Origin of the sequence: Streptomyces sp. NPDC006326 (assembly GCF_040612915.1) — a bacterium.
In the GTDB taxonomy this organism is placed as follows: Bacteria; Actinomycetota; Actinomycetes; order Streptomycetales; family Streptomycetaceae; genus Streptomyces.
Genome location: NZ_JBEXRC010000015.1, coordinates 1 through 56,579 on the forward strand (window position 1 = coordinate 1; position 56,579 = coordinate 56,579).

General features: G+C 71.7%; 47 protein-coding genes, 4 pseudogenes and 1 riboswitch. Of the genes and pseudogenes, 35 read left to right on the plus strand and 16 right to left on the minus strand.

The window, feature by feature from the left end:
* Window positions 1–109 precede the first annotated feature (109 nt).
* Entirely contained in the window at window positions 110–1,369 is a 1,260-nt protein-coding gene (locus tag ABZ128_RS14450) for a citrate synthase (protein WP_356848443.1), read from the minus strand.
* Window positions 1,370–1,439: 70 nt separating this feature from the next.
* On the opposite strand from ABZ128_RS14450, the gene ABZ128_RS14455 reads away from it, so the two are divergent.
* Together ABZ128_RS14455 and ABZ128_RS14460 are read left to right on the plus strand one after the other, a co-directional pair.
* Window positions 1,440–2,591: a citrate synthase gene (locus ABZ128_RS14455; RefSeq protein WP_356848444.1), complete on the plus strand. Its 1,152-nt coding sequence runs from the start codon at window positions 1,440–1,442 to the stop codon at window positions 2,589–2,591.
* 14 nt (window positions 2,592–2,605) lie between these two features.
* Window positions 2,606–3,769, plus strand: a complete 1,164-nt coding sequence (locus ABZ128_RS14460; protein ID WP_356848446.1) for a GTP-binding protein — start codon at window positions 2,606–2,608, stop codon at window positions 3,767–3,769.
* Here ABZ128_RS14460 and ABZ128_RS14465 read toward each other — a convergent pair.
* Both ABZ128_RS14465 and ABZ128_RS14470 read right to left on the minus strand, forming a co-directional pair.
* A complete protein-coding gene (locus ABZ128_RS14465; RefSeq protein WP_356848447.1) occupies window positions 3,766–5,832 on the minus strand; it encodes a restriction endonuclease in 2,067 nt (688 codons plus the stop codon). The genes ABZ128_RS14460 and ABZ128_RS14465 overlap by 4 nt on opposite strands.
* A 100-nt stretch (window positions 5,833–5,932) precedes the next feature.
* Window positions 5,933–8,386, minus strand: coding sequence for a DNA topoisomerase IV subunit A (locus ABZ128_RS14470; RefSeq protein ID WP_356848449.1), 2,454 nt, complete (start codon window positions 8,384–8,386; stop codon window positions 5,933–5,935).
* 222 nt (window positions 8,387–8,608) lie between these two features.
* Between ABZ128_RS14470 and ABZ128_RS14475 the strand changes: the two genes are divergently transcribed.
* From ABZ128_RS14475 to ABZ128_RS14490, 4 genes are all read left to right on the plus strand, one after another.
* Complete coding sequence (locus ABZ128_RS14475; protein WP_356848450.1) at window positions 8,609–9,976, plus strand: pitrilysin family protein; 1,368 nt, start codon at window positions 8,609–8,611, stop codon at window positions 9,974–9,976.
* A gap of 20 nt (window positions 9,977–9,996) precedes the next feature.
* Window positions 9,997–11,364 carry a pitrilysin family protein gene (locus ABZ128_RS14480; protein WP_356848575.1) on the plus strand — a complete coding sequence of 456 codons (1,368 nt, stop codon included), beginning with the start codon at window positions 9,997–9,999 and terminating at the stop codon, window positions 11,362–11,364.
* A gap of 184 nt (window positions 11,365–11,548) precedes the next feature.
* Window positions 11,549–11,708, plus strand: a riboswitch (cyclic di-AMP (ydaO/yuaA leader).
* 12 nt (window positions 11,709–11,720) lie between these two features.
* Window positions 11,721–12,515 (plus strand): M23 family metallopeptidase, encoded by a 795-nt coding sequence (locus ABZ128_RS14485; RefSeq protein ID WP_356848452.1) that lies wholly within the window; start codon window positions 11,721–11,723, stop codon window positions 12,513–12,515.
* A 214-nt stretch (window positions 12,516–12,729) separates the two neighbouring features.
* Window positions 12,730–13,395, plus strand: a complete 666-nt coding sequence (locus ABZ128_RS14490; protein ID WP_356848454.1) for a GntR family transcriptional regulator — start codon at window positions 12,730–12,732, stop codon at window positions 13,393–13,395.
* Window positions 13,396–13,598: 203 nt separating this feature from the next.
* Here the strand turns inward: ABZ128_RS14490 and ABZ128_RS14495 are convergent, their stop codons facing one another.
* Window positions 13,599–13,880, minus strand: coding sequence for an HPr family phosphocarrier protein (locus ABZ128_RS14495; RefSeq protein WP_356848456.1), 282 nt, complete (start codon window positions 13,878–13,880; stop codon window positions 13,599–13,601).
* A 185-nt stretch (window positions 13,881–14,065) separates the two neighbouring features.
* Between ABZ128_RS14495 and ABZ128_RS14500 the strand changes: the two genes are divergently transcribed.
* The 5 genes from ABZ128_RS14500 to ABZ128_RS14520 all read left to right on the plus strand — a co-directional run bounded on the left by ABZ128_RS14500 (window position 14,066) and on the right by ABZ128_RS14520 (window position 20,835).
* Entirely contained in the window at window positions 14,066–16,933 is a 2,868-nt protein-coding gene (locus ABZ128_RS14500) for a GNAT family N-acetyltransferase (RefSeq protein ID WP_356848458.1), read from the plus strand.
* A gap of 41 nt (window positions 16,934–16,974) precedes the next feature.
* Window positions 16,975–17,571, plus strand: coding sequence for a DUF5998 family protein (locus tag ABZ128_RS14505; protein WP_356848460.1), 597 nt, complete (start codon window positions 16,975–16,977; stop codon window positions 17,569–17,571).
* Complete coding sequence (locus tag ABZ128_RS14510; protein ID WP_356848461.1) at window positions 17,571–18,773, plus strand: nucleotide pyrophosphatase/phosphodiesterase family protein; 1,203 nt, start codon at window positions 17,571–17,573, stop codon at window positions 18,771–18,773. Before ABZ128_RS14505 ends, ABZ128_RS14510 begins: the two co-directional genes overlap by 1 nt.
* A 63-nt stretch (window positions 18,774–18,836) precedes the next feature.
* A complete protein-coding gene (locus ABZ128_RS14515; RefSeq protein ID WP_356848462.1) occupies window positions 18,837–19,487 on the plus strand; it encodes a thymidine kinase in 651 nt (216 codons plus the stop codon).
* Between the two features lie 91 nt (window positions 19,488–19,578).
* On the plus strand, window positions 19,579–20,835 hold the full coding sequence (locus ABZ128_RS14520) for an MFS transporter (protein ID WP_356848464.1): 1,257 nt from the start codon (window positions 19,579–19,581) through the stop codon (window positions 20,833–20,835).
* A gap of 88 nt (window positions 20,836–20,923) precedes the next feature.
* Here ABZ128_RS14520 and ABZ128_RS14525 read toward each other — a convergent pair whose 3' ends face one another.
* Window positions 20,924–21,730: a VOC family protein gene (locus ABZ128_RS14525; RefSeq protein WP_356848466.1), complete on the minus strand. Its 807-nt coding sequence runs from the start codon at window positions 21,728–21,730 to the stop codon at window positions 20,924–20,926.
* Between the two features lie 182 nt (window positions 21,731–21,912).
* Between ABZ128_RS14525 and ABZ128_RS14530 the strand changes: the two genes are divergently transcribed.
* Window positions 21,913–22,776 carry a sulfurtransferase gene (locus ABZ128_RS14530; protein ID WP_356848468.1) on the plus strand — a complete coding sequence of 288 codons (864 nt, stop codon included), beginning with the start codon at window positions 21,913–21,915 and terminating at the stop codon, window positions 22,774–22,776.
* An 80-nt stretch (window positions 22,777–22,856) separates the two neighbouring features.
* Here ABZ128_RS14530 and sepH read toward each other — a convergent pair whose 3' ends face one another.
* The 3 genes from sepH to ABZ128_RS14545 all read right to left on the minus strand — a co-directional run bounded on the left by sepH (window position 22,857) and on the right by ABZ128_RS14545 (window position 26,974).
* Complete coding sequence (gene sepH, locus ABZ128_RS14535) at window positions 22,857–23,888, minus strand: septation protein SepH (protein ID WP_356848469.1); 1,032 nt, start codon at window positions 23,886–23,888, stop codon at window positions 22,857–22,859.
* Window positions 23,889–24,447: 559 nt separating this feature from the next.
* Window positions 24,448–25,770, minus strand: coding sequence for a D-arabinono-1,4-lactone oxidase (locus ABZ128_RS14540; protein ID WP_356848471.1), 1,323 nt, complete (start codon window positions 25,768–25,770; stop codon window positions 24,448–24,450).
* Window positions 25,727–26,974, minus strand: coding sequence for an MFS transporter (locus tag ABZ128_RS14545; protein ID WP_356848473.1), 1,248 nt, complete (start codon window positions 26,972–26,974; stop codon window positions 25,727–25,729). The genes ABZ128_RS14540 and ABZ128_RS14545 overlap by 44 nt, the downstream gene beginning before the upstream one ends.
* Before the next feature lie 178 nt (window positions 26,975–27,152).
* Here ABZ128_RS14545 and ABZ128_RS14550 point away from each other — a divergent pair, with 178 nt between their 5' ends.
* Together ABZ128_RS14550 and ABZ128_RS14555 are read left to right on the plus strand one after the other, a co-directional pair.
* Window positions 27,153–28,316 carry a ferrochelatase gene (locus ABZ128_RS14550; RefSeq protein ID WP_356848475.1) on the plus strand — a complete coding sequence of 388 codons (1,164 nt, stop codon included), beginning with the start codon at window positions 27,153–27,155 and terminating at the stop codon, window positions 28,314–28,316.
* 4 nt (window positions 28,317–28,320) lie between these two features.
* Complete coding sequence (locus ABZ128_RS14555) at window positions 28,321–29,136, plus strand: inositol monophosphatase family protein (RefSeq protein ID WP_356848477.1); 816 nt, start codon at window positions 28,321–28,323, stop codon at window positions 29,134–29,136.
* Between the two features lie 136 nt (window positions 29,137–29,272).
* On the opposite strand, the gene ABZ128_RS14560 is transcribed toward ABZ128_RS14555, so the two are convergent.
* The gene (locus ABZ128_RS14560) at window positions 29,273–29,440 is read right to left on the minus strand and encodes a hypothetical protein (RefSeq protein WP_356848478.1); all 168 of its coding nucleotides are present in this window, start codon (window positions 29,438–29,440) and stop codon (window positions 29,273–29,275) included.
* A gap of 248 nt (window positions 29,441–29,688) precedes the next feature.
* Here ABZ128_RS14560 and ABZ128_RS14565 point away from each other — a divergent pair, with 248 nt between their 5' ends.
* From ABZ128_RS14565 to ABZ128_RS14580, 4 genes are all read left to right on the plus strand, one after another.
* Window positions 29,689–30,342 (plus strand): response regulator transcription factor, encoded by a 654-nt coding sequence (locus ABZ128_RS14565; protein ID WP_030036265.1) that lies wholly within the window; start codon window positions 29,689–29,691, stop codon window positions 30,340–30,342.
* A gap of 5 nt (window positions 30,343–30,347) precedes the next feature.
* Window positions 30,348–31,595 (plus strand): HAMP domain-containing sensor histidine kinase, encoded by a 1,248-nt coding sequence (locus ABZ128_RS14570; protein ID WP_356848480.1) that lies wholly within the window; start codon window positions 30,348–30,350, stop codon window positions 31,593–31,595.
* 384 nt (window positions 31,596–31,979) lie between these two features.
* Complete coding sequence (locus ABZ128_RS14575; RefSeq protein WP_030154344.1) at window positions 31,980–32,276, plus strand: DUF4193 domain-containing protein; 297 nt, start codon at window positions 31,980–31,982, stop codon at window positions 32,274–32,276.
* Between the two features lie 12 nt (window positions 32,277–32,288).
* On the plus strand, window positions 32,289–33,206 hold the full coding sequence (locus ABZ128_RS14580) for a hypothetical protein (protein WP_356848482.1): 918 nt from the start codon (window positions 32,289–32,291) through the stop codon (window positions 33,204–33,206).
* 98 nt (window positions 33,207–33,304) lie between these two features.
* On the opposite strand, the gene ABZ128_RS14585 is transcribed toward ABZ128_RS14580, so the two are convergent.
* Window positions 33,305–33,775 (minus strand): DUF3093 domain-containing protein, encoded by a 471-nt coding sequence (locus tag ABZ128_RS14585; protein ID WP_356848484.1) that lies wholly within the window; start codon window positions 33,773–33,775, stop codon window positions 33,305–33,307.
* A 58-nt stretch (window positions 33,776–33,833) separates the two neighbouring features.
* On the opposite strand from ABZ128_RS14585, the gene ABZ128_RS14590 reads away from it, so the two are divergent.
* From ABZ128_RS14590 to ABZ128_RS14620, 7 genes are all read left to right on the plus strand, one after another.
* Window positions 33,834–34,418, plus strand: coding sequence for a PaaI family thioesterase (locus ABZ128_RS14590; protein ID WP_356848486.1), 585 nt, complete (start codon window positions 33,834–33,836; stop codon window positions 34,416–34,418).
* Window positions 34,418–34,963 (plus strand): dUTP diphosphatase, encoded by a 546-nt coding sequence (dut, locus tag ABZ128_RS14595; RefSeq protein WP_356848488.1) that lies wholly within the window; start codon window positions 34,418–34,420, stop codon window positions 34,961–34,963. Before ABZ128_RS14590 ends, dut begins: the two co-directional genes overlap by 1 nt.
* A 1-nt stretch (window position 34,964) precedes the next feature.
* Entirely contained in the window at window positions 34,965–35,744 is a 780-nt protein-coding gene (locus ABZ128_RS14600; RefSeq protein ID WP_356848490.1) for a DUF3710 domain-containing protein, read from the plus strand.
* A gap of 187 nt (window positions 35,745–35,931) precedes the next feature.
* Window positions 35,932–38,565: a sensor histidine kinase KdpD gene (locus tag ABZ128_RS14605; RefSeq protein ID WP_356848492.1), complete on the plus strand. Its 2,634-nt coding sequence runs from the start codon at window positions 35,932–35,934 to the stop codon at window positions 38,563–38,565.
* Window positions 38,562–39,239, plus strand: coding sequence for a response regulator (locus ABZ128_RS14610; protein WP_356848493.1), 678 nt, complete (start codon window positions 38,562–38,564; stop codon window positions 39,237–39,239). The genes ABZ128_RS14605 and ABZ128_RS14610 overlap by 4 nt, the downstream gene beginning before the upstream one ends.
* Before the next feature lie 24 nt (window positions 39,240–39,263).
* Window positions 39,264–39,683, plus strand: coding sequence for an OB-fold nucleic acid binding domain-containing protein (locus tag ABZ128_RS14615; protein ID WP_356848495.1), 420 nt, complete (start codon window positions 39,264–39,266; stop codon window positions 39,681–39,683).
* 3 nt (window positions 39,684–39,686) lie between these two features.
* Complete coding sequence (locus ABZ128_RS14620) at window positions 39,687–40,445, plus strand: DUF3159 domain-containing protein (protein ID WP_356848496.1); 759 nt, start codon at window positions 39,687–39,689, stop codon at window positions 40,443–40,445.
* Between the two features lie 135 nt (window positions 40,446–40,580).
* On the opposite strand, the gene ABZ128_RS14625 is transcribed toward ABZ128_RS14620, so the two are convergent.
* Window positions 40,581–41,243 carry a TrkA family potassium uptake protein gene (locus tag ABZ128_RS14625; RefSeq protein WP_328928088.1) on the minus strand — a complete coding sequence of 221 codons (663 nt, stop codon included), beginning with the start codon at window positions 41,241–41,243 and terminating at the stop codon, window positions 40,581–40,583.
* Complete coding sequence (locus ABZ128_RS14630) at window positions 41,240–41,908, minus strand: TrkA family potassium uptake protein (RefSeq protein WP_356848498.1); 669 nt, start codon at window positions 41,906–41,908, stop codon at window positions 41,240–41,242. Before ABZ128_RS14630 ends, ABZ128_RS14625 begins: the two co-directional genes overlap by 4 nt.
* Window positions 41,909–42,046: 138 nt before the next feature.
* On the opposite strand from ABZ128_RS14630, the gene ABZ128_RS14635 reads away from it, so the two are divergent.
* Window positions 42,047–44,095, plus strand: coding sequence for an APC family permease (locus tag ABZ128_RS14635; protein ID WP_356848500.1), 2,049 nt, complete (start codon window positions 42,047–42,049; stop codon window positions 44,093–44,095).
* 102 nt (window positions 44,096–44,197) lie between these two features.
* On the plus strand, window positions 44,198–45,529 hold the full coding sequence (locus tag ABZ128_RS14640; RefSeq protein WP_356848502.1) for a TRAM domain-containing protein: 1,332 nt from the start codon (window positions 44,198–44,200) through the stop codon (window positions 45,527–45,529).
* A 135-nt stretch (window positions 45,530–45,664) separates the two neighbouring features.
* On the opposite strand, the pseudogene ABZ128_RS14645 reads toward ABZ128_RS14640, so the two are convergent.
* The 3 genes and pseudogenes from ABZ128_RS14645 to ABZ128_RS14655 all read right to left on the minus strand — a co-directional run.
* Window positions 45,665–45,898 (minus strand): annotated as a pseudogene (locus tag ABZ128_RS14645) (DUF6207 family protein); the annotation flags it as partial.
* Window positions 45,811–46,929: an acyl-CoA desaturase gene (locus ABZ128_RS14650; RefSeq protein WP_356848504.1), complete on the minus strand. Its 1,119-nt coding sequence runs from the start codon at window positions 46,927–46,929 to the stop codon at window positions 45,811–45,813. The gene ABZ128_RS14650 and the pseudogene ABZ128_RS14645, both read right to left, overlap by 88 nt.
* A 7-nt stretch (window positions 46,930–46,936) precedes the next feature.
* On the minus strand, window positions 46,937–47,998 hold the full coding sequence (locus ABZ128_RS14655; RefSeq protein ID WP_356848505.1) for a ferredoxin reductase: 1,062 nt from the start codon (window positions 47,996–47,998) through the stop codon (window positions 46,937–46,939).
* 86 nt (window positions 47,999–48,084) lie between these two features.
* On the opposite strand from ABZ128_RS14655, the pseudogene ABZ128_RS14660 reads away from it, so the two are divergent.
* The 7 genes and pseudogenes from ABZ128_RS14660 to ABZ128_RS14690 form a co-directional block, all read left to right on the plus strand.
* A pseudogene (locus tag ABZ128_RS14660) lies at window positions 48,085–49,223 on the plus strand (helix-turn-helix domain-containing protein).
* Window positions 49,224–50,741: 1,518 nt separating this feature from the next.
* Window positions 50,742–51,309: pseudogene (locus ABZ128_RS14665) on the plus strand (PP2C family protein-serine/threonine phosphatase); the annotation flags it as partial.
* Between the two features lie 347 nt (window positions 51,310–51,656).
* Window positions 51,657–51,860 carry a cold-shock protein gene (locus ABZ128_RS14670; protein ID WP_134068503.1) on the plus strand — a complete coding sequence of 68 codons (204 nt, stop codon included), beginning with the start codon at window positions 51,657–51,659 and terminating at the stop codon, window positions 51,858–51,860.
* Window positions 51,861–52,226: 366 nt separating this feature from the next.
* Window positions 52,227–53,717 (plus strand): DEAD/DEAH box helicase, encoded by a 1,491-nt coding sequence (locus ABZ128_RS14675; protein WP_356848507.1) that lies wholly within the window; start codon window positions 52,227–52,229, stop codon window positions 53,715–53,717.
* Window positions 53,718–53,763: 46 nt separating this feature from the next.
* Window positions 53,764–54,168 (plus strand): CBS domain-containing protein, encoded by a 405-nt coding sequence (locus ABZ128_RS14680; protein WP_356848508.1) that lies wholly within the window; start codon window positions 53,764–53,766, stop codon window positions 54,166–54,168.
* A 61-nt stretch (window positions 54,169–54,229) separates the two neighbouring features.
* Entirely contained in the window at window positions 54,230–54,574 is a 345-nt protein-coding gene (locus ABZ128_RS14685) for an SCO5918 family protein (protein ID WP_356848509.1), read from the plus strand.
* Window positions 54,575–54,657: 83 nt separating this feature from the next.
* Window positions 54,658–54,924: pseudogene (locus ABZ128_RS14690) on the plus strand (PRC-barrel domain containing protein); the annotation flags it as partial.
* Window positions 54,925–54,991: 67 nt separating this feature from the next.
* Here ABZ128_RS14690 and ABZ128_RS14695 read toward each other — a convergent pair.
* Window positions 54,992–55,648, minus strand: a complete 657-nt coding sequence (locus tag ABZ128_RS14695; RefSeq protein ID WP_356848577.1) for a hemolysin III family protein — start codon at window positions 55,646–55,648, stop codon at window positions 54,992–54,994.
* Window positions 55,649–55,993: 345 nt separating this feature from the next.
* Here ABZ128_RS14695 and ABZ128_RS14700 point away from each other — a divergent pair, with 345 nt between their 5' ends.
* Window positions 55,994–56,554, plus strand: coding sequence for a hypothetical protein (locus tag ABZ128_RS14700; RefSeq protein ID WP_356848511.1), 561 nt, complete (start codon window positions 55,994–55,996; stop codon window positions 56,552–56,554).
* Window positions 56,555–56,579: the final 25 nt, after the last annotated feature.

A 56,579-nucleotide genomic window follows, 5' to 3' on the forward strand; every position in this document is an offset into this window, starting at 1 on the left:
ACCTGACGCCACGCCCGAAGGCTCCCTCGCCCACACCGGCGCCGACAGCACCAACGGATGGCTCCTGGCGATCGGCGGGCTTCTCCTAGCGGCCGGCCGGGCGGGCGGGTCAGGGGAGGGGCCGAGGGGGGCGGGGGCCCGTGTAGTGGCCGGTGGGGCGCATGCGGAGGGGGCGCTCCTGGTACTCCTCCAGGGCGTGTGCGATCCAGCCTGCCGTGCGGGCCACCGCGAACACCGTCTCGCCCGCCTCGGCCCGCATGCCGCAGGCCGTGGTGAGCACCGCCAGCGCCAGGTCCACATTGGCGTGCAGCCCGCGCCCGTCCCGGGCCGCCACCGCGGCCACCTCCCGGGCCGCTGCCAGCGCCGGCGCGGCCTGGGGGAGCCCTTCGAGCCGGGCGAAGAGGGCAGTGGCCCGCGGGTCCTCCCGCTTGTACAGCCGGTGGCCGAAGCCGGGCAGCCGTCGGCCCGCCCGCAGGTACTCCGCCACGACCGGAGCGGCCCCGCCGCGTTCGAGGACCTCCGCCAGCATCCGGTGGGCGAGCCGGCCCGCCGCTCCATGCAGGGGCCCTTCGAGCGCGCCGAGGCCCGCCGACACCGCGGCGTACGGGTGGGCCCGCGCCGAGGCGGCCACCCGTACGGCCAGGGTGGAAGCCGCCAGGTCGTGGTCGACGAGCAGCGCCAGTGCCAGGTCCAGGACGGCCAGGGCGTCCGGGTCCGGTTCCTGCGCCGTCAGCCGGGACCACAGCTGTCGGGCCAGCCTGCCGTCACCGCGCCACTGCGCCGGGGCGGCCTCGGGCAGGGCGCCGACCAGCGTGGGGATCAGGCAGCGCGCGGAAGCCAGTACGGCCTGCTCCGACAGGTCGAAACGCAGCGGATCGACGACCGCCGCCGCGGCCACCGCCACCCGGAGCCGGTCGATCGGACCGCTGTGGTCCGCAAGCGCGGCCACCGCGCGCCGGGCCGCGGCCAGCAGCTCCGGCGGAGCGGTGAAGCGGGCTCCCCGCTGCACGGTCCCGGTCCAGAGCCACTCGGCGACCTCCTCGTAGCGGAAGGCGGTGGCCAGCTCCACCGCATCCACTCCGCGGAAGTAGTACCGGTCGGACTCGATGGCGGTGAGCGCGGTGCGTACGGAGAGCTCCCCGGCGGGGACGGCCGCCTCACGCCGGCTGCGCCGGGCCAGTGCCTCCACCTCGTGTGCGTCGAAGGTGCTGCCCCTGCCGACCGCGTCACGGCGGCTCGTCAGCTGACCGCGGCTGACGTACGCGTAGACGGTGGCCGGTTTCACCCCGAGCAGCTCCGCCGCTTCCTGGGTGGTGAGCCGCCGCCCGCCCGCTGCCTGATCGTCCGCCCGGGCCGAGTGCTCGTTCATGACCACCACCCTATACATATTGATTCAATCAATATTGACAAGTATCGAGTCAAGCATGGATGGTCAATCCATGAACACCACCGTCGATGTACCCCGCGGCCTCGCCGGAGTCGTGGTCACCGAGACCGAGCTCGGAGACGTCCGCGGCCGCGAAGGCTTCTACCACTACCGTCAGTACTCGGCCGTCGAGCTCGCCGCGGGTCGCAGCTTCGAGGACGTGTGGCACCTGATGTTCCGGGGCGCCCTGCCCGCCGACGCAGCCGAGCAGGCGGCCTTCGCCGCGGAGATCGCCCCGCTGCGCCGGCTGCCCGCCGAGGTCCGTGACGCCCTGCCCGCGCTCGCCCGGGCCACCGCGCTCTCGGGTCCCCTCGCCGGGCTGCGCACCGCGCTCTCGCTGCTCGGCGCCTCCGCCGGCTTCCGGCCCGTGTACGACATCGATCCCGCGCGCCGCGCCGCGGACGCGCTGGCCGCCTGTGCCGCCGTACCGACCCTGCTCACCGCGCTCCACCGCCTGGGGCAGGGCCTGGAACCGGTCGAGCCGCGCGCGGACCTCCCCTACGCCGCCAACTACCTCTACATGTTGACCGGGCAGGAGCCCGACCCGGTCAGGGCGCGGGCCGTCGAGCAGTACCTGATCTCCACCGTCGACCACGGCTTCAACGCCTCCACCTTCACCGCCCGCGTGATCGCCTCCACCGGAGCCGACGTGGCGGCCTGTCTGACCGGGGCGATCGGGGCGCTGTCCGGGCCCCTGCACGGAGGCGCCCCCAGCCGGGCCCTGGACACGCTGGATGCGATCGGCACGGCCGACCGCATCGCGCCGTGGATCCGCGAGCGCGTGCTGGCCGGCGACCGGATCATGGGCTTCGGACACCCCGTGTACCGCACCGAGGACCCGCGCTCCCGGATGCTGCGCGAGATCGCCCTCGGCTTCGGCGGCCCGCTCGTGGACTTCGCCGTCGAGGTGGAGCGGCAGGTCGAGGAGATCCTCGCCGAGCTCAAGCCGGGCCGTGAGCTCCACACGAACGTGGAGTTCTACGCGGGGGTGGTCATGGAGCTGTGCGGGCTGCCGCGCGAGATGTTCACCCCGACCTTCTGCGCGGCCCGCGTGGTGGGCTGGAGCGCGAACGTCCTCGAACAGGCCGCCGATTCGAAAATCATCCGTCCGGCCGCCCGTTACACCGGCCCGACCCCGCCGCAGCCCGTCCCGCCGCTCGGCTGACTACGATCGGCGGGGTGAACAGCAGGCAGCCCGTCCCGAGCGTCCCGTCCGTCCAGCCCATTCCCGTCGTCGTCCTTGCCGGATTCCTGGGATCCGGCAAGACGACCCTGCTCAACCACCTCCTCGGCAACCGCGGAGGCACCCGGATCGGTGTCGTCGTCAACGACTTCGGATCGATCGAGGTCGACGCGATGTCGGTGGCCGGACAGGTCGGCGACTCGATGGTCTCGCTGGGCGGCGGCTGCCTGTGCTGTGCGGTCGACGGCAGCGAGCTCGACGCCTACCTGGAGAAGCTCTCCGCGCCCGCACACCGGATCGATGTGATCATCATCGAGGCCAGCGGCCTGGCCGAACCCCAGGAACTGATCCGGATGCTGGTCGCCAGCGAGAACCCCGCGATCCGGTACGGCGGGCTGGTGGAGGTCGTGGACGCGGCGGAGTTCGACGCCACGCGGGCGAAACACCCCGAGACCGACCGCCACCTCGCCGTGGCCGACCTGGTGGTCCTGAACAAGACCGACCGGGTGGACGCGGCCGAGCGGGCCCGCATCGAGGCCGAGCTGGCCGCACTGTCCCCCGGCACGCCCCTGGTCACCGCCGATCACGGCAGGATCGACCCGGAACTGCTCTTCGACCGGCGCCCGTGGACCGAGACCCGGGGCCAGCTGTCCTTCGAGGACCTGCTGTCGCAGGCCGCGGACGAGGAGGACCACACCGGGCACGCCCACACCGAGTACGAGAGCACGGAGTTCCACTCGGAGCAGGCCCTGAGCCCCCGCCGGTTCATCGACTTCCTGGACAGCCGCCCGGCCGGGCTGTACCGGGTCAAGGGCTTCGTCTACTTCGGCGTACCCGGCCACGAGGAGCGCTACGAGGTCCACGCGGTCGGCCGCTTCCTCCGCTTCGCTCCGGGCCCCTGGGCCGGAAACGAGTCCCGCCGGAGCCGGCTGGTCCTGATCGGCTCCGGCACCGACGGCCCCGCGCTCCTGCGCGAGCTGGAGGCCTGCCGCGAACCGGCGCCGCAGCACGCTCCGCCGGAGAGCATGTGGGGCATCCTGCGCTACGTCGCCCGGCCGCCGGAGCCGGAGGACGGCGCCGAGGACCGGGCCGAGGACCGGTCCGACGTGGTCGCCGACCCCGAGGACCTCTTGGGCGCGGGAGATCCCGCGGAGTTCTAGGCGACCTCGACGCCGTACTCGCGCAGGAGGTCCTCCAGGCCGCCGCGGTAGCCCTTGCCGCCGATCACGAAGTCCCAGTCGCCGTTGGCGCGGCGCCGGAAGGAGCCGAGGACCAGGGCGGTTTCGCCCGGGCGGCCGTCGGAGACGTCCAGGCGGCCGAGTTCCTCGCCTGAGGCCGACAGGAGGCGGATGCCGGCGTCGGTGAAGCCCGCCAGGTCGGCGTGCGGATCGGCCTCCGGGTCGATCGCGGCGACGAGGACGAGCCGGTCGGCGGGCTGCGGCAGGGCGTCGAAGGCGACCTCCAGGGCCGCCTTGTCGGGTGCGGTGTGCGGACGGGTGCGGACCGAACCGTCCGGTGTCCGCGGGTTGTTGAAGAAGACGAAGTGGTCCTCGCTCAGCACCCGGCCGCCCTCGCAGACGAGCGCGCACACGTCCAGCGCGACGGAGCCCGACCATGACATCCCCAGCACGTTGTGCTCGGCTGCAGCCGGGGCCGGGGCCGGCGCGGGAGTGCTGCGTGCCGCGGCGCCACCGCCCAGCCGGCCGCGCAGTCCGTACCGGTGGAGCAGATCCACGAGTTCGGTCCCGGGAACTAACTCCAGCGGCTTGCCGTTGGCAAAGGTGTACGACCCCGGTCCGAAGGACGCCGTGGTGACCAGCACGCCCTTGTTGGCCCCCTTGTCCTGGACCGTGCCGTACAGATCGCGCACGGCCGTCGGTGGCACCGTGTTCCGGTAGCGCTTGACCTGCACCACGATCCGCCCGCCCCGGATCGGGGCCGGGTCCAGCGCCTCCACGTCCACCCCGCCGTCACCGGACCGCTGCGTGGTCACCGCCTCCATGCCCATGGCCCGGAAGAGCTCGGCGACCAGGTTCTCGAAGGCGATCGGATCCATGGCGAAGAGGTCCGGCTCCTCCTCCCCGCCGCTCGCCTGCCCGCCGTGGCTGACGACCTCTCCGCCGACCTCGTCGGGCCTGCGCCCGGGGCGTACCGCGGTCAGCTGGTCGGGGCGCGCGGACAGCTGCCCGCCGAGCCCCTCGACCAGACAGTCGACCGCGCTGACCTGCTCCAGCCGCAGCCCCGCGAAGGCCGTGCGCGCCGCCGGGACGGTGGCGAGCACGAACTGCGCCTCCTGTCCCGTCACCGGATCGGGGCAGTCCACGAAGCCGTTGACCACGACCGAGTCCAGCATGGCGAACTCGTCCGCCGCGTACAGCTCGCGCACCACGAGCAGCATGCACTGCGCCAGCAGGTCCCGGTACAGCGCCCGCCGTTCCGTGACCGGGCGGGGCTTCACCCTGTCCTGGTCCGTGCTCGGCAGGTACTGCACCGACCTGGCCTCCGGCACCACCGCGAAGCCGGGCAGCTCCCAGTCGAGCACGAGTTGGCGCGCCGCCGGGTCGTACGCGGCCGCCACCTGCCGCGGCAGCGCCTCGGGCCAGGCCGTCGAGGCGTACAGGGCTGCCGAGAAGTACTCCACCGCCGCCTCGGCGTCGCCCGCGCGCAAGGCGTCGGCCAGCTCGCCGAGCCCGCTGTTGTGCGCCCGTATCCCGGCGAGCTGCTCCGCCGCCCACCGGTCGTACTGCCGGCGGTACGCCTCCAGCTGCTGCCGGCGCTGCGCCTCCGCGGCGCCGGCGGCATGCCAGGCCTCGGTGTACCGGGCGTGGGCTTCCCGCTCCGCCTGGGCCCGGTGGTTCGAGCCGAGGGTCCAGCCGCTGCTCTGCTGCTGGAACTGCTCGATACGGGGCAGCGGCACCGGTTGCGCCAGCGCCCCGGGGTTGAACGGCTCCAGCTGCTCGGGCCGGATCAGGGACGCCATGCGGAACGCCGGTGCCCGGCAGCCCGTGACCAGCAGTCCCTGCAGGGCCGCGACCTCGGCGTCCAGCTGCTCCGTCCGCCGCCGGGCCTCGGCCTCGCGGTGCTGCCGGTGGCTGCGGGCCGCGTCCCGCTCATGGGCCCGCTGCCGGCGCTCGGCCTCCCGCTGCTGGATCAGCAGGGTCTGCTGCTGCCGGCGCTGGGCCTCGGCCCAGTCCCCGATCAATCCGCCCGACCGACGACTCATCAGCTGTGTACTCCCCCCACCAACACCCAGGGGGAAAACAGTAGTCGGCATTCGGGTGGTACGTCCCCCGGGTCGCACCACCCGAATGCCGCCGTACGTCCTACAGCGCGCCCCCCGCCAGAGCGGCGACGGCGCCGGGCAGCGCGGCGCCCGAACCGTCGCGGCGCGGGTCCACGGCCGGCAGCTCGGCCGGGCTTCCGTTCGCCGACGCCGCGCGGACAGGCGCATTGCCCGTCCAGGCCAGCACCAGCAGGTCCTCGCCCTTCAGGAAGCGCTGGCAGCGCACGCCGCCCGTGGCCCGGCCCTTGCGCGGGTACTGGTCGAACGGGGTGAGCTTGCCGGAGAGCATGGAGTCGTCCAGCGTCCCGTGCGAGCCCGCCACCGTGAACACCAGTGCGTCCCGGGCCGGGTCCACCGCCGAGAAGTGGATCACCTTGGCGTTCTCGGAGAGCTTGATGCCGGCCATACCCCCCGCCGGGCGGCCCTGCGGGCGCACCTGCGCCGCCGGGTAGCGCAGCAGCTGTGCGTCGTCCGTGATGAAGACGAGGTCCTCCTCACCGGTGCGCAGCTCGACCGCGCCGACGATCCGGTCGCCCTCCTTGAGGGTGATGACCTCCAGCTCGTCCTTGTTCGCCGGGTAGTCCGGCACGACCCGCTTGACCACCCCTTGTTCGGTGCCGAGCGCCAGGCCCTGCGAGGACTCGTCGAGCGAGGTCAGGCAGACCACCTTCTCGTCCGCCTCCAGCCCGGAGAGGAACTCGGAGACGGGGGCGCCCCCCGCCAGGTTCGGCGCGCTGTGGGTGTCCGGCAGCTGCGGCAGGTCGATCACGGACAGCCGCAGCAGCCGCCCGTAGGAGGTGACCACGCCGACATCGGCCCGGGCGGTCGCCGCCACCTGCGAGACGATCAGGTCGTGCTTGGCGCGGGGCCCGTCCTCCTCGGGCAGCGGTTCGCCGGTCACGGTGCGCGCCAGCAGGCCCGTCGAGGACAGCAGCACCCGGCACGGGTCGTCCGCGACCTCCAGCGGCACCGCGCCGACCGCCGTGCCCGCCGACTCCAGCAGGACCGTACGGCGCTCGGTGCCGAACTTCTTCGCCACCGCGGCCAGTTCGGTGGAGACCAGCTTGCGCAGCTCCGTGTCGGACTCCAGGATCCCGGTCAGCTCGTCGATCTCGCCGGTCAGCCGGTCGCGCTCGGACTCCAGCTCGATCCGGTCGAAGCGGGTGAGCCGGCGCAGCGGGGTGTCCAGGATGTACTGGGTCTGGATCTCGCTGAGCGAGAAGTGCTCGATGAGCCGCTCCTTCGCCTGCGCCGAGTTGTCGCTGTCACGGATGATCCGGATGACCTCGTCGATGTCGAGCAGGGCCACCAGGAGCCCCTCGACCAGGTGCAGCCGGTCGCGCCGCTTGCCGCGGCGGAACTCGCTGCGCCGGCGCACGACCTCGAAGCGGTGGTCGAGGTAGACCTCCAGCAGCTCCTTGAGGCCGAGCGTCAGCGGCTGGCCGTCGACCAGCGCCACGTTGTTGATGCCGAAGGACTCCTCCATCGGCGTCAGCTTGTAGAGCTGCTCCAGCACGGCCTCAGGGTGGAAGCCGTTCTTGATCTCGATGACCAGGCGCAGGCCGTGCGAGCGGTCGGTCAGGTCCTTGACGTCGGCGATGCCCTGGAGCTTCTTCGAGCCGACCAGGTCCTTGATCTTCGCGATGACCTTCTCGGGACCGACCGTGAAGGGCAGTTCCGTGACGACGAGGCCCTTGCGGCGGGCCGTCACGTTCTCCACGGAAACCGTCGCGCGGATCTTGAAGGTGCCCCGGCCGTTCTCGTAGGCGTCCTTGATCCCCGCGAGGCCCACGATCCGGCCGCCGGTGGGCAGGTCGGGACCCGGCACGAAGCGCATCAGCGCTTCCAGGTCCGCGTGCGGGTAGCGGATCAGGTGCCGGGCGGCCGCGATGACCTCGCCCAGGTTGTGCGGGGGCATGTTGGTGGCCATGCCCACCGCGATCCCGGACGCGCCGTTGACCAGCAGGTTCGGGTAGGCCGCGGGCAGGGCGACCGGCTCCCGCTCCTGGCCGTCGTAGTTGGCGGCGAAGTCGACGGTGTCCTCGTCGATCGACTCCGTCATCAGTGACGTGGCGTCCGCCATCTTGCACTCGGTGTAGCGCATGGCGGCCGGCGGGTCGTCGTTGCCGAGCGAGCCGAAGTTGCCGTGCCCGTCGACCAGCGGGAGCCGCATGGAGAAGGGCTGGGCCATGCGCACGAGGGCGTCGTAGATCGACGCGTCGCCGTGCGGGTGCAGCTTGCCCATCACCTCGCCGACGACGCGGGCGCACTTCACGTAGCCGCGGTCGGGGCGCAGGCCCATCTCGTTCATCTGGTACACGATGCGGCGGTGCACCGGCTTCATGCCGTCCCGGGCGTCGGGCAGGGCCCGGGAGTAGATCACCGAGTACGCGTACTCAAGGAAGGAGCCCTGCATTTCGTCGACGACGTCGATGTCGAGGATCTTCTCCTCGAACTCCTCCGGCGGCGGGGTCTTCGTGCTGCGGCGGGCCATCGCTGCGCGGCTCCTTAACCAAGAATGACGGTGTACGGGTGTGTGACAGGGGTTGACGCGGACCATTGTGGCCCGAGGCACGGACAACGCCCACTCCGACCCCGGGGGTGCCCCCGGACGGAGTGCCGGGGGAGTGACCCCGGGAACTTCTCCGGCCGCCGACGCGCTTGCATACAGTGGCAGGTCAGACAGAAATCTCTGCATCGCGATCGAAGGGACCACATGCCCATGGGTCACACGGCCACCGCCCAGGCCGGCTCCGGCGGCCTGGCAGCGACCGAGCACCGGCTGGCCAACGGCCTGCGCGTGGTGCTCTCCGAGGATCACCTGACCCCGGTCGCCGCAGTCTGCCTCTGGTACGACGTCGGCTCGCGCCACGAAGTCAAGGGGCGGACCGGTCTGGCTCACCTCTTCGAGCACCTGATGTTCCAGGGCTCGGCGAGCGTACCGGGCAACGGGCACTTCGAGCTGATCCAGGGGGCCGGCGGTTCCCTGAACGGCACGACCAGCTTCGAGCGCACCAACTACTTCGAGACCATGCCGGCCCACCAGCTGGAGCTCGCGCTCTGGCTGGAGGCGGACCGGATGGGCTCGCTGCTGGCCGCCCTGGACGAGGAGTCCATGGAGAACCAGCGCGACGTGGTCAAGAACGAACGCCGGCAGCGGTACGACAACGTCCCGTACGGAACGGCCTTCGAGAAGCTGACCGCCCTCGCCTACCCCGAGGGCCACCCCTACCACCACACGCCGATCGGCTCGATGGCGGACCTGGACGCGGCCTCCCTGGAGGACGCCCGGAGCTTCTTCCGTACGTACTACGCGCCCAACAACGCGGTGCTGTCGGTGGTCGGCGACATCGACCCCGAGCAGACGCTCGCCTGGATCGAGAAGTACTTCGGCACCATCCCCGGCCACGACGGCAAGCAGCCGCCGCGCGACGGCACGCTGCCCGAGATCATGGGCCGCGAGCTGCGGGAGGAGATCACCGAGGAGGTCCCGGCCCGCGCGCTGATGGCCGCCTACCGGCTCCCGCACGACGGCACCCGCGAGTGCGACGCCGCGGACGTCGCGCTGACCATCCTCGGCGGCGGGGAGTCCTCCCGGCTGCACAACCGCCTGGTACGCCGCGACCAGAGCGCCGTCGCGGCGGGCTTCGGCATGCTGCGGCTCTCCGGCGCCCCCTCGCTGGGCTGGCTGGACGTGAAGACCTCCAGCGGCGTCGAGGTACCCGCGATCGAGGCGGCCGTCGACGAGGAGCTCGCGCGGTTCGCCGCCGAGGGCCCGACGGCCGAGGAGATGGAGCGCGCCCAGGCGCAGCTGGAGCGGGAGTGGCTGGACCGGCTGAGCACGGTGGCCGGCCGCGCCGACGAACTGTGCCGCTTCGCGGTGCTGTTCGGCGACCCGCAGCTCGCCCTGACCGCCGTCCAGCGCGTCCTCGACATCACCCCCGAGGAGGTGCAGGCCGTGGCCGCGGCCCGACTGCGCCCCGACAACCGCGCGGTGCTGGTGTACGAGCCGCTCGCGGCCGGCGAGGCCGACGGCTCCGCGGCGACCGAGACCGAGACCGAGAACGAGGGGGCGGAGCAGTGAGCGACACCGCAGCCGTCACGATGACCTTCCACCCGCAGCCGCAGGCCGGGCAGCCCAAGCCGTGGGCCTTCCCGGCACCCGAGCGCGGTGCGCTGCCCAGCGGCCTGACGGTGCTGCGCTGCCACCGGCCCGGCCAGAAGGTGATCGCCGTCGAGGTCAACCTCGCCGCCCCGCTGGACGCCGAGCCGCAGGGCCTGGACGGCGTGGCGACCATCATGGCCCGGGCGCTGTCCGAGGGCACCGACAAGCACTCCGCCGAGGAGTTCGCGGCCGAGCTGGAGCGCTGCGGCGCCACGCTCGACGCCCATGCCGACCACCCCGGCGTGCGGCTCTCGCTGGAAGTCCCGGCCTCCCGGCTGCCGAAGGCGCTCGGGCTGGTCGCCGATGCCCTGCGCGCGCCCGCCTTCGCCGACAGCGAGGTCGACCGGCTGGTGCGCAACCGGCTCGACGAGATCCCGCACGAGCTGGCCAACCCGCAGCGCCGGGCCGCCAAGGAGCTGTCCCGGCAGCTCTTCCCGGCCTCGCTGCGGATGTCGCGGCCCCGCCAGGGCACCGAGGAGACGGTCGCCCGGATCGACTCCGCGGCCGTACGCGCCTTCTACGAGGCGCACGTACGCCCCGCCACCGCCACCGCGGTGGTCGTCGGCGACCTGACCGGCATCGACCTGGACGCCGTCCTCGCCGACACGCTGGGCGCCTGGACCGGCAACACCGCGGCCCCGCACCCGGTGCCGCCGGTGACCGCCGACGACACCGGCCGCGTGATCATCGTGGACCGGCCCGGCGCGGTCCAGACGCAGCTGCTCATCGGCCGGATCGGGCCGGACCGCCACGACCGGGTCTGGGCGGCGCAGGTGCTCGGCACGTACTGCCTGGGCGGCACCCTCACCTCGCGCCTGGACAAGGTGCTGCGCGAGGAGAAGGGCTACACCTACGGCGTGCGCGCCTTCGGGCAGGTGCTGCGCTCCACCGCCGACGGCAAGGGCGCCTCGATGCTCGCCATCAGCGGCTCGGTGGACACGCCCAACACCGGCCCCGCGCTGGACGACCTCTGGAAGGTGCTGCGCACCCTCGCCGAGGGCGGCCTCACCGATGCCGAACGGGACGTGGCCGTACAGAACTTGGTGGGGGTGGCCCCGCTGAAGTTCGAGACGGCGGCCGCCGTCGCGGGCACCCTGGCCGACCAGGTCGAGCAGGAGCTTCCGGACGACTACCAGGCGCAGTTGTACGCCCAGCTGGCCGAAACCGGCACGGTGGAGGCGACTTCGGCGGTCCTGGCGGCCTTCCCGGTGGACCGCCTGGTCACGGTGCTGGTCGGTGACGCCGCGCAGATCGAGGAGCCGGTGCGGGCCCTCGGGATCGGCGAGGTGACCGTCGTCGGCAACTGACCGGCGCTTCCAGGGCTCCGGCGGGCTTGTCCGCCGGAGCCCTTTTTGTCTGTTTCGAGGAGAGCGGGCTCGTATGGGCTGTGGCGTACGCAACAAAAGAGCGCGTCTGTTTGGCGATTGACTGATGATCCGCCTAGCGTCGGGCGTGCTGTCCGTCAGTTGTACGCGCCGCACCCGCGGCACCGGGCAGCGATCGCCGAGTCCCCGTCAGGCGCGAGCCTGGGGAGCCGGGGACCCACATGCGTCCCTGGGGTGAATCGGACCGCCTCGTCAGAGGGGGCCCGTAGGAGACCTTCCTGCTCCGAACCCGTCAGCTAACCCGGTAGGCGAGAGGGAAGGAAAGGATCAGCCCCTTCATGGCGTTTGGCAGTCGTGCCGCCGGTAAGCACCGTGGTTCCAGCCGTCTGAGCCGCAAGACCGCCGGTTACGCCGGCATCGCCGCCCTCGCCACCACCGGTGTCGTGGGCTCCCTGGCCGGACCGGCGTTCGCCGCCTCGGACAAGGCTCCCTCGATGGAGGACACCGGCCTGAACGCCGTGGTCACCGCCGAGGACCTCGCGGGCGAGATCGAGGCCCAGGCCGAGGCGCAGCAGAACGCGGCCGATGCCGCCGCCGCCAAGGCGAAGGCCGAGGCCGACGCCAAGGCCCGCGCCGCCGAGGCCAAGCAGAAGGCCGAGGAGAAGGCCAAGGCGGAGCGCGAGGCCGCGGAGCGCGCGGCCCGCGAGGAGGAGCGCAAGCGCCTCAACACCTTCGTCTCCCCGCTCGACGACTCGTACGTCAGCACCCAGTACCACGCGGGCGGCGGCATGTGGTCCTCCGGCAGCCACACCGGCATCGACTTCCACGCGGCGTCCGGCACCTCGGTGCACGCGGTGGGCTTCGGCACCGTGGTCGAGGCCGGCTGGGGCGGCGCCTACGGCAACAACGTCGTCATCAAGCACAACGACGGCACGTACACCCAGTACGGCCACATGTCCTCGCTGAACGTCTCCGTCGGCGAGCAGGTCACCCCGGGCCAGCAGATCGGCCTGTCGGGCTCCACCGGCAACTCCAGCGGTCCGCACCTGCACTTCGAGGCCCGCACCGGCGCCAAGTACGGTTCGGACATCGACCCGGTCGCCTACCTGCGCCAGCACGGCGTCGACGTCTGACGGACGGGCCGGGCCCGCGACGCCCGCCCGCCGCGCACCACACCCTTTCGAAGACCCCGGCTCACCGAGCCGGGGTCTTCGCGTTGTGGCCGTAAATATCGGGGGAATTTCTTCCCATGCTCGGAAAATATCGCGTGTTGCAATAGAGTCGCGGTGTGGCCCACGAAGCCGCGCGAAATGACGTCGGCAGTCGGAAATAGGCGGAGGTCCGGTCTTGCGTATTCCTGCGCACACGGTATGCACAGCGATCCGCGACGACATCGTCTCCGGGGTGTTCGAACCGGGCGGCAGACTGACTGAGGAGGTCCTCGCCCGCCGGTACGGGGTCTCCCGGGTCCCCGTCCGCGAAGCGCTGCGCACCCTGGAGTCGGAGGGCTTCGTCACCACCCGGCGGCACGCGGGCGCGTGCGTCGCCGAGCCGACCGAGCAGGAGGCCGCCGACCTGCTGGAGGTACGGATGCTGCTGGAGCCGCTGGCGGCCGCCCGGGCGGCCCGCCGGCGCACGGAGGCCCATCTCAAGGTGCTGCGCGGCCTGGTGCGGCTGGGGCAGGAGCGGGCCAGGCGGGGTCAGGGGGAGGATCTGCGGGCCCTGGGCGGCTGGTTCCACGAGACGCTGGCCCAGGCCTCGGGCAGCCCGGGGCTGATCGCGCTGCTCATCCAGATGCGGCACAAGATCGCCTGGATGTACGCCGTCCAGGCGCCCGCGCGGCCGGTGGAGTCCTGGGCGGAGCACGGGGCGATCGTGGACGCGGTCGCGCGCGGGGACGCCGAGCGGGCCCGGGCGCTGACGGCGGTCCACGCCGAGCGGGCGGCGGGGGCGCACCGGCTGCGGGTGAGGACTTCGCAACCTGTCGTAAACACGGCAAGCGGTCACCATTAACAAAGCCCGTATACAAAGGGCGAGTGCACGCGCGACGGAAACGCTCGCGACGGAAATGCGCGTGACATGAATACGGGGGACGGAAATGCATGCGCCCGCGGGAGCGTGCATTTTCCCCGGGGGAATACGGCGAAGCCGCGGCCACCGCAATTCCGGTGGCCGCGGCTTCGCCGCGCGCGGACTGGAACCCGAAGGGCCGGGGATCAGACCGTCTCGGGGAGTTCCTCAAGGCCCTCGGCGACCAGCTTGGCGAGGCGGTCCAGGGCCGCCTCGGCACCCTCGGCCTCGGACGCGAGGACGATCTCCTCGCCACCCTGGGCGCCCAGGCCCAGCACCGCGAGCATGGACGCGGCGTTGACGGGGTTCCCGTCGGCCTTCGCGATGGTCACCGGGACCCCGGAAGCGGTCGTCGCGCGGACGAAGATCGAGGCGGGACGAGCGTGCAGGCCCTCGGCCCAGCCGACGTTGACGCGGCGCTCTGCCATGGTGATGCCCTTCAGGTTCTGGCGGGTTGTCTAGACCAGTCTCTCACGACGTCCCGAGTGCTCCGACCGACCTTCGGTCCCCTTCGTCCGCCGTTTGATGCTCCCCAGCTTGCACCGATTTGCCATGGCTTGCCTCATGTGCCGCGCAGGAGCCGTCGGGCCGGCACTGGCCTTAGGATCACCGCATGACCACCGCGTCGGACCCTTCGTACCCGGCCCACTGGGAGGCCGACGTCGTCCTGCGCGACGGCGGCACCGCCCGGATCAGGCCCATCACCACCGAGGACGCCGCCCGGCTGGTCAGCTTCTACGAGCAGGTCTCCGACGAGTCGAAGTACTACCGGTTCTTCGCGCCCTACCCCCGGCTCTCCGACCGCGACGTCCACCGCTTCACGCACCACGACTACGTGGACCGGGTCGGCCTCGCGGCGACCGTCGGCGAGGAGTTCATCGGCACCGTCCGCTACGACCGCATCGGCCCCGACGGCCGGCCCGCCTCCCTGCCCGCCGACGAGGCCGAGGTCGCCTTCCTCGTCCAGGACGCACACCAGGGCCGCGGGGTCGCCTCGGCGCTCCTCGAACACATCGGCGCGGTGGCCCGGGAGCGGGGCATCCGCCGGTTCGCCGCCGAGGTGCTGCCCGCCAACACCAAGATGATCAAGGTGTTCACGGACGCGGGCTATGAGCAGAAGCGCAGCTTCGAGGACGGCTCCGTCCGCCTCACCCTCGACCTCGAACCCACCGCGGAGTCCCTCGCCGTGCAGCGGGCCCGCGAACAGCGCGCCGAGGCGCGCTCGGTCCAGCGGCTGCTGACCCCCGGCTCGGTGGCGGTGATCGGAGTCAGCCGCTCCGGCGGCGGCATGGGCGCGGCGGCGCTGCGCAACCTCCGGGACAGCGGCTTCCACGGCCACCTCTACGCCGTGAACGAGGCCGTCACCACCGACCTGCTGGAGGGCGTGCGGGCCTACCGGGCACTCGCCGAGGTCGACGCCCCGGTCGACCTCGCCGTGATCGCGGTCCCCGCGGAGCGGGTGCCGGAGGCCGTGGCGGCCTGCGGGGAGCACGGGGTGCAGGGGCTGGTGGTGCTGTCCGCCGGGTACGGCGAGAGCGGTCCGGCCGGACTCGACCGGCAGCGCGAACTGGTGCGCCAGGTGCGCTCGTACGGGATGCGGCTGATCGGCCCCAATGCGTTCGGTGTGATCAACACCGCGCCGGAGGTGGAGCTCAACGCCTCGCTGGCCCCGGCTCCGGCGCCCCTGCGCGGCCGGATCGGGCTGTTCACCCAGTCCGGGGCGATCGGCATCTCGCTGCTGTCGGCGCTGCTCCGGCGTGGTGAGGGTCTCTCGTCGTTCGTCTCGGCGGGCAACCGGGCGGACGTCTCCGGCAACGACATCCTCCAGTTCTGGTACGACGACGAGGCCACCGACGTGGCGCTGATGTACCTCGAAACGCTGGGCAACCCGCGGAAGTTCACGCGCCTCGCCCGCCGGACGGCGGCCGTGAAGCCCGTGGTCGTCGCCAAGGGGGGCCGCCACACCCCGGCGGGGCACGTGGTGCCCGGGACCGGGCTGGCGGAGACCACCGTCTCGGCGCTGCTGCGGCAGGCGGGCGTGATCCGGGTCGACACGGTGACCGAGCTCGTGGACGTCGGACTGCTGCTGGCCTCGCAGCCGCTGCCGGACGGGCCGCGCGTGGCCATCCTCGGCAACTCCGAGTCGCTCGGCGTCCTCACCTACGACGCCTGCCTCACGCAGGGGCTGCGGCCGGGTACCCCGCTGGACCTGACGACGGCGGCCGGCCCGGCCGAGTTCCGCGCGGCGCTGTCCGCCGCGCTGTCCTCGGACACCAACGACGCGGTCATCGTCACGGCGATCCCGTCGGTCAGCGAGCGCCCCCTGGTGGACGACCTGGCCGGTGCGCTGCGTGAAGCGGTGGCCGAGCACCCCGGGAAGCCGGTGGCGGTGGTCCACGTGGAACTCGCCGACCTCGCGGACGCCCTGTCCCCGGCCGGGGGCTTCGCCGCCACCCCGCCCGCCCCGGAAGCCGCCACCCCGGCGGCGGCCAAAGCCGGCACCCCGGACCCCCGGCCCGAAACGGCGCCTCAGCCCCGCGCCGCGGCGGATGCGGTGCGCCTGCCGGCCTACCCCGCGGCCGAGCGGGCCGTACGGGCCGTGGCCGAAGCCGTGCGCTACGGGCAGTGGCGGCGGGCCAACGCCCACGCCGGCCAGGTGCCCGCGTACGAGGACATCGACGAGGCCGGAGCCGCGGCCCAGCTCGCCGGGCTGCTCGCCGGCGTCGGCGCGGACAGCGGCGCCCGTACCGAGCCCGGTTCCGAGCCCGCCACCGGGCCCGGGGCCGACTCCGGCGTGCTCACCCTCGGCGAGGCCGACGCCGCCGAGCTGCTCGCGCGCTACGGGATCCGGGTGCTGCCCACCCTGCCCGCACCCACCGCCGACGCCGCGGTACGGGCCGCCGAGACCCTCGGCTACCCCGTCGCGCTCAAGACCACCGCCCCGCACCTGCGCCACCGCGCCGACCTGGGCGGCGTACGCCTGGACCTGACGACCGAGGCCGAGCTGCGCCGCTCGTACGACGAACTGACCGACCTGCTCGGCACGCCCGCCGAGCTGCTCCCCGTCGTCCAGGCCATGGTGCCCCGCGGGGTCGACACCGTCGTGCGGTCCGTCATCGACCCGGCCGCGGGCGCCGTCCTCTCCTTCGGGCTCGCCGGGGTCGCCTCCGAGCTGCTCGGCGACACCGCCCACCGGCTCGTCCCGGCCACGGACCGGGACGCCGCCGGGCTGATCCGGTCCATCCGGACCGCTCCCCTCCTCTTCGGCTGGCGCGGCAGTGAGCCCGTGGACACCCCGGCCCTGGAGGAACTCCTCCTGCGCCTGTCCCGGCTCGTGGACGATCACCCGGAGGTCGTCGGGGTGACCCTGGAACCGGTCGTCGTCGCGATCGAGGGGCTCTCCGTCCTCAGCGCCACCGTGCGCATCGCCCACCCCCCTGCCCGCACCGACCTCGGTCCCCGGATACTCCCCAGTTACTGAGGGCGGCCGGGGCGCCCGCCCAGGGCCTTAGGATGGACCCCATGGCGAAATCCGGTACGACGACCCAGGGGCTGCGCACGGCGATCGAGCGCAGCGGCTACTACCCGGCCCTCGTGGCCGAGGCCGTGGAGGCCGCGGTGGGCGGCGAGCCGATCTCGTCGTACCTGGTCCACCAGGAGACGACCTTCGACTCCAACGAGGTCCGCCGGCACGTCACGGTCCTCGTCCTGACCGGCAACCGCTTCATCGTGAGCCACACCGACGAGCAGGCCGCCGACGCCGGGTCCCCGTCCCCGTACGCGACCACCTCCACCGAGTCGGTCAAGCTCGCCAGCATCTCCTCGGTGGTGCTCAGCCGCGTCGTCGCCAACCCCGAGTCGTACACCCCCGGCACCCTGCCCCGCGAGGTCGTCCTGACCATCGGCTGGGGAGCCGTCTCCCGCATCGACCTGGAGCCCGCCGCCTGCGGCGACCCGAACTGCGACTCCGACCACGGCTACACCGGCAACTCCACCGCCGACGACCTCAGCCTGCGCGTCAGCGAGGCCGGAGACGGCCCGGAGGCGGTCCGCCAGACCCTCCTCTTCGCGCAGGCGCTCTCCGAGGCGACGGCGGCGACCGCCGCCGGCCCCCGCTGATGGCCTACTCCGCAGCGCAGGACTGGCAGGAGCCGGAGCTCCTGGAGCCCGCGGCCGCCCCCCTCCCCGAGTACGGAACCGGCTCGCTCGCCGATCTGCTGCCGACGCTCGTGGCCGGCCAGGGCGTCCCCGGATTCAGCGCCGCCATCCCCGAACTGACCCCGGCCGACCGCAACTGCGTGTTCCTCGTCGACGGCATGGGCTGGGAGCAGATCAAGGCCCACCCGGACGAGGCGCCCTACCTGACCTCCCTGCTCGGCAGTTCCCGCGGCGGCACCGGCCGCCCGCTCACCGCCGGGTTCCCGGCGACCACCGCGACCTCCCTGGCCTCGGTCGGCACGGGCCTCGCGCCCTCGCGGCACGGCCTGCCCGGCTATGCGGTCCGCAACCCCGCCACCGGCGAGCTGATGAACCAGCTCCGCTGGCAGCCGTGGACCCCGCCTGCGCCCTGGCAGCCGTACCCGACCGTCTTCCAGCAGGCCGACGCGGCCGGTGTGGCCACCGCCCAGGTGTCCTCGCCCGCCTTCCAGACCACCCCGCTCACCAAGATCGCACTGAGCGGCGGCACCTTCCTCGGCCGGATGACCGGCGAGGAGCGGATGGACCTCGCCGCCGAGCGGCTCGCGGCCGGCGACCGCTCGCTGGTGTACACGTACTACAGCGAGCTCGACGGGGCCGGACACCGGCACGGGGTGAACTCCGACGCCTGGCGCGGCCAGTTGATGTACGTCGACCGGCTGGTCCAGCGGCTGGCCGGGCAACTGCCGCCGCGCACCGCGCTGTACGTGACCGCCGACCACGGGATGGTGGACGTCCCGTTCGACGAGGACTCCCGGATCGACTTCGACGAGGACTGGGAGCTGGGCGCGGGCGTGGCCCTGCTCGGAGGCGAGGGCCGGGCCCGGCACGTGTACGCCGTACCGGGCGCCGAGGCCGACGTCCTCACGGTGTGGCGGGAGGTGCTGGGCGACCGGTTCTGGGTCGCGAGCCGGCAAGAGGCCCTGGACCTGGGCTGGTTCGGGGCGCCGGGGGAGTGCGACGAGCGCGTGCTCGCCCGGATCGGCGACGTGGTCGCCGCGGCCCAGGCCGACGTGGCGATCACCGCGTCCGTCAACGAGCCCAACGAGTCGGCTCTCGTCGGCATGCACGGCTCGATGACCGCGGCCGAGCAGTTGGTCCCGCTGCTCGAAGTCCGCACCTGACCCGCCGGCTCCCGGCCGCCGTTCCCCTCCTGCTCCCCCGACCCGAAAGGTCCCGTTCCCTCCATGCCTGAACTGGTGTTTTTCTCCGGCACGATGGATTGCGGGAAGAGTACGCTGGCGCTCCAGATCGGCCACAACCGGTCCGCGCGGGGTCTGCAGGGCGTGATCTTCACCCGTGACGACCGTGCGGGCGAGGGCAAGCTGTCCTCCCGCCTCGGCCTGGTCACGGAGGCGGTCGAGGCCGGCGAGGGCATGGACCTGTACGCGTACCTCGTGGACCAGCTGTCCAAGGGTGGCAAGGCGGACTACGTGATCGTCGACGAGGCGCAGTTCCTCGCCCCGGAGCAGATCGACCAGCTGGCCCGCATCGTCGACGACCTCGACATGGACGTCTTCGCCTTCGGCATCACCACGGACTTCCGCACCAAGCTGTTCCCCGGCTCCCAGCGCCTGATCGAGCTGGCCGACCGGATAGAGCAGCTCCAGGTCGAGGCCCTGTGCTGGTGCGGCGCCCGTGCCACCCACAACGCCCGTACGGTGGGCGGCGCGATGGTGGTGGAGGGCGCGCAGGTCGTGGTGGGTGATGTGAACCGTCCGGCGGAGGAGATCGGCTACGAGGTCCTCTGCCGCCGCCACCACCGCCGCCGCATGACCTCGGCCTCGGCCCACGCCGGCGCCCTCTCCCCGGACGTGCTCCCGGTCAACCACGCCTGAGCGCCGGGAGGCGTCGGCCATGAAGGTTCCTCGACTCCGACGTCCCGGCCGACGCCGGGCTGCCGAGACCGGCCCCCCGAGCACGCACTCCGTGTCCTCGGCGAACTTCAGACGCTTCTGGTTCGGCCAGACGCTCTCCCAGTTCGGCACCCGCATCGGCACCCTCGGGCTGTCGGTGACGGCCGTCGACCTGTTGCGGGCCGGCAGCACCGAGGTCGGCATCCTGACCGCCGCATCGACCGTGTGCTACCTGCTGATCGGGCTGCCCGCGGGCGCCTGGGTGGACACGCTGCCCAAACGCCGGACCATGATGTGGGCAGCCGCCCTGCGCTGCCTGGCCGTCCTCGCCGTCCCCCTGCTGTGGGCCGTCGGAGCCCTGCGCATGGAGGCGCTGTACCTCGTCGCGATCGCCGTCGGGGTCGTCACGGTCTTCTTCGACGTCGCCTGCCAGTCCTACGTCCCGGTGCTCGTCCCCGAGGAGGACATCGCCACCGCCAACGCCCGGCTGGAGGCCGCAGCCCAGGTCTCCGCCCTCGGCGGGCCGGCGCTGGCGGGGTTGCTGATGCGGGCCGTGAGCGCGCCCGTGGTGATGCTCGTCGACTCCTTCGCCTACCTCGCGAGCTTCCTGTGCCTGAGCTTCACCGAGGACGGCGAGCAGCCGAGCGGTCTGGCCCCGCGGACCAGGGGACACCTGCGCGCCGACATCGCCGAGGGGCTGCGTTTCGTCCGCGACCAGCCGGTCATCCGGCGCCTCGCGGTGTCCATGGGGGTGTCCAACTTCTTCGCCACGATGGTGGCCACCCTGATCCCCCTGCTCGTGCTGCGGACCCTCCGCTTCGACCCCTTCATGCTGGGCCTGATCATGACCTGCGGCGCGGTCGGCGGGGTGCTCGGCGCCACGCTCGCCCCCGCCGCCCGGCGGCGTTTCAGGGCGGGCACCGTCATGGCCTTCGGGCTGGTCACCGCCGCACTCTTCGCCGCGGCGGGCCCCCTCGCGGCCCTGGCCGGCCCCGGCCGCCCGGTCCTCGCGGGGGCGGTCCTGCTGGTCGGCGAGTTCGGCATGACCGCCGGCGCCCTGCTGTTCAACGTGACCCAGGTGAGCCTGCGCCAGACCCTCTGCCCGAGGAACCTCCTCGGCCGGATGAACGCCTCGATCCGCTTCGTCGTGTGGGGCGGCATGCCGCTCGCGGCGCTGGCGGCGGGCCGGCTCGGCGAGGCACTCGGGGTGGTCCCGACGCTGTGGATCGGTGTCGTCGGCAGCGTGGCGACGGTCCTGCCCGTCATCACCGTCGACAAGGTCATGCGCGCGGGCACCGCCCGGCACGTGGTGACGGAAGCGGCCCGGTGAGCGGCGGCCGGCGCCGTACCGGACCCTGCCGCATCTCCCCGGCCCGTCGTTGGGGTGGTGCACCGGCGTCCGGGTCACGCGGCCCGCGTCAGCCGTCGCGGCGGAGGTCGCCCGGTCGTGACTGGAGCAGGGTGAGGACCGCGCCCTCGGGGTCCGTGACCGTGACCAGCCTGCCCGTGAGGCCCTCCCGGGGCGGCTGGACGATGCGGCCGCCGAGCAGCTGGACCTGTACGGCGGCGTCGTCGACGTCGGCGACCTCGAAGTAGGTCATCCAGTGCGGCCCCCGGTCGTGCGGGAGCGAACGGCCGACCCCGTGCACGGCGGCGACCGGCCGGTCGTCCAGCACGAGCGTGAGGTAGTCGAAGTCCGCGCCGACCGCATCGTGGCTGCGGGCCTCGTGGCCGAAGACGTGCTCGTAGAACTTGCCGACCGTGGAGGTGTCCTGGGTGACCAGTTCGTTCCAGACCGGTGTGCCGGGCACGCCCGACAGCTGGGTACCGATGTGGTCCCCGGCCTGCCAGAGCCCGAAGATCGCCCCGACCGGGTCGGAGCAGATCGCCACCCGCCCGGCTCTGCCCGCGTCGAGGGGGCCGACGGCGACCGTGCCGCCGCAGGAGCGGATCGTCTCCGCCGTGGCGTCGGCGTCGTCCGTGGCGAAGTACGTCGTCCAGGCCACCGGCAGGTGCCGGTCCGGCGGCATCTCGCCGATCCCGGCCACTTCCCGGCCGCCGAGCAGCGCGCGCACGTACGGGCCGAAGGGCTCGGGGCCGGGCACGTACTCCCAGCCGAACAGGTCGCCGTAGAAGGCCTCGGTGGTCCCGAGGCCGTGCACCATCAGGCTCGCCCAGCACGGGGTGCCGGGCGGGCGCCGCGTCGGTTCCACTGCCTCGGTCATGTCAGCCGTCTCCTCCGTCGTCGGGGGCGCGCGCGTCCCGCAGGAGATGCTGTCACTCCGGCGGGTCCGGCGCGCCCCGACCGGGCCGATTCGGGGGAGCGGCGCGCAGATGACCGAATCAGTGCGGCCTGTCGGAGCCGGGCGGCCCGCAGCGGCCGTGGGGTGGGAGGAAGATGGACCGTATGACTGCGAACTCTGCGCGCTCCCCGATCCTCTCCGCCTCCGAACTGATGGCCGAGCTGGCCGGCGGGCGGCCGCCGGTACTGCTGGACGTCCGCTGGCAGCTCGGCGGCCCCGACCTGCGCTCCGCGTACGAGGCCGGCCACCTGCCGGGTGCGGTGTACGTCGACCTCGACCGCGAACTGGCAGGTCCGGTGCGTCCGGACGGGCGCGGCGGGCGCCACCCGCTGCCCGATCCGGAGGAGTTCGGGGCGGTGATGCGCCGGGCCGGGGTCTGTGCCGACGTGCCGGTGGTGGCGTACGACGGGGGGCTGGGCTGGGGAGCGGCCCGGGCCTGGTGGCTGCTGCGCTGGACGGGGCACCCGGACGTGCGGGTGCTGGACGGCGGCCTGGCCGCGTGGACAGAGGCGGGCGGCGCGGTGTCCGCCGAGGCCGTGTCCGCAGCGGAAGGAGATTTCAAGCCAACTCCGGGAGCGGCCGGGTTGCTGGACGCGGACGCGGCGGCTGCCCTCGCGCGCCAGGGCATCCTCCTGGACGCCCGTGCGGGGGAGCGCTACCGCGGCGAGGTCGAGCCGATCGACCCGGTGGCCGGGCACATCCCGGGTGCGGTGTCGGCCCCGACCACCGAGAACCTGGGCCCGGACGGGCGGTTCCTCGCACCGCAGGCCCTGCGGGCGCGCTTCACCGCGCTCGGCGTCACGGACCGGGCCCCGGTGGGCGTGTACTGCGGTTCGGGGGTCTCCGGCGCGCAGGAGGTGCTCGCACTGGAGGTGGCGGGCTTCCCGTCGGCCCTCTACGCGGGCAGCTGGTCGGACTGGTCCTCGGACCCGCAGCGCCCGGTCGCCACGGGAGCGGACCCGCGCTAGCGGCGCAGGCGGGGTGGACAGCGGGCGGGTAGCGGGCAGGCCCGGGCGGGCGGTGCCCGGGGGCTGCCCGCCCGCTCCTGCTACTCCTGTTTCTTGCGGCGGGTGCCGAAGACGATCTCGTCCCAGCTAGGGACCGCCGCGCGGCGGCCGGGGCGGACCCCGTCGGCCTCCGCCTGGCGGTCGGTCGTGCCGGTCAGGCGCTCCCGGTGGCCCGCCACCGTGCGCGGCATGAGCACGTCCGCGTACGCGGCTCCGGCCCCGGCGCTCGCCGACGCCGCCGGGGGCTCCTCCGCCTCCGGCTCCTCCGCGGGGACGTCGGTGCGTTCCGGCACCACCAGGTCGCCCCGGAAGCTCGGAACCGCTTCCAGCAGGCTGGTCAGGGAGTCCCGCTCCTCCTCCGGCTCGGGCGCCGGAGCCGGGGCCGTGTGGTTGGCGGTCCGCTCCAACTGGCGGTCGAGGGCGCGGTCCAGCGGCCGGTCGCGCGGCAGCCGCGCGATCCTCGGCACGAACGGGAAGCTCGGCTCCGGCGTCGCGGGCAGGTCGTCCGCCTCGCCGATGAGGGACCGGGCCTCGTCGTCCACGGCGACGACCAGCCGGCGGGGCGGGTCGTACGTCCAGCTCGCCGAGTGCGGTTCCCCCGCGACCCGGTAGACCAGCAGCACTTCCCAGGTGCCGTCGTCGCGGCGCCAGGAGTCCCACTGCACGGACTCCTTCTCCGCGCCGCGCAGCGTCAGCCGCTCCTGCACGGCCTCGCCGAGCTGCGGTCCGGTGTTCTCGCCGGGACGGCGCACGGGAGTCTTGCGCGCCCGCTCCGCCATGAACGCGCGCTCGGCGAGCACGGGTCCCTCGAAGCGGCGTACGCGCTCGACGGGGATGCCGGCGAACTGGGCGACCTCCTCCGCGGAGGCACCGGCCCGTATGCGGGCCTGGATGTCGCGGGGGCGGAGGTGGCTCTCCACCTCGATCTCGATCTGGTTCAGGCGCGCGCGGTCGTTGCGCACGGCAGCCCGCAGCCGCTCGTCGATCGGAAGCGTGTACTCCGTGCTGTCCGCAGCCTTGAGCACCAGTCGTGTGCCGTCATTTGAGACGGCCACGACACGCAGTTCGGGCATGGGGACCTCCCGGGTGGTGCCTGCCGACGTCACGTGCGTCGCTGCTTCCGCTAGTCGAGTGTGGCCTGCCCGGGTGCAGCCTGCCACAACCTTGCCGAGTTCAACCGGCGTGTCGGGCATGCGCCCTTGATCGCCGTTATGGCACGGTTACCTGTTGGGCACACACAGTGACCGCTTGATTACTGTGCGCAGCAGGATCCGTGCAATGCCGCGGCATCACCGGTCTTGAGTGCCGTTTCTCCATCAGCCGGCTCCCTCTCCCGGGTCCGGACATCCGAAAGGAAGGACGGCCCCAGGGCTCGCCACAGTACTCCATTCGGGCCACCTGGGTGGACCGCCGCGCCGCCGAACTTGTCCGGGGCGGCGGCAGTTGGGCTGCCCCGGATCGGGCCGGACCTGCGGGCGTGCCCGTTTTCGGGTGGTGTGCTTCACAGAATCCGCAGAAATGGAACTTTCGCTTCGCCCGGCCGTCGGGGGGCCGGGGGCGAGCGGCCGGACGTCCCGCGGCCCGGCCGCTCCTGAGACCCGGTCAGTCCCCGGGGAACCCCGTCGGGCCCCGTCAGTCTCCGAGGACGCGCCGCAGGTAGTCGTTGCCGAACAGCCGGTCCGGGTCCAGCCGGTCCCGCAGCGCGCTGAACTCCCCGAAGCGCGGATAGGCGCGGGAGAGGTACTCCGCGTCCCGCGTGTGCACCTTGCCCCAGTGCGGCCGCCCGCCGTGCGCCGTGAAGATCTGCTCGGCGGCCGTGAAGTAGGCCTGGTAGGGGGTGCCGCGGTACATGTGCACCGCGATGTACGCCGTGTCACGCCCGGAGGCCGTCGACAGCGCGATGTCGTCGGCCGGAGCCGTCCGCACCTCCACCGGGAAGCTGATCCGCAGCCCGGAGCGGTCCACCATCGCCCGCAGCTCCCGCAGGGCCTCGACCACCTGCTCGCGCGGAAGGGCGTACTCCATCTCCACGAAGCGCACGCGGCGCGGACTGGTGAACACCTTGTACGGGATGTCCGTGTAGGTCCGGGCGGACAGGGCCCGGCTGGCGATCCGGGCGATCGACGGGATGGCGGCGGGGACCGCGCGGCCCAGCGAGTTGACCGCCTGGAAGACGCCGTTGGACAGCAGCTCGTCCTCGACCCAGGCGCTCAGCGCCCCGGGCGGGGCCGCCGGGCCCTGGCTGCGGTTGTTGCGCTTGGTGTTGCAGTTGCCGGTGTGCGGGAACCAGTAGAACTCGAAGTGCTCGTTCTCCGCGAAGTGCTGCTCGAACTCCGCGGTCACCCGGTCGAAGGCCATGGGCTCCTCACGGGCGGTCAGGAAGAACAGCGGTTCCACGGCGAAAGTGAGCGCGGTGACGATGCCGAGGGCCCCGATGCCGATCCGGGCCGCCGCGAAGACCTCGGGATTCTCCTTCTCGGAGCAGGTCAGCAGCCTGCCGTCGGCGGTGACCAGCTCCAGGCCGCGGATCTGGGCGGCGATGGAGGCGGAGTCGCGGCCCGTGCCGTGGGTGCCGGTGCTGGTGGCGCCGGAGACGGTCTGCTCCATGATGTCGCCCATGTTGGTGAGCGAGAGGCCCTCGCCCGCCAGGGCCCGGTTGAGGTCCTTGAGCGCGGTTCCCGCCGCCACGGTGACGGTGCCGGCCTCCCGGTCGATCGCGCGGATCCCGGCCAGCGCCTGCGGGCGCAGGAGCACCCCGTCCGTCGCGGCGGCCGCGGTGAAGGAGTGGCCGGTGCCGACCGCCTTCACCCTCAGCCCGTCCTCGGCGGCCCGCCGGACCGCCTCCTGAAGCTCCCCGACCGAGGCCGGGGTCACCACCCGCGCCGGAGTGGCCGAGACGTTGCCCGCCCAGTTACGCCACGCGGTCCCGTACTTCGCTGCTGTCGCCGTCCCCATCGGTGGAGCGCTCCTCCCCTTGCGCCGGCCTCGTCAGCCGGCGGAATCCCGCGAACGCCACCGCCGCAGCGGCCACCCCCGCCGAGATGGAGACGACGTACCCGGTCCCGGCGCCGGCCGCGTCGATCACCCAGCCGGCCACCGAGGAGCCGATCGCGACGCCGACCGCGAGCCCGGTGCTGGTCCAGGTCATGCCCTCGGTCAGCTTTTCGCGTGGTACGTGCGCCTCGATCAGGGCCATCGTGGTCACCATCGTGGGAGCGATGGCCAGGCCCGAGACGAAGAGCGCCACCGACAGAAACGGAAGGTTCCCGGCCAGTAGGAGGGGGATCATACTCACGGCCATCGCACAGATGCCCAGGACCCAGCGGATTTCCACCCGGCCCTTGAAGCGCAGCAGTCCGAAGACGATGCCCGCCAGGCAGGACCCGAGGGCCCAGACGGCGAGGACGAAGCCGGTGGCGGACTTGTGGCCGTGCTCCTCGGCGAAGGCCAGCGTCGCCACGTCGATGGAGCCGAAGACCGCTCCGGTCGCCACGAAGGTCGCCACCAGGACCTGGAGGCCGCGGGAGCGCAGGGCGGAGGAGACGTCGGGCTGCTCGTGGCGCGGGTGCGGCTTCGGCTCCGTGCCGCGCAGGGCGGTGAGCCACCACACGCCCACGAGCAGGCAGACGATCGCGACGAGCGGACCGGCCTCGGGGAACCAGCTCGCGGACAGCATCGTGGCCACCGGCGGCCCCAGGATGAAGCAGACCTCGTCCAGGACGGACTCGAAGGAGTACGCCGTGTGGAGTCGGGGGGTGTCGCGGTAGAGGGCGCTCCAGCGGGCGCGGACCATCGATCCCACGCTCGGCACGCAGCCCGCGACGGCGGAGAAGACGAACAGCGTCCAGTCGGGCCAGCCGCCCGCCGCCGCGACCAGCAGGGCCGAAACGGCGGCCACGGCCACGAGAGTCACCGGGCGCAGCACCCGCCGCTGCCCGTACTGGTCCACGAGGCGGGATGTCTGCGGGCCCAGGACGGCCGCCGAGAGCGCGATGGTGGCCGTGAGCGCGCCGGCCAGGGCGTAGCGGCCGTCGATCTCGGTGATCATCGTCAGGACGCCCACGCCGACCATGGCGATCGGCATCCGCCCGATGAGTCCGGCAGCGCTGAACCCCTTGGTTCCGGGGGCGGCGAAGATCGCACGGTAAGGGCTCGGCAAGGAGGACTCCGTAAGGGACGTGAACAGCCTGTACAGGTTACGTCCGCTCTGCGGCGCGCGCACGGGTGAAAAAAAGGGAAGCCGGCCGACGGGCAAGGGCTGCTTCTCCGCCGGAAGGGCGTGTCCACCTGGTGAGGCCGGTTACCCGCGGTCGGCGGCGGGTGGCAGGATTCGGGACATGTCTGACCAGCTCCCGAACCGCGCCCCGGGCGAGGGCGGCACGGCCCGCCCGTACGACGCCCTGCTCCTGCTCTCCTTCGGCGGTCCCGAGGGACCCGACGACGTCGTGCCCTTCCTGGAGAACGTCACGCGCGGGCGCGGGATCCCGCGCGAACGCCTCAAGGAGGTCGGGCAGCACTACTTCGGCTTCGGCGGCGTCAGCCCGATCAACGCGCAGAACCGCGAACTGCTGGCCGCGCTGCGCAAGGACTTCGCCGAGCACGGGCTGGACCTGCCCGTGTACTGGGGCAACCGCAACTGGGCGCCGTACCTGACCGACGTGATGCGCGAGATGGTCCGCGACGGCCGCCGCCGGATCGCGGTCCTCGCCACCAGTGCGTACGCCTCGTACTCCGGCTGCCGGCAGTACCGCGAGAACCTCGCCGACGCACTGGCGACCCTGCACGAGGAAGGCCTGGAGCTGCCGCGCGTCGACAAGCTGCGGCACTACTTCAACCACCCCGGCTTCGTCGAGCCCATGATCGACGGCGTGATCGCCGCCCTGGACTCGCTCCCGGCAGCGGTCCGGGACGGCGCGCAGCTGGCTTTCACCACCCACTCCATCCCGACCGCCGCGGCCGACACCTCCGGCCCGGCGGAGGACCACACCACCGGCGGCGCGGGCGGCGCCTACGTGAAGCAGCACCTCGACGTGGCCGAGGTCATCGCGGACCAGGTCGCCAAGTGGACCGGCCGCGCCCACCCCTGGCAGCTCGTCTACCAGTCCCGCAGCGGAGCCCCGCACATCCCGTGGCTGGAGCCGGACATCTGCGACCACCTGGAGGCCCTGCACGCCGAGGGCGCGCCCGCGGTGGTGATGGTGCCCATCGGCTTCGTCTCGGACCACATGGAGGTCCTGTACGACCTCGACACCGAGGCCACCGCCAAGGCGGCCGAACTGGGCCTTCCCGTCGCCCGTTCCGCGACCGTGGGCGCCGACCCGAGGTTCGCCGAGGCGGTACGGGAGCTCGTGCTGGAGCGCGCCGCGAAGGAGCGCGGGGAGTCGCCGGAGGAATGCTGGGTGGGCATGCTGGGCCAGAGCCACGACCTGTGCGCCGTGGGCTGCTGCCCCGCGCGCAGCCCGCGGCCGGCCGCGGCGGGCGCCGACAGCCCCTACGCGTAGGAGGGTGGGACCGATCGTGATCTCCGAGGAACTGAAGGCGGAGCTGCTCGCCGTGGGCCTGGAGGCCGCCCGGCGGGCCGGAGAGCTCCTCCGGGACGGCCGGCCCGCCGATCTGGCGGTGGCGAAGACGAAGAGCAGCCCCATCGACGTGGTGACCGAGATGGACATCGCCGCGGAGAAGCTGATCGCCACCGTCCTCGCCGAGCGGCGGCCCGAGGACGGGCTGTTGGGCGAGGAGGGCGCGGACAGCCCCGGGACGAGCGGTGTGCGCTGGGTCGTGGACCCGCTGGACGGCACCGTGAACTACCTGTACGGGCTGCCGAGCTGGAGCGTCTCCGTGGCGGCCGAGTACCGGGGCGAGACCGTGGTCGGGGTCGTGGCGGCGCCCATGCGCGGGGAGGTCTACCACGCCGTCCTCGGGGGCGGCGCGTGGAGCGGCGGGGTCCGGCTGGCCTGCCGCGCGGCCGCACCGCTGGACCAGGCGCTGGTCGGGACCGGCTTCGCGTACCTCCAGGCGCGCAAGGAGCAGCAGGCCGAGGTCGCGCGGCTGGTGATTCCGCGGGTACGGGACGTCCGCCGGGGCGGCTCGGCGGCGCTGGACCTCAGCGACGTGGCAGCGGGGCGGCTGGACGCGTACTACGAACGCGGCCTGAACCCCTGGGACCTGGCCGCCGGGGAGCTGATCGCCCGCGAGGCCGGGGCGCTGACGGGCGGCCGGCCCGGGCGGCCCGCCTCCGGGGAGCTGGCCCTGGCCGCCACCCCCGCGGTGTTCGCCTCGCTGCAGCCGCTGCTGGAGGAGGCCGGGGCCTGGCACGACTAGGTTGCGGGTCCCCCGTCTCCCCGCTTCGGCCCCGGTCCCGGCCTCCGGAGTCCTCGTCCCGGCTCCCGGGGACCGGACGTGAAGGAACCCCGGCTGCCGGGCGGGCGGCCGGGGTCCGGGGGGTGGGGTTCGGTGATCAGCAGGCGGAAACCGGCACTCCGTGCTCGGCGGCGAGGCGCTGGAGGTCTTCCAGTTCCGCCTGCTCCACTTCCACGAGGAAGTCGTCGCCCGTCTCACGGGCGTGCCTGAGGTCCGACTGCGTGGTCCTGATGCGCTGCAGGAGACCTGCGGTGAATGCGTCCATGTGGGTGCGCCCCCTCTGCGTGGGTCGGCGGCGGTCGGCACGCGGCAGTCCGCCGTCAGGGAGTGGATGGGGTGTGCTCTCGTCCTCCCCGGCACCCTGGGCGCAGAAACCTCGCAAGACGAGGGAATCCTCACTTCCATGGGGCCCAGGGGGCCTGAGCGGCGCCTTACAGCCGGTTTACGGCTGAAAAGGGCAGGATGGACGACGCCATACACGTGTGCCCTCAGGGCTCGGAGGAAGGAAGCGACGTGCGCGTACTCGTCGTCGAGGACGAGCAGCTGCTCGCCGATGCGGTGGCCACCGGCCTGCGCCGGGAGGCCATGGCGGTGGACGTCGTGTACGACGGCGCCGCGGCCCTGGAGCGCGTCGGGGTGAACGACTACGACGTGGTCGTCCTCGACCGGGACCTTCCGCTCGTGCACGGCGACGACGTCTGCCGGAAGATCGTCGAGCTCGGGATGCCCACCCGGGTGCTGATGCTCACCGCCTCCGGCGACGTGAGCGACCGGGTCGAGGGGCTGGAGCTCGGCGCCGACGACTACCTGCCCAAGCCGTTTGCGTTCACCGAGCTGACCGCCCGCGTGCGGGCGCTGGGGCGGCGCACCACCGTCGCGCTGCCGCCGGTCCTGGAGCGGGCCGGCATCAAGCTGGACCCGAACCGCCGTGAGGTGTTCCGCGAGGGCAGGGAGGTGCAGCTGGCACCCAAGGAGTTCGCAGTTCTGGAGGTCCTCATGCGGAGCGAGGGGACCGTGGTCTCCGCCGAGCAGCTGCTGGAGAAGGCATGGGACGAGAACACCGACCCCTTCACCAACGTGGTGCGGGTGACGGTCATGACACTGCGGCGCAAGCTGGGGGAGCCGCCGGTCATCGTGACCGTGCCCGGCTCCGGCTACCGGATCTGACGCGGGTGGCAACGACCCCGGCGCCACCGGCGGCGCCGCCGAAACCGACGTGGGACCCCGGGCAGCCCGAGGGTCCCTTCCCTTGGCTGCGGCCGACCATCCGCATACGCCTCACCCTGCTGTACGGCGGGATGTTCCTCATCGCCGGCATCCTGCTGCTGTCGATCATCTACCTGCTGGCGGCCCAGGCCCTGCGGGAGGGCAACGCCCTGCCGTTCAAGATCGTCGGCGGTCAGAAGGTCCAGGTCACGAGCAGCACGTGCCCCGGGGTGGTGGGGCTTGAGCAGTCGTACGACCAGTTCAACGCCGCCATCAGCCAGTGCGTCCTGGAACAGCGCCGGCACGCGCTCGACGACCTGCTCAGCCGGTCGCTGATGGCCCTGCTGGGGCTGAGCATCATCGCCTTCGCCTTCGGCTACGCGATGGCCGGGCGGGTGCTGTCGCCGCTCGGCAAGATCACCCGCACCGCCCGCCGGGTGGTGGGCTCGGACCTGACCCGGCGGATCGAGCTGGACGGGCCGGACGACGAGCTCAAGGAGCTCGCCGACACCTTCGACGAGATGCTCGACCGGCTGGAACGGGCCTTCACGGCCCAGCAGAGGTTCGTGGCGAACGCGTCGCACGAGCTGCGCACGCCCCTGGCCATCAACCGGACCCTGCTGGAGGTGCACCTCTCGGATCCCGGGGCGCCGGTGGAGCTCCAGCAACTGGGCAAGACCCTGCTGGCCACCAACGAGCGCAGCGAGCAGCTGGTCGAGGGGCTGCTGCTGCTCGCCCGGAGCGAGAACCAGATCGTCGAGCGCAAGCCCGTGGACCTGGCCGAGGTCGCCTCGCGCGCCCTCGACCAGGCGCGGGTGGAAGCGGCCGCCAAGGGCGTGGAGATCCGCGGGGAACAGGCGCCCGCGGTGGTCCAGGGCAACGGGGTCCTGCTGGAGCGGATCGCCCTCAACCTCGTGCAGAACGGCCTGCGCTACAACGTCCCGGAGGGCGGCTGGGTGGAGGTCACCACCGAGGCGCAGCAGGGCGAGGCGGTGCTCGTCGTATCGAACACGGGTCCCGTTGTTCCCGCGTACGAGGTGGACAACCTCTTCGAGCCCTTCAGACGGCTGCGTACGGAGCGAACGGGCAGCGACAAGGGTGTCGGGCTCGGGCTGTCCATCGCACGGTCCGTGGCGCGGGCGCACGGCGGGCGGATCACCGCGACCCCGCGCGAGGGCGGTGGCCTCGTGATGCGTGTCACTTTGCCCCTGTGAGTCCCGGTCCTTCTTGTTCGCTCTGGGCTGAATGTCGCGGGAGCGGACAAAGGAAGCGCTGTGTGATCGATCACATTGTCGAGTGTTGGGTCATGTGCGTTCAGTGACCCCAGGAAGTGCCGGAAAGCCCGGGAAGTCCGGGTTTCCGGCGCCTCGAACGGCGGGAAATACACGGGGTGGCGTTTGTGCACGACGGCCCCCGGACCGTGTACGGTCCCGGTCGTCATCCCAGCCGATCGCTCCTTCAGGTGGGCGGCTGGGTGTCGATTGAGTAACAGACCTTGATGTGAGGCAAAATCTCCGCCTCAGGTCGGGCACAAGTCCGGCCTCTCGCGCGTTACGTGCGCTGAGACACCGCTAAATCCCAGAGGGGGAGAGCGAACAATGGCAACGGATTACGACACCCCACGCAAGACCGACGACGACGTCGACAACGACAGCATCGAAGAGCTGAAGGCCCGGCGCAACGAGAAGTCCTCGTCCAGCGTCGACGTCGACGACTTCGACGCGGCGGAGGGCATGGAGCTCCCCGGCGCGGACCTCTCCAACGAGGAGCTGGCCGTCCGGGTCCTGCCCAAGCAGGCCGATGAGTTCACCTGCATGAGCTGCTTCCTCGTGCACCACCGCAGCCAGCTGGCTCGCGAGAAGAACGGCCAGCCGATCTGCCGCGACTGCGACTGAGAGGCGTCGGCCGTGACCGGCTCGACCCCTTTCCGGAAGCGCCGCTTCCGGAAGTCTGGTGGCCCGGCGGAGACGCAGGCGGGAGCCACCGGCCCGGAAACGGGCCGCGGAGCCCCCGGCGTGCCCGCCGAGTCCTCCCGCTCCGCCCCGGCGGAGCGGTCGGCCCCGGGGGCCGAGGAGGACCCCCGGCACCGGTCCGGGGCTCGTCGGATGCAAGCCGTCCGAAACGGTGTGCGCAGGGGCGGCGAAGGCGCCAGGACCGCCGCCCTGTACATCACCGACCGCGTCATCGAACTCGCACCACGCGTACCCGTACGGGACCTCGCGACCCTGCGCGCGCACTTCCCGGGCCTCGGTCCCGATCAGCTGGCCGACAAGCTGATCGCGGGCGCCGCCCACGGCACGTCCACGGTGGGCGCGGGCATCGGCGCGGCCGCGATGCTGCCGACGCCGCCCGCCATGCCGGCGGAACTGGCCGCGGAGGTCACCGGCGTCGCGGCCATCGAGCTGAAACTCATCGCGGAACTCCACGAGGTGTACGGCCTGCGCCCGCCCGGCAACCTCAGGGAGCGCAGCCTCGCCTACCTCACCGCGTGGACGGAGGAGCGCGGGGTGGACCTGACGAAGCCGACGACGCTGAACCTCGCGCTCGGCGGTCAGATGAAGCGCGAACTGCGCCAGCAGATCACGAAGCGGATGTTCCGCAACCTGCCGAGCCTGACGCCGTTCATGGTCGGCGCCGCCGTCGGAGCGGTCATGAACCGCCGCGACACCCGCAAACTCGCCGAGAAGGTCCGTGCCGACCTGCGAAGGCGCGCCGTGCCCTGGGACTCCCTGCCGCAGTCCGCGGCCCTGGAACAGCCTTCCCAGCCCCTTGGCGGGGCGAACCGGACCGCCCTCGAAGGGCGGGGTCCGGAAGAAGGCGGCTGAGAGCGGCTGCCGGTCCCGGTTTCCTTGCTTCCCCCGCGCGTCGGGCCCGCCTCAGTGGGCCCCCCGCCTCAGTGGGCCCCGCCTCGGTCGGCCCCGCCTCATCCGTCGGCCGAGCCCGCCTTGGCCGCCCGGATCGCCGCGGCCAGGGCCTGCGGCTCCCGGGTCGAGACGTAGACGTACGGGGTCGGGTCCCCCGGATCGGTGACGGGGACGCGGACCGCCGTCGGGATGTAGCTGCGCATCAGCATGAAGGCCCGGACGTCCGCCTTGTGCGTGCGCCAGGCGCGCGCCTCCTCCGGCGCCAGCACCTCCGGCTCCCCCAGGGCCGACACCGGGATCCGCGCGTCCCCCGCCGCCAGCGCACCGTTCACCACGCGCACGCGCGCGGAGCCGTACGCGCTCACCAGGATCCCCGCCAGCGCCGACCCGCCGACCAGCCCTGCCAGCAGCGGCATCGTGCCCAGCGGCAGCAGCATCAGCGCACACGCCAGGCCGATGAGTGCGGCGATGCCCCACCAGGAGCGGGGGGCGGTCAGACGTTCGTCGTGGTGCGCGGGGGAGAGCTGCATGGCGCCAAGCCTGCCACGACGCGACCCGCGGGTAGCGGCGCGGGTAAGGTCAGCGCCTGTGAGTGGACGAAACACAGCGTTGACGCCCCCGGACGATGCCTCCGCACCGGTCCGGCACCCCGATGCCCCGGCGCCCGGCGAACTCCTCGGAGCGCACTACGAGCACTGTTTCGGCTGCGGCGGGGGCCAGCCCCACGGACTCCACCTGGAGGCCCGGGCGGGCGAGGGCGTGCGCGTCACCGCCGAGTTCACCGTCAGGCCCGCCCACCAGGGCGCCCCCGGCCTCGCGCACGGCGGCGTACTCGCCACCGCGCTCGACGAGACGCTGGGCTCCCTGAACTGGCTGCTGCGGGTCATCGCGGTGACCGGGCGGCTGGAGACCGACTTCCTGCTGCCCGTGCCCGTGGACACCGTGCTGTACCTGGAGGCGGAGGTGACCGCCGTCGCCGGGCGCAAGATCTACTCCACCGCCGTCGGCCGGATCGGCGGTCCGCAGGGCCCGGTCGCCGTGCGTGCGGACGCGCTCTTCATAGAGGTGAAGGTCGACCACTTCATCGACAACGGTCGGCCCGAGGAGATCCGGGCGGCGATGTCCGACCCGGACCAGGTCAGGCGCGCACGCGCCTTCGAGGTGAACCCCTGATGGCTCTGAACAACCACGACACCCGGCACGCGATCGACGTGCTGATCAAGCGCCTCGATCCCGAGGTGCCCGTCCCCGCCTACGGTCACCCCGGCGATGCCGGCTGCGACCTGGTGACCACCGTCGCCGCCGAACTGGCGCCCGGCGAGCGCGCGGTGCTGCCCACGGGGGTGTCCATCGCCCTGCCCGACGGCTACGCGGCCTTCGTGCACCCGCGCTCCGGGCTGGCGGCCCGCTGCGGGCTCGCGCTCGTGAATGCCCCGGGGACGGTGGATGCCGGGTACCGTGGGGAGATCAAGGTGATCGTGGTCAATCTCGACCCGCGCGAGAGCGTCCGGTTCGAGCGCTTCGACCGCATTGCCCAGCTGGTTGTCCAGAGGGTCGAGAAGGTGCGCTTCCACGAGGTGGCGGAGCTTCCCGGCTCGGCGCGGGCCGAGGGGGGTTTCGGCTCCACCGGCGGTCATGCGGCCGTGGCCGGATCCGGCGCTGGTCAGCAGGGTGGGAATGGCTACGCTTCGGTCGTATCCGACCGGGAAGGACAGTGACGTGTTCGGACGTCGCAAGAAGAACGACTCCGCCAAGGACGGCGGCGCGGCCGAGCAGGTCGTGGACGGCGTGGCCGGCGATGAGCAGGACGGCGGCGAGGAGATCGACGCCGCCCCCCGCCGGGTGAATCTGCCGCCGGCCCCGCGGCCCGACGGCCCCTGGGACGTCTCCGAGGTACCCGGCTCCCCGGCGGAAGGCCGGGTCGACCTCGGCGGCATCCTCGTACCCGGCGTCGAGGGCATGGAACTGCGCGTCGAGGTCGCCGGCGACGCGATCGTCGCCGCGACGGTCGTGCTCGGCGACAGTGCCGTGCAGCTCCAGGCCTTCGCCGCACCCAAGAAGGAAGGCATCTGGGGCGAGGTCCGCGAGGAGATCGCCGCGGGCATCACCCAGCAGGGCGGCATCATCGACGAGGTCGAGGGTCCGCTGGGCTGGGAGCTGCGCGCCCAGGTTCCCGTACCGATGCCCGACGGCCAGACCGGCGCCCAGCTGGTCCGCTTCGTCGGCGTGGACGGCCCCCGCTGGTTCCTGCGCGGGGTCATCTCCGGCCAGGGCGCGGTGCGCCCCGAGTCGGCGGGCCTGCTGGAGCAGATCTTCCGGGACACCGTCATCGTCCGCGGTGACGGCCCCATGGCTCCCCGCGACCCGATCGTGCTGAAGCTGCCGAACGACGCGCAGATGGTGCCGGACGGCGTGCAGAGCGAGGACCAGGAGGGCTCCCGCTTCTCCGGCGGCATGGGCCAGTTGGAGCGGGGCCCGGAGATCACCGAGGTCCGCTGACCCGCCGACCCGGCTGCGTACGGGCGACCGCCGTCGCCGCGTACGGGCGACGGTGGCCGACGACTGTTTTCGGCCGCGGGCCGTACTCCTTCGGGTACGGCCCGCCGCCGTCAGGGAAGCGTCAGGAATCGCCGCCGGAGCCGTCAACGGTGCGTGAGCGGCGCGTACGTCCCGGAGAATGGGGCGCATGGGACGCGGCAGGCTACGGATCTACCTCGGCGCGGCACCCGGTGTGGGCAAGACGTACGCGATGCTCTGCGAAGGCCACCGGCGGGTGGAGCGGGGGGCCGACTGCGTGGCCGGCTTCGTCGAGCACCACGGGCGGCCGCGGACCGAGGTGCTGCTGCACGGGCTGGAGCAGGTGCCGCGGGGGGAGCTGACGTACCGGGGCGCCGCCTTCACCGAGATGGACGTGGACGCCGTCCTGGCCCGCCGGCCCGCGATCGCCCTCGTGGACGAGCTGGCGCACACCAACGCGCCGGGCTCGCGCAACGCCAAGCGCTGGCAGGACGTGGAGGAGCTGCTCCAGGCCGGCATCGACGTCGTGTCCACCGTGAACATCCAGCACCTGGAGTCGCTCGGCGACGTGGTGGAGAGCATCACGGGCGTACGGCAGCAGGAGACCGTGCCGGACGAGGTGGTGCGCCGCGCCGACCAGATCGAGCTGGTCGACATGTCCCCGCAGGCGCTGCGCCGGCGCATGGCCCACGGCAACGTCTACCAGCCCGACAAGGTCGACGCGGCCCTGTCGAACTACTTCCGGCCCGGCAACCTGACCGCCCTGCGCGAGCTCGCGCTGCTGTGGGTGGCCGACCGGGCCGACGAGTACCTCCAGCAGTACCGCGGAGAGCACGGCATCCGCTCCACCTGGCAGGCGCGGGAGCGGATCGTCGTCGGGCTCACCGGCGGGCCCGAAGGGGGCACGCTGATCCGGCGTGCCTCCCGGATGGCCGCCAAGGGCTCGGGCAGCGAGATCCTGGCCGTCTACGTCGCCCGCAGCGACGGGCTCACCGCGGCCTCGCCGAAGGAGCTCGCGGTCCAGCGGACCCTGGTCGAGGATCTTGGCGGAACGTTTCACCATGTGATCGGCGACAACGTCCCCGAGGCGCTGCTGGAATTCGCCCGCGGGGTCAACGCCACCCAGATCGTCCTCGGCTCCAGCCGGCGCAAGGCCTGGCAGTACGTCTTCGGCCCCGGCGTCGGCGCGACGGTGGCCCGCGACTCGGGGCCCGACCTCGACGTGCACATCGTCACGCACGAGGAGGTCGCCCGGGGCCGTGGACTGCCCGTGGCCCGCTCCGCCGCCCGGCTCGGACGCACCCGCATCCTCGTCGGCTGGGTGGTCGGGGTGGTCTGCCCGGCCCTGCTCGCCCTGCTGCTCACCCATGTCGACGCCGACGCGGGCCTGGCCAACGACATGCTGCTCTTCCTCGCGCTGACCGTGGCGGCCGCGCTGGTCGGCGGACTGCTGCCGGCGCTGGCCTCCGCGGCCTTCGGCTCGCTGCTGCTGAACTACTTCTTCACGCCGCCGGTGCACCGGTTCACCGTCGCCGACCCCCGCAACATCATGGCCATCGCGGTGTTCGTCGGGGTGGCGGTCTCCGTGGCCTCGGTGGTCGACCTGGCCGCCCGGCGCACCCACCAGGCCGCGCGGCTGCGGGCCGAGTCCGAGATCCTGTCCTTCCTGGCCGGCAGTGTGCTGCGCGGGGAGACCGCACTGGATGCGCTGCTGGAGCGGGTGCGCGAAACCTTCGCCATGGAATCGGTGGCCCTGCTGGAGCGGGCGGGTGGCGCGGAGCCCTGGCGGCGGGCCGGCAGCGTCGGCCCGAACCCGGTCGACCGCCCCGAGGACGCCGATGTGGACATGCCGATCGGGGACCACATGGCGCTCGCCCTGTCGGGCCGGGTACTGCCCGCGGAGGACCGCCGGGTGCTCGGCGCCTTCGCCGCCCAGGCAGCCGTGGTGCTCGACCGGCAGCGGCTGGTGGGGGAGGCCGAGGAGGCCCGCCGGCTGGCGGAGGGCAACCGGATCCGGACCGCGCTGCTCGCCGCCGTCAGCCATGACCTCCGTACGCCCCTGGCCTCCATCAAGGCCTCCGTCAGCTCCCTGCGCTCCGAGGACGTGGACTGGTCCGAGGAGGACCGGGCCGAGCTCCTGGAGGGTATCGAGCACGGCGCCGACCGGCTCGACCTCCTGGTGGGCAACCTGCTGGACATGTCCCGGCTGCAGACCGGCACGGTGACCCCGCTGATCCGGGAGACCGACCTCGACGAGGTGATCCCGATGGCGCTGGGCGGCGTACCCGAGGACAGCGTGGTGCTCGACGTCCCGGAGACCCTGCCGATGGTGGCGGTGGACCCGGGGCTGCTGGAGCGCAGCGTGGCCAACGTGGTGGAGAACGCCGTCAAGTACAGCCCGGCGGGGAAGCCGGTGCTCGTCGCGGCCAGTTTCCTCGGCGACCGGGTCGAGGTGCGCGTCGTGGACCGCGGGCCCGGGGTGCCCGACGAGGCCAAGGACCGCATCTTCGCCCCCTTCCAGCGGCACGGGGACGCGCCGCGCGGGGCCGGGGTGGGGCTGGGGCTCGCCGTCGCCCGGGGATTCGCCGAGGCCATGGACGCAACCCTGGCCGCCGAGGACACCCCGGGCGGCGGGCTGACCATGGTGCTGACCCTGCGCGCCGCGGCAGCCGCGGCAGCCGCGGCAGCCGGGACAGCCGGGACAGTGCACGCGACCCACGCGGCAGGGGCACCCCGGGCCCCCTCGGCGACACGGACGACACAGGCGACACACGCGATACAAGAGAAAGCAGGTCCTCGATGACCCGGGTGCTCGTGGTGGACGACGAGCCGCAGATCGTCCGAGCCCTCGTGATCAATCTGAAGGCGCGCACGTACGAGGTCGACGCGGCGGCCGACGGTGCCGGGGCGCTCGAACTCGCGGCCGCCCGCCATCCCGACGTGGTCGTCCTCGACCTCGGCCTGCCCGACATGGACGGCGTCGAGGTGATCAAGGGCCTGCGCGGCTGGACCAGGGTCCCCATCCTCGTCCTCTCGGCCCGGCACAGCTCCGACGAGAAGGTCGAGGCCCTGGACGCCGGGGCCGACGACTACGTCACCAAGCCCTTCGGCATGGACGAGCTGATGGCCCGGCTGCGCGCCGCGGTCCGCCGGGCCGAGCCGCTCGCGGGCGGGGACGTCGTCGTGGAGACCGACGGCTTCACCGTGGACCTGGCCGCCAAGAAGGCGGTGCGCGAGGGACGCGACGTACGGCTCACGCCGACCGAGTGGCACCTGCTGGAGGTGCTGGTCCGCAACGGCGGCAAGCTGGTCGGCCAGAAGCAGCTGCTGCAGGAGGTATGGGGGCCCTCCTACGGGACCGAGACCAACTACCTGCGCGTCTACATGGCGCAGCTGCGGCGCAAACTGGAGGCGGACCCCTCGCATCCGCGGCACTTCATCACCGAACCGGGCATGGGATACCGCTTCGAGAGGTAGCGGGCCCGCCGGTACGCTTCCTGTATGAGTGCTGAACCGCGTCCCGAGAAGTCCGCCAAGCCGCTCCGGCCGGTGGGCCGGTTCCGCCGGATGATCGAGCGGCTGTCCACCTCGCAGGAGGAGCTGCATTCGGCGGAGCTGCAGGAGGACGCAGAGGCCGCGGGGTGCACGCGGATCTGCGACTCCCACGACCGCCAGATAGTGAAGGTGACCGGCACCCTGCGCACGGTCACCCTGCGGCCGCGGGCCGGAGTGCCCGCCCTGGAGGCGGAGCTCTTCGACGGCTCCGCCGCGCTGGACGTGGTCTGGCTCGGACGTCGCTCGATCGTGGGAATCGAACCCGGGCGCCGCATGATCGCCTCCGGGCGGATCGCGATGAGCCACGGCCGACGGGTCCTCTTCAATCCGAAGTACGAACTCCGACCGCTCGGACAGGAGCACTGACCGGTGACGTCACTCGACAAACCGACGACCCCCGGGTCCACGCCCGCGACGCACGCCGCGGCGGAGCCCGGCGAGGACCAGAAGGCAGTGACCCAGGCGGCCCTCTTCAACGCCTTCGGTGGGATCCGGGGCACCGTGGAGACGATGCTCCCGGGCCTGCTCTTCGTGATGATCTACACGTTCAACCGGGACGTGAAGATGTCCGCGATCGCGGCGGGCGCCGTCGCCGTGGCGCTCGTCATCGTGCGGCTGCTGCGCAAGGACACGGTCAAGCACGCCTTCAGCGGGGTCTTCGGCGTGGGCGTGGGCGTGGCCTTCGCCCTGTTCACCGGCACCGCGAAGGGCTTCTACCTGCCCGGAATGATCTACGGGGCCGGGCTCGGGGTGGCCTTCACGCTGTCCGCGCTCGTGGGGTTCCCCCTGCTGGGCGTGGTGCTGGGGCCGGTGTTCAAGGAGAACCTGTCCTGGCGCACCCGCAACCCGGGGCGCAAGAAGGCGTACACCAAGGCCAGTCTGGCCTGGGGCCTGATCTTCATCGCCAAGTACGCGATCCTCTTCCCGCTGTACTGGTGGGGGGACGCGACGCAGCTGGGCTGGGTGCTGATCGCCCTGAAGCTGCCGCCGATGGTGCTGGCGGTGTACTTCACGTGGGTGTTCCTGGCGAAGGCGCCGCCGCCGATCGACGTGATCGCGGAGTGGGAGGCCCAGGAGGAGGCGGAGAAGGCCGCCAAGGCCGCTGCCGCCCGGGAGAACGGGGTCTGACGCTGCCGCGACCCGTCTCCGCGCCGGCGTGGCCGGAGGCTGCCGGAGCGAGGCGGAAGCGCGAAGGGGCGGTCGACCACGTGGTCGACCGCCCTTCGTCCTGATCAGCGTGCCCGTGCCCGGTGCCCGCGAGGGCTAGCGCCGGGCCTGGAGGAGGTCCTCCAGCTGCTCCTCGCGGGCCTGGGCGGCCACGAACAGCAGTTCGTCGCCCGGCTCCAGGGTCTCCTCCGCGTGCGGGGTGAGCACCCGGTTGCCCCGGATGATGGTGACCAGCGAGGTGTCCTCGGGCCAGGTGATCTCGCTGATTTGCGTCCCGGCGACCGAGGAGTCGGCGGGCAGGGTCAGCTCGACCAGGTTCGCGTCGCCGTGGCTGAAGCGGAGCAGCCGCACCAGGTCGCCGACGCTGACAGCCTCCTCGACCAGGGCCGACATCAGGCGCGGTGTGGAGACCGCGACGTCGACGCCCCAGGACTCGTTGAAGAGCCACTCGTTCTTCGGGTTGTTCACGCGCGCCACCACGCGCGGCACCCCGTACTCGGTCTTGGCCAGCAGCGAGACGACCAGGTTGACCTTGTCGTCGCCCGTCGCGGCGATGACCACGTTGCACCGCTGCAGCGCGGCCTCGTCCAGCGAGGTGATCTCGCAGGCGTCGGCGAGCAGCCACTCGGCCTGCGGCACCCGCTCCACCGAGATGGCGGTGGGCGCCTTGTCGACGAGCAGCACCTCGTGCCCGTTCTCCAGCAGCTCGCCCGCGATGGAACGGCCCACCGCGCCGGCTCCGGCGATCGCGACCCTCATGCGTGTGCCTCCTCGGGGCCCTCGGCGAAGGCCGCCTCCACCTTGTCGATCTCGTCCGTGCGCATCATCACGTGGACGAGGTCGCCCTCCTGCAGCACCGTCTGCGACGTCGGCAGCATGGCCTCGCCCAGCCGGGTGAGGAAGGCCACGCGCACGCCCGTCTCGTCCTGCAGCTTGCTGACCTTGTGCCCGACCCACGCCGCCGCGGTGTGCACCTCGGCGAGCTGGACGCCGCCGCTCGGGTCGCGCCACAGCGGCTCGGCGCCGGAGGGCAGCAGCCGGCGCAGCATCTGGTCGGCGGTCCACCGGACCGTCGCAACGGTGGGGATGCCCAGGCGCTGGTAGACCTCGGCCCGCTTGGGGTCGTAGATACGGGCGGCGACGTTCTCGACGCCGAACATCTCGCGGGCCACCCGGGCCGCGATGATGTTGGAATTGTCACCGCTGCTCACGGCCGCGAAGGCACCCGCGTCCTCGATCCCGGCCTCGCGCAGGGTGTCCTGGTCGAAGCCGACCCCGGTGACGCGGCGCCCGCCGAATCCGGCTCCCAGCCGGCGGAATGCGGTGGGGTCCTGGTCGATCACCGCGACCGTATGCCCCTGCTGTTCCAAGGTCTGCGCGAGGGCGGAGCCCACCCTTCCGCAGCCCATAATGACGATGTGCACGGCCGTCCTTCCGGCTGTCAGCGGCTGTGTTTCCCAGCCTCATTCACGCTCAGGCTTAACAGGGTCTCAGACCGCCGCCCACGCTACACACGGGCGGTCGCCCATATGACTTCTTGCTGCCCGGGTACGATCCTGTTCGTGTCCAAACTGACCGACGTGCCCAAACGGATCCTGATCGGCCGGGCGCTGCGCAGCGACCGCCTCGGAGAAACGCTCCTCCCCAAGCGGATCGCCCTACCCGTCTTCGCCTCCGACCCGCTGTCCTCAGTGGCATATGCCCCTGGTGAGGTCCTCCTGGTCCTCTCCATCGCGGGCGTGTCGGCGTACCACTTCAGTCCCTGGATCGCCGCCGCGGTCGTCGTGCTCATGTTCACGGTGGTCGCGTCCTACCGGCAGAACGTCCACGCGTACCCGAGCGGCGGCGGCGATTACGAGGTCGCCAACACCAATCTCGGCCCCAAGGCCGGCCTCACCGTCGCGAGCGCCCTGCTCGTCGACTACGTGCTGACCGTCGCCGTGTCGATCTCCTCCGGAGTGGAGAACCTCGGCTCCGCCGTGGATTTCGTGATCGAGCACAAGGTGCTCTCCGCGATGATCATGATTCTTCTGCTCACGCTGATGAATCTGCGCGGTGTGAAGGAATCCGGAAAACTCTTCGCGATCCCCACCTATGTCTTCGTCGGCGCCGTCTTCGTGATGATCGCCTGGGGCGCCTGGCGCGGCCTCGTCATGGGCGACGACATGCGGGCACCGACCGCCGGCCTGGAAATCAAGGCCGAACACCAGGGCCTGGCCGGGTTCGCGCTGGTCTTCCTGCTGCTGCGGGCCTTCTCCTCCGGCTGTGCCGCCCTCACCGGCGTCGAGGCGATCAGCAACGGCGTCCCCGCCTTCCGCAAGCCCAAGAGCAAGAACGCGGCCACCACGCTCGCCCTGATGGGCGGCCTGGCGGTCACCATGTTCTGCGGGATCATCGGCCTGGCCATGGCCACCGACGTGAAGATGGCCGAGGCGCCCGCCACCAACCTGCTGCACAACGGCGTCCCCGTCGGCGACGGCTTCGTCCAGCACCCGGTGATCTCCCAGGTGGCCGAGGCCGTCTTCGGCAACGGCAGCATCCTGTTCATCCTGCTGGCGACGGCCACCGCGCTCGTCCTGTTCCTGGCCGCGAACACCGCGTACAACGGCTTCCCGCTGCTCGGCTCGATCCTCGCCCAGGACCGCTACCTGCCGCGCCAGCTGCACACCCGCGGTGACCGCCTCGCCTTCTCGAACGGCATCGTGCTGCTCGCGGGCGCGGCCATGCTGCTCGTGTGGATCTACGACGCCGACTCGACGAAGCTGATCCAGCTCTACATCGTCGGCGTGTTCGTCTCCTTCACGCTCAGCCAGATCGGCATGGTCCGGCACTGGAACCGCCACCTGCGCACCGAGCGGGACCCGGCGGCCCGCCGCCGGATGTTCCGCTCGCGGGCCATCAACACCTTCGGTGCGATGTTCACCGGGCTGGTGCTGGTCGTCGTCCTGGCCACCAAGTTCACGCACGGCGCATGGGTCGCCCTGCTGGGCATGCTGATCTTCTACGGCACCATGACCGCGATCCGGAAGCACTACGACCGGGTCGCCGAGGAGATCGCCGCGGCCGAGGGGCCCAGCGACGACAGCGTGCGGCCCTCCCGGGTCCACTCCATCGTCCTGGTCTCCAAGGTGCACAAGCCCACCCTGCGGGCCCTCGCCTTCGCCAAGCTGACCCGCTCGGACGCCCTGGAGGCGCTCAGCATCAGCGTCGACGCCGCCGAGACCAAGGCACTGCGCGACGAGTGGGAGCGGCGCGGCATCAACGTCCCGCTCAAGATCCTCGACTCCCCGTACCGCGAAATCACCCGCCCGGTGGTGGAGTACGTCAAGGGCCTGCGCAGCGAGAACCCGCGCGACGCGGTCAGCGTCTACATCCCGGAGTACGTGGTCGGCCGCTGGTACGAGCACCTGCTGCACAACCAGAGCGCGCTGCGCCTCAAGGGCCGTCTGCTGTTCACGCCCGGTGTGATGGTCACCTCGGTGCCGTACCAGCTGGAGTCCTCGGAGCTCGCGAAGAAGCGGGCGAAGAAGCGGCAGGAGTGGAACGCCCCGGGCGCGGTGCGCCGGGGCCCGGTGGACGCGCCGCGTCCGAAGGACCGCGCGAAGCAGTAGCAGAGCCCGTGGTGGCGATCGGCCGGACGGTATCGACGTAAACTGATGGGTCGGCTGTCCGGCCGCCGCCGTGCCCCCTTGATTTTTTGGAGTCTCCCCGCCATGACCGAGCAGAACGAGAAGCAGTCACTGGTCGGGGAGGAGTACGAGGTCGAGGTCGGCCCCGTCGCGCACGGCGGGCACTGCATCGCCCGCACCGCCGACGGCCGGGTCCTGTTCGTCCGCCACACCCTGCCCGGTGAGAAGGTCGTCGCCCGGGTGACGGAGGGCGAGACGGACTCGCGCTTCCTGCGCGCCGACGCGGTCACGGTCCTGGAGGCCTCGAAGGACCGCGTCCAGGCCCCCTGCCCCTACGCCGGCCCCGGCAAGTGCGGCGGCTGCGACTGGCAGCACGCGAAGCCGGGCGCCCAGCGCCGGCTCAAGGGCGAGGTCGTCGCCGAGCAGCTGAAGCGGCTCGCCGGACTGACCCCGGAGGAGGCCGGCTGGGACGGCACCGTCATGCCGGCCGAGGGTGACAAGCTCCCGGCGGGGCAGGTCCCGCAGTGGCGCACCCGCGTGCAGTACGCGGTGGACGAGGCCGGCCGCGTGGGCCTGCGCAAGCACCGCTCGCACGACGTCGAGCTGATCGACCACTGCATGATCGCGGCGCAGGGCGTGAGCGAGCTCGGCATCGAGAAGCAGGACTGGCCCCAGATGGCCACGGTCGAGGCCATCGCCGCCTCCGGCTCCGGCGACCGCCAGGTCGTCCTGACCCCGCGCCCGGGCGGCCGCCTGCCCCTGGTGGAACTGGACAAGCCGGTGTCGGTCCTCCGCGTCGAGGAGAAGGACGGCGGCGTCCACCGCGTCCACGGCCGCCCCTTCGTCCGCGAGCGCGCCGACGGCCGTACGTACCGCGTCGGCATGGGCGGCTTCTGGCAGGTCCACCCCCAGGCCGCCGACACCCTGATCAAGGCCGTCATGCAGGGCCTGATGCCGCGCAAGGGCGAGATGGCCCTCGACCTCTACTGCGGCGTCGGCATCTTCGCCGGCGCGCTGGCGGAACGCCTGGGCGAGACGGGCGCGGTGCTCGGCATCGAGTCGACGAAGCGCGCGGTCGAGGACGCCCGGCACAACCTGGCGGACTTCCCCCGGGTCCGCATCGAACAGGGAAAGGTCGAATCGGTCCTCCCCCGGACCGGCATCACGGAATGCGACCTGGTCGTCCTGGACCCCCCGCGCGCGGGCGCGGGCAAGCAGACGGTCCGCCACATCGCCGGCCTCTCGGCCCGCCGCATCGCCTACGTGGCCTGCGACCCGGCGGCCCTGGCCCGCGACTTGGGCTACTTCCGCGAGGCCGGCTACAAGCCCCGCACCCTCCGCGTCTTCGACCTCTTCCCGATGACCCACCACATGGAGTGCGTCGCCATCCTTGAACCGGCGGCAAAGGGCGCCTGACCTGCACTTTTGTAGAGTGTGCATTACGTGCGTTACGGGCGATGTCTTGACGCATGTCTGACGCACGCTGTCAGCGATCTCTGGCATCTCGCCTGGCGCGCTTGCCTGGGGCTGTGAGCTCAGCTCCTGGCGCACGTCCAGGTAGTAGCGCAGCCGGACACCGGGCTGCCCCGGATCCCGTCTCGTACGGTCTGCCGTCGCGGTGGCCCACGGTCCGCAACGGATCTCACTGAAACCGGCGGTGCCGCCGGTACGGCCGAAAGACCTGAACCAAACGGGAATCAGGCCGCGACGAGTTCCCGTTCGCGGTCCGGCGTCTTGACCTTGGGCTTCTTGTTCGGCAGCGAGAGCCGGAAGACCTTGTGCCACGCGGAGAACACCTGCTTGGGCAGCGGTCCGGTGACGTACTCCAGCTCGTACTTCTCGAACAGCGCGCGCACCTTCACCGCGACCTCGGCGTACCGGTTGCTCGGCAGGTCGGGGAACAGGTGGTGTTCGATCTGGTGCGACAGGTTGCCGGTCATGAAGTGCATGGCCTTGCTGCCGCTGATGTTCGCCGAGCCCATCATCTGGCGCAGGTACCACTGGCCGCGCGTCTCGTCCTTGATCGACCGGCGCTCGAAAACCTGTACGCCCTCGGGGAAGTGTCCGCACATGATCACCGAGTGGGACCAGATGTTGCGGACCAGGTTCGCGGTGAACGTGGCGGCGAGCGTGGGGAGGAACGACGGACCCGACAGCAGCGGGTGGATCACGTAGTCCTTGAGCACCTGCTTGCGGATCTTGCGCCCCACGGCCCTGGCCCGCGCGCGGAACTCCGGGTTCTTGCGGCGGCGCTTGGGCAGGTTCTTGCCGAGTTCCAGGTCGTAGGCGGCGATGCCGTACTCGAAGAAGCAGGCGTTGATGAAGTTCCACAGCGGCTGGCCGATGTGGAACGGGTGCCACTTCTGGTCTTCGTCTACTCGCATGATGCCGTAGCCGAGGTCGTTGTCCTTGCCGATCACGTTGGTGTACGTGTGGTGCAGCTCATTGTGCGAGTGCTTCCACTGCTCAGCCGGCGAGACGTGGTCCCAGTCCCAGGTGGTGGAGTGGATCTTCGGGTCCCGCATCCAGTCCCACTGGCCGTGCAGGATGTTGTGGCCGATCTCCATGTTGTCCATGATCTTCGCCACGGACAGACCGGCGGTGCCGATCAGCCACGCGGGCGGGAAGATCGAGAACAGCAGTACGCCCCTGCTGACCAGTTCGAGCTTGCGCTGCGCCGCGATGACCTTGCGGATGTAGGCGGCGTCCTTCTCGCCCCGGCTGGCGATCACCTCCTCGCGGATCGCGTCCAGCTCGCGGCCGAGTTCCTCGATCTGCTCCGCGGTCAGGTGGGCGGTGGGGTCGATGGCGGTCAATGTGCTCCTACCGTTCGATGTCGCAGGGGCCCGCCGCGGCGGACACGCAGGTCTGGATGAGGACGCCCGGCTCGGCTTCGGTGATCTCACCGGTGCGCAGGTCGCGTACGGCGCCCGCCTTGAGCGGCGTGACGCAGCCGAAGCAGATGCCCATGCGGCACCCGGACGGCATGAGTACGCCGGCCTCCTCGCCGACGTCCAGCAACGGCGTGGCGCCGTCCGCGTCGACGGTCTTGCCGGTGGTGCTGAACGTGACCTCGCCGCCGTCGCCGTCGCCGGCGACGACGACGCTGGGGCGGAAGCGTTCGGTGTGCAGGCGCTCCGGGACGCCGTGCTCGCGCCAGTGATCTTCGGCGGCGTCGAGCAGGCCCGCGGGCCCGCAAGCCCAGGTCTCGCGCTCGGCCCAGTCGGGCACGAGTTCGCCGAGCCGCGCGATGTCGAGCATGCCGTCCGTGTCGGTGTGCAGCTCGGTGAGCCGCAGCTTCCTGTCCGCGACCAGGTCGTGCAGATCCTTGCGGAAGATCACGTCGTGCGGCCGTGGCGCGGAGTGGACCAGGACGACGTCGTCGAACTCGGTGTCGCGCAGCATGCCCATCACGGGCGTGATGCCGCTGCCGGCCGTCAGGAAGAGCACCTTGGCGGGCTTGGCCTCCGGCAGCACGAAGTCACCGGTCGCCTGGTCGAGCTGGATCAGTGTGCCCGGCTTCGCCCTGCGGACCAGGTGGTTGCTGACCTTGCCGTCCGGGATCGCCTTCACGGTGATCGTGACGCGGCCGTCCCGGCGGTTCGTCGGCGAGGTGAGCGAGTAGGCACGCCACAGTCGCACCCCGTCGACGTCGACCCCGATCCGCACGTACTGACCGGCCGTGTGACCGCGCCAGCCCCGTCCCGGCCTGATCACGATAGTCGCGGCGTCACCCGTCTCGGGGTGCACGGCCTCGATGCGCCCACGCAGGTCAGCGCCCGCACGCAGCGGGCTGACCAGGTCGAGGTAGTCCGACGGCAGCAGCGGCGTCGTCACCATCTCCAGCAGTTTCCACGCCCTGCTGCGGAGGGCTGTACTCGTCATGACCCCAGCTTGCTGCGCTTCAGAGGGTAAAGTCCTGTCCGCAGGACGTGAAAATGATCGGCTGGATTGTTCGCGAGGAACAAAAAGTGGGGCATGCAGTCCGGAGGGCCGGCGAACTGGTCCTGGATGAGACGACGGTCACCGCGCTTCGGGCCGCGCTGAAGACCACCGCCGACGAGGTCGTCCAGGGATCATCGACGAGGTCCCTCCCTATGCCAACGCCCTCTCGGGCAGCATGGGTGGCACCATCCGCCGAGCCGTCCGCACCGCCCTGGGGCACTACCTGGACCTCGCGAGCGGGAACGCCTCAGGCGGCGACGGCGGTGACGCGGCCTACGAGCTGGGCCGCGGCGAGGTCCGTGACGGCCGTTCGATGGACGCCCTGCTCAGCGCCTACCGCGTCGGCGCCCGCGTGGCCTGGCGATGCCTGGCAGCGGGTGCCGTACCCGCAGGTCTGCCCGCTGCCGAGGTCGCCAAGTTCGCCGAGCTGACCTTCGCCTACATCGACGAGCTCTCCGCCGCGAGCGCCGCGGGCCACGCCGACGAACTGGCCGCCCGGGGCCGGGCACACGAGCGTCACCTGGAACAACTGGCCCGCGACCTCCTCGCCGGCGCGAGCCCGGACGTGCTGCTCGTCTCTGCGCAACGGGCCGGGTGGCAGCCGCCGGCTTCGCTGACCGCGGTCCTGCTGCCCGCCGCCCAGGCCCGGCCGGCCTACCGCGCGCTCGACCCGGGCACCCTTGTCCTCGACGATCTGCCGGACGCCTCCGGCGTGCTGCTCGTCCCCGACGCCGACCGAGCACATCTCCTGAGGCAGCTGCCCGACCGCACCGCCGTGGTCGGCCCGGCCCGGCCATGGACGCGCGCGTCCGCCTCGTACGCACGAGCCGTGCGCGCGCGCTCCCTCTCCCCTGATATTCGCGACACCGAGGAACACCTGCCCGAGCTGGTTCTGAGCGCCGACGCGGACGCGTTCGCAGACCTGCGTGCCCGAGCCCTCGCACCGTTGCAGAGCCTGCCTGTCGCGACCGCGCGACGGCTCGAGGAGACGTTGCGGGCGTGGCTGCTGCACCAGGGCAGGCGGAGCGAGATGGCGGCGTCGTTGTTCGTCCACCCCCAGACCGTCCGGTACCGGATGTCGCAACTGCGGGAGCTGTTTCCGGATCTCGGGTCGCCGCACCGGGTCCTTGAACTGACGCTCGCGGTCGGCCTTCGGGTCAGCTGACGCGTTCTTGGGCCGTCCACGACCGCGTCCGCGAGCAGGGCAGTCGCAACTTCCGGCACTGCCTGGATCGTCCGCGCCTGGTACTCCAGCCGCCGTTCTCCATTACCGATGGTCAACGGCTTGCGTGGGGGGAGTTTGGTGGGCTGGGGTGCGGGGCTGTCTTCGCGGACCGTCCCGGGAAGGCCCACGCCGCATGTAGTGACAGTTCCGGGCGTGTGCTTGGTGGCGGCGGCGCCACCTCGACCAGTTCACCGCGACGCGCGCGTGGTGAAGGCCGGCTGTGGGGTTCACCTGCCGGCCGACGACGGACTTCCGCCGGGGTGAGGTCCACGAGGTCGCGTCCGGTTTGGCGATGCTGCGGCGGGCCAGCCGTCGAGGCGTCCCGCCTTCGCGCCGGGGTCGGCGGACGGACGCTGCCACGCTTCGGGCGGGCCCGGGCGATGAGGTGGTAGATGGCGGGCCGTGGACCTGCTGGGACTGTGTTGGTGACGAGCTCAGAGACGACCAGGACCACGTTGTCGCATGCCTCTTCCGAGACTGGGGGCCGCAGACAGCCCAGGAAAGGCCGGGCGCTCGCTCGGGCGTCGCCTGTGGAGGCCGTGGAGGGGGCTGTCGAGACGGTGATGCGCATGGTGTCCGCAGGTGCGATCGGAACCTCGATGCCGAGTGCGCCCATGGGGTCCCTCTGGCTGCTCTGAGCCGTACATGCCGGCCTTGCCCTGTCGACCCTTGTGCCCCGAGTCGGGGTGTTCACCCTGCGGTGTCTGTCCGGTTACCCCGCTGTTCGAGGTCGTTACCTCTTGGTCGAACGTGCGGAAATCTATCTCGGCTGAAGTAGACATTCAGCAGCGTGGTGGTTATGGTTTCTCTCGTAACGCAGAGAGACCGCAGGGCCTGGCAGAGACGAACTGCCGGGCAGCAGTACCCGTAGTTGCAGTGCGCAGGACGGTGCGGTGGTGGAGTGTCGAAGCCAGGGCAGTTGCAGGACGGCGACGGGACTGACGACCGGACCGGGTGGCCCGCAGTGATCAGGGGCCGCCGTGAGCAGTACCGCAGTTGACGCAGTGGCAGTACCCAGTAAGTGCAGTTCGCAGTACCAGCAGTGAGAGCAGTACCCGCGTTACAGCAGTTCGCAGTTCCCGTTTGGTAGTGATTGATCCAGAGGGAAGAACGGAGGAACAAGGCGCCATCAGGATCGCCCGGACGCCACGCGAGTCCGGGTGCCGCAGGGCATCGATAGTGAGGTGGTCTCCGGTCACGCATCCGCGATCCCGCACTCCCGACAGCGTGTCAGTCGGGTCGGCGGAAACAGAAGGCCGGCGCAGTACCAGGGCCGGCAGATGGTGTAGCAGTTCCTTCGGGGCCCGGGAGCCACATGCTCCCGGGCCCCTCCACGCGTTCCGCGGAGAGGTGAAACGACAGCAGCCGCCCCGCCGGCCCGCCCGGCGGTCACTTGGACGACGACGACAATCTGTCCCCGCGTACACGATGGTGCCGAGCAGCTCGGCGGCCCGGCCCTTCGACTACGTGGTCGACCGGGACACCGTCCGGCTGTCCGTCAGCGATGCCATGGGCCACGACGTCGCCGCCTCCTTGCTGGCCACCCTCGTGGTGGGCGCCCTGCGCCGGGTCCGGCGGGCGGGCGAGAGCCTCCAAGAACGGGCCCGACAGGCCGACCTGGCCATGCGCGAGCACGGCCGCGAGGGGTATGTGACCGGTCAGCTGCTGCGGATCAGCCTGCTCGACGGCGCCACCGAGTTCATCAACGCCGGGCACCCCTGGCCGCTGCGGATGCGCGACGGTCCGGAAATCGATTTGCCGTTCGGCATCCTCAGCCGCGTGACTATCGGGTGCAGTCACTGGACCTGCGGCCCGGCGACCGACTGGCGTCTGTCATCCCCGGGAAGCCGAGCGCACCCTCGTCGGGGCGATCGTCGATGTCGGTGACGGGCATCTGGAGGACGACGCGACCGTCATGTGCCTGGACTGGCACGGCACGGCCCCGACCCAGCGGGGCGCCGCCGCCGGCGCCACCCTCACCGACGCCTCACTCCCGGCAACCTCAGGGACCAGTCCCGAACGGTGATCCGCTCAACCGCGCCTCTACGGCGAGAGCTCGGCTGGTTCGGTCTCGTGCATTCGTTCCGTGCGGGGAAAATCTGTGGCCGCTAGGTGAGGATTTGCCGCGCATAAAGCTGAGGGTTTTTATCGCCGGGGACTGAGTAGAATAACCTTACGTGCGGGGGTCGATCCGGCGTGCTACTGTCGATCTCAGTTGCAGTCTTGGTTCGCAAAAATTCAAGCGCTTCCCTTGTGGCGTTCTCGCCCGCCGGATGCGCTCTGTATTTCCGCCGATATTCCGGTCGGGGCAATCATCGCGGCGACTCCGGAACTGCACAGTGCATTCCGGGCACTGCCCCAAAGGAGATCAATATGGCATCTGGCACCGTGAAGTGGTTCAACGCGGAAAAGGGCTTCGGCTTCATCGAGCAGGAGGGCGGCGGCGCTGACGTCTTCGCTCACTACTCGAACATCGCCTCCTCCGGCTTCCGCGAGCTTCAGGAAGGCCAGAAGGTGAACTTCGACGTCACGCAGGGCCAGAAGGGCCCGCAGGCCGAGAACATCGTTCCCGCCTGACGCTGACGCGTATACGTAGCTGGGGCCCGCACCTTGGGGTGCGGGCCCCAGCTCGTTGCTTTTCCCCCTCACACTCCACGTCGCATCCCGACGTTTCAGCGTGAGCGGCGGGCAGCGGCGCCTCGCGCCGACCCGCTCCACCGTCCGGCCCGGCGGATCCGTTCTCACACAGCGCCCGCCCCGCCCCTGTCGCCTGTAAGTCGTCCGCCGCTCACCCGGCCTCCTTGACGCACTGTGCGGCACTATCTCCGCAAGCCCTGTCCGCTCTTCTCGCGGCACGGCTCTGCACCCGTCTTTCTTCGGCCGTTCTCGCGAATACCCGTCATGGGAATTCCTCGATACGTGCCGCATCGAGGAAGGTTCCCCATGGACCGCAGCACTCGCACGAACGACCGCTATTCCCACACCCGCACCGGCGGCCAGAGCGGTTCCCCCCGCACGGGCCGTACCGGCGCTCCCGCCCGTTCCGGCTTCTCCGCCCGTTCGGGCTATGGCGGCCGCCGTCCCGCCGCGGTGCAGGGCGAGTTCGCCCTGCCGAAGACGATCACTCCGGCGCTGCCCGCGGTCGAGGCCTTCGCGGACCTGGACATGCCCGCCCCGCTGCTGGCCGCTCTGGACACCGAAGGGATGAAGGTCCCGTTCCCGATCCAGGGCGCGACCCTGCCCAACACCCTCGCCGGCCGCGATGTCCTGGGCCGCGGCCGCACCGGCTCCGGCAAGACCCTCGCCTTCGGTCTGGCCCTGCTGGCCCGTACGGCGGGGCAGCGAGCCGAGCCCGGGCAGCCGCTGGCCCTCATCCTCGTTCCCACCCGCGAGCTCGCCCAGCAGGTCACTACGGCGCTGACCCCCTACGCCCGCGCGGTGAAGCTGCGCCTGGCGACGGTGGTGGGCGGTATGCCCATCGGCCGCCAGGCCAACGCGCTGAGGAACGCTGCGGAGGTCGTCGTCGCCACCCCCGGCCGGCTGAAGGACCTCATCGACCGTGGTGACTGCCGCCTGAATCAGGTCGCGATCACCGTCCTGGACGAGGCCGACCAGATGGCCGACATGGGCTTCATGCCGCAGGTCACGGCCCTGCTGGACCAGGTACGGCCCGAGGGGCAGCGGATGCTGTTCTCCGCCACCCTGGACCGGAATGTGGACCTGCTGGTCCGCCGCTACCTCACCGACCCCGTCGTCCACTCCGTCGACCCCTCGGCCGGCGCGGTCACGACGATGGAGCACCACGTCCTGCACATCCACGGCGCCGACAAACAGCGGATAGCGACGGAGATCGCGGCGCGCGACGGCCGCGTGATCATGTTCCTCGACACCAAGCACGCAGTCGACCGCCTGACAGAACACCTGCTCAGCAACGGCGTACGGGCCGCCGCGCTGCACGGCGGCAAGTCTCAGCCCCAGCGGACCCGCACCCTGACCCAGTTCAAAACCGGCCACGTCACCGTGCTGGTCGCGACCAACGTCGCCGCGCGCGGCATCCACGTCGACAACCTCGACCTCGTCGTCAACGTCGACCCGCCGACCGACCACAAGGACTACCTGCACCGCGGCGGCCGCACCGCCCGGGCGGGCGAGTCCGGCAGCGTCGTCACCCTGGTCATGTCCCATCAGCGTCGAGAGATGACGCGTCTGATGGCGGCCGCGGGCATCACCGCGCTCACCACCCAGGTCCGCTCCGGCGAGGAAGCCCTGAACCGGATCACCGGCGCCCAGACTCCCTCCGGCATCCCGGTCGTCATCACCACACCGGTCGCCGAACGGCGCGCACGCAGCGCCCCCTCCCGCGGCCGACGCAGCCCCGCCTCCGGCGCCCGGCGCGTAGCGGTGCGACAGTCCGCCTTCGATGCGGCGGCCTGAGAGCCCATTGATTCGGAAACTGACCCACCTCTGCAGGAGGCACGTGTTGACGCTGGTCCAGATGCAGCCCCGCCCGACGAACGCCAATCCCGCGCCCCGTACGGTGGACACCGCGATGGAGGCGGCCGCTCCGCAGGTCTGTGACGACATGACGGTCGAAGTGGCCCTGGCCGTCATGTCCAGTGCCCGCACGGACCTTCTGCTCGTCTGCGACGAGGACGGCCTCTGTAGCGGGCTGGTCACCCAGGCCCAGCTCACCGCCCTCCGGGACACCGCCGCATACACGGACCACGTCCGTCTGCGCGCTGTCCTCGGGGACCGCGGGCCGTTCACCTCGACCAGGACCACGATGGCCGAGGCCCAACACGCCATGCGCTACCGCGGCCTCGACGCCCTGCCCGTCGTCGACGATCAGGGAAGCGCTCTGGGCATCCTCGTGCTCGCACGCTGAACCGCCTCACCGCCTCACCGCGGCGCCACCGCTCCCCGTCCATTTCTCCATGTGAGGCCTCATGCGCTGTGTCATCGCCCGCTTCCCGTTCGAACTCACCAAGAGCGGCGTCTTGGAAACGATGAAGGGCGTCAAGCCTGAGAAGGCCCTCGGAGCGTCGGTGATCGTAGGCCGCCGCACGTACCCGGTCAAGCAGGTCGGGCAGGTGGTCACCCGCCAGGACCGCCGCGATTTCAGTGCTGTCGAAGTCACGCGAGCCATGACCCAGCTCGGCTTCACCTGCCGCGAGCAGCGGGAGGACACGGTCTCCACGCATCACCTCAGACCGCTCCAACAGGCCTCCGCGGTGCTCGGCGTCCCGGTGGCCGTCGCCGCTGAACTCGTCGCGGATCTCGGCAGGATCTGAGGCACCCACGAGTCTGGGCTGCACAGCAACAGCTGTGCAGCCCAGACTCGTGTCGAGCTCGTACCGCGAGGAGGGGGCCGGCGGGGCACGTGGACCGCCGGCAAGATCAGCCCGGCATGCAGCACCTGGTGGTCGACACCGGCGTGTGGGTGTTCGGAAAGAGCATCCTGATCCCGGCCGGCGCCGTCACCGCCATCGACACCGAGGCCGGGACGGTGAAAGTCGCACCGACCCGGGAAGAGATCAATGCCGCTCCCCGGTTCACCACCGACAGCGAAACAGCCGACCACCGCTACCTGTCCGCGGTCGGCAACTCCTACCTCTCACTGCGCCACCCGCTCGCACCGTGACCCGAAGCCGGTCGGCAGCTCGCCCGCCCGGTACAGCGGACGGGCGGGCCTCAGCAGATGGTCGTGGTCAGTGGGCTGCGAGCGCGATGGCGATGTAATGCGTGGTGAAGGCCGCCACAGTCAGGGCGTGAAACACCTCGTGGTAGCCGAACCAGCGGGGTGATGGGTCGGGGCGCTGGAGAGCGTAGACGACCGCGCCCGCGCTGTAGAGGAGCCCGCCGGTCACGATCAAGGTGAGTACGGCCACCCCGCCGCGGTGCAGGAAGTCAGACAAGTAACGCACCGGTGCCCAGCCCAGGGCCAGGTAGCAGGGGGTGTACAGCCAGCGGGGAGCTCCGACCCACAGGACACGGAAGGCGATACCTGCCAGAGCGCCCATCCACACGATCCATAGGAGCACGGATCGCTGGTCAGAGGAGAGGAGGAGCACGGCTAGCGGGGTGCAGGTGCCGGCGATGATCAGAAAGATGTTGGCGTGGTCGAGGCGGCGCAGAACGGCCTCGCCGAGGGGGCCCCACGTGCCGAGGTGGTAGACGGCGCTCGTCCCGAACAGCAGCCAGGCGGTGAAGCCGTACACGGTGCAAGCCAAGGCTGTCTGGGGTGTGCCTGCCTGGCAGATGAGGACGATGCCCGCAGCCAGCGATGCGGGGACCATCCCGGCGTGAAGCCAGCCTCGAAGCTTCGGCTTGATCGGCTCCGCCAGGTCGGCCGCCCGTTCGACCAACTCGGCAACCGGATGGGAGTTCTCGCGTCCGACAACCGTTGGTGCGGACGAAACGCGGCCGGATCGGGCGTCGTCTCGGGACACTGCTTCTCTTCCTGACTCGAACTGCTGGGCATCACTGGCAACCACGTGCTCATGCTAGGAGCCTGCCCGGAGAGGCATTGCCGGAGGTCTGCTGCAGCTCGCCGGGAACTGTCGGGCGCGGCTGCTTCAACCGCCTCATGGTTCCGTCCCCGTTGTCTTCCGCCAAACCGGGGCCGTGGAACTCGTGTAATTCGGCGGGCCATGGGAACGATCAGAGCTTCCGAATGAGCCTCTCCGCTCTCCTACGCTCAAGGACCGCCGATGCTTCCCGAGTTCAGCTCCCACGCGTCCGCCCCCCTTTCCCATCAGCTGGAACAGCGGCTGGGACTGGACCCCCGCCTCGAGGCCGGCCGAATCGACGTGGAGCGTGTCGCGGACATCGCCGTCGTCGCATCGGCTCACTCCGACGGGTACGCGGCCACCGCGCATCTCCTCGGACTCCTGGCCGCGCTCCCCGCTCCCACCGAGGCAGGGGAGCACTTCTGGTCGGACTTGTGGAGGTCTTCGGGGTCCCTCTACCTGCTGCCCGCCAACATCAAGGACCATGTCCTGAGTTCGCTGGCAGGCGAAGGCACTGGTCTGGCCGGACAGATCCTCTCGGCCGTCGACGAGATGACCCCGCCCCAGCGCATCGCAGCGGGGGAGGTCATCGGCCAGGCGCTCTCCGAGTCCGACCACCTCCCCGACCTCAAAACGCAGGTCATCGGCGAGCTATGGCTCCGGGACCTCGAACTCACCGCCTGGCGGGTCCTGCACGCGGACCACAAATCAGCGGATCCGGCACGGCGAGAGGCCTTTCTCGACGCGTGGACGAGTATCTGATCGGCACGCGCCGAAGACAGTCTTA

What these genes read in the sequence shown, in the direction of transcription:
- ABZ128_RS14700 (WP_356848511.1), top strand. Translation starts at nt 55,994, where the DNA reads ATGCTTCCCGAGTTCAGCTCCCACGCGTCCGCCCCCCTTTCCCATCAG.
- ABZ128_RS14530 (WP_356848468.1), top strand. Translation starts at nt 21,913, where the DNA reads ATGACTGCGAACTCTGCGCGCTCCCCGATCCTCTCCGCCTCCGAACTG.
- ABZ128_RS14655 (WP_356848505.1), bottom strand. Translation starts at nt 47,998, where the DNA reads ATGACGAGTACAGCCCTCCGCAGCAGGGCGTGGAAACTGCTGGAGATG.
- ABZ128_RS14550 (WP_356848475.1), top strand. Translation starts at nt 27,153, where the DNA reads ATGTCTGACCAGCTCCCGAACCGCGCCCCGGGCGAGGGCGGCACGGCC.
- ABZ128_RS14615 (WP_356848495.1), top strand. Translation starts at nt 39,264, where the DNA reads ATGAGTGCTGAACCGCGTCCCGAGAAGTCCGCCAAGCCGCTCCGGCCG.
- ABZ128_RS14515 (WP_356848462.1), top strand. Translation starts at nt 18,837, where the DNA reads ATGCCTGAACTGGTGTTTTTCTCCGGCACGATGGATTGCGGGAAGAGT.
- dut (WP_356848488.1), top strand. Translation starts at nt 34,418, where the DNA reads ATGGCTCTGAACAACCACGACACCCGGCACGCGATCGACGTGCTGATC.
- ABZ128_RS14585 (WP_356848484.1), bottom strand. Translation starts at nt 33,775, where the DNA reads ATGCAGCTCTCCCCCGCGCACCACGACGAACGTCTGACCGCCCCCCGC.
- ABZ128_RS14685 (WP_356848509.1), top strand. Translation starts at nt 54,230, where the DNA reads ATGCGCTGTGTCATCGCCCGCTTCCCGTTCGAACTCACCAAGAGCGGC.
- ABZ128_RS14510 (WP_356848461.1), top strand. Translation starts at nt 17,571, where the DNA reads ATGGCCTACTCCGCAGCGCAGGACTGGCAGGAGCCGGAGCTCCTGGAG.
- ABZ128_RS14525 (WP_356848466.1), bottom strand. Translation starts at nt 21,730, where the DNA reads ATGACCGAGGCAGTGGAACCGACGCGGCGCCCGCCCGGCACCCCGTGC.
- ABZ128_RS14540 (WP_356848471.1), bottom strand. Translation starts at nt 25,770, where the DNA reads ATGGGGACGGCGACAGCAGCGAAGTACGGGACCGCGTGGCGTAACTGG.
- ABZ128_RS14625 (WP_328928088.1), bottom strand. Translation starts at nt 41,243, where the DNA reads ATGAGGGTCGCGATCGCCGGAGCCGGCGCGGTGGGCCGTTCCATCGCG.
- ABZ128_RS14675 (WP_356848507.1), top strand. Translation starts at nt 52,227, where the DNA reads ATGGACCGCAGCACTCGCACGAACGACCGCTATTCCCACACCCGCACC.
- ABZ128_RS14475 (WP_356848450.1), top strand. Translation starts at nt 8,609, where the DNA reads ATGCCCATGGGTCACACGGCCACCGCCCAGGCCGGCTCCGGCGGCCTG.
- ABZ128_RS14450 (WP_356848443.1), bottom strand. Translation starts at nt 1,369, where the DNA reads ATGAACGAGCACTCGGCCCGGGCGGACGATCAGGCAGCGGGCGGGCGG.
- ABZ128_RS14505 (WP_356848460.1), top strand. Translation starts at nt 16,975, where the DNA reads ATGGCGAAATCCGGTACGACGACCCAGGGGCTGCGCACGGCGATCGAG.
- ABZ128_RS14470 (WP_356848449.1), bottom strand. Translation starts at nt 8,386, where the DNA reads ATGGCCCGCCGCAGCACGAAGACCCCGCCGCCGGAGGAGTTCGAGGAG.
- ABZ128_RS14560 (WP_356848478.1), bottom strand. Translation starts at nt 29,440, where the DNA reads ATGGACGCATTCACCGCAGGTCTCCTGCAGCGCATCAGGACCACGCAG.
- ABZ128_RS14480 (WP_356848575.1), top strand. Translation starts at nt 9,997, where the DNA reads ATGACCTTCCACCCGCAGCCGCAGGCCGGGCAGCCCAAGCCGTGGGCC.
- ABZ128_RS14500 (WP_356848458.1), top strand. Translation starts at nt 14,066, where the DNA reads ATGACCACCGCGTCGGACCCTTCGTACCCGGCCCACTGGGAGGCCGAC.
- sepH (WP_356848469.1), bottom strand. Translation starts at nt 23,888, where the DNA reads ATGCCCGAACTGCGTGTCGTGGCCGTCTCAAATGACGGCACACGACTG.
- ABZ128_RS14465 (WP_356848447.1), bottom strand. Translation starts at nt 5,832, where the DNA reads ATGAGTCGTCGGTCGGGCGGATTGATCGGGGACTGGGCCGAGGCCCAG.
- ABZ128_RS14455 (WP_356848444.1), top strand. Translation starts at nt 1,440, where the DNA reads ATGAACACCACCGTCGATGTACCCCGCGGCCTCGCCGGAGTCGTGGTC.
- ABZ128_RS14485 (WP_356848452.1), top strand. Translation starts at nt 11,721, where the DNA reads ATGGCGTTTGGCAGTCGTGCCGCCGGTAAGCACCGTGGTTCCAGCCGT.
- ABZ128_RS14640 (WP_356848502.1), top strand. Translation starts at nt 44,198, where the DNA reads ATGACCGAGCAGAACGAGAAGCAGTCACTGGTCGGGGAGGAGTACGAG.
- ABZ128_RS14670 (WP_134068503.1), top strand. Translation starts at nt 51,657, where the DNA reads ATGGCATCTGGCACCGTGAAGTGGTTCAACGCGGAAAAGGGCTTCGGC.
- ABZ128_RS14495 (WP_356848456.1), bottom strand. Translation starts at nt 13,880, where the DNA reads ATGGCAGAGCGCCGCGTCAACGTCGGCTGGGCCGAGGGCCTGCACGCT.
- ABZ128_RS14575 (WP_030154344.1), top strand. Translation starts at nt 31,980, where the DNA reads ATGGCAACGGATTACGACACCCCACGCAAGACCGACGACGACGTCGAC.
- ABZ128_RS14610 (WP_356848493.1), top strand. Translation starts at nt 38,562, where the DNA reads ATGACCCGGGTGCTCGTGGTGGACGACGAGCCGCAGATCGTCCGAGCC.
- ABZ128_RS14605 (WP_356848492.1), top strand. Translation starts at nt 35,932, where the DNA reads ATGGGACGCGGCAGGCTACGGATCTACCTCGGCGCGGCACCCGGTGTG.